Raw genomic sequence first — 57,671 nt, 5'->3', positions numbered from 1 at the left:
CGATTTTATCCATTCTCGTGATAAAATTATATTTTCATAATAAGGAAATTGAAGGGAGAACTATAATGTTTATATCTTATTTATTAGTATTTATTTTGGCTGCTATACCGTTATTTGAACTTATTACTGTTATTCCATTAGCAGTAATTGGAGGATTGTCTCCTATTCCTGTTGCAATACTAGCTTTTATTGGTAATTCTCTAACAATACTTTTATTGATTTTGTTTGTTGACAAAGTAAAAACATGGCGTAAAAAGAGAAAACAAAAACGAATGATTGCTAGTGAGCAGGAAGCAGCTACACTGGAGAATGAAGCAGAAGTAGAAGTAGAAACGGACTCGAAAAAAGCAAAACGTGCTAGGGTGTTATTTGACAAATATGGATTGCCGGGGCTAGCGATTATCGGACCATTTTTTGTTGGTTCACATATTTCGGCTTTTATGGGTATGAGTTTTGGCTCAAAAAGGTCCTTAGTAACAACTTGGATGCTTGTTAGTTTAGGTTTATGGACAATCGTAACAGCTGTTGCCTCAAGCTATGGTGTTTCTTATTTTATTCCGAACGTAGGAGAAGATGGATTTATTACTAGGATTTTTCAACAATAAGAATATAACAAACTAGTGCTTTATTAAGGCTCTTTTCTAAAAGATTGTTGCTATGTAATCGAAATATGCAGTAAAAACAGTGTATTTTCGCATATAAAGCTATCATCTTATGAAGAAAAGATGCCACTAGACTTAATACTTTGCTGTTTTCTTCGGATATTAATAGCAACAAAATCTTTGAAAAAAGCCTTTATTAAAGACCTTTTAAGTAGGGTCTTTTTGTGTTTTACTTACTATTCATATGAAAATTCATACAACCATCGTGCTTTTGTATCGTCTAATTTAAAGAAAGGAGTAGAACCTATTGATTGAACGAGAAAAAACTAATGAGCCTTACAAGAAAGATGAAATGAGCAAAGAACATAGATTGGAATGGTTAATGAATGAGTATGGTCAGAGCATTACTCGTTTAGCCTATACTTATACAAAACAGCAACAATTTGCTGAAGATATTGCTCAGGATGTATTTATTAAGTGTTATGAAAAATTGGATCAGTTTCGGTATGAATCATCTTATAAAACATGGTTATACAGGATCACAATTAATTTATGTAAAGATCGATTAAAAAGCTGGAGCTTTCGCAATGTTTTTTTTACTGAATTTTTTGCAAAGTGGAGTACGTCAGTTGAATCTCCTGAAGCAGAATTGATGAAAAGAGAGAGTAGTCAATTTATCTCGGAAAAAATTATTAGTTTACCAATTAAATATCGAGAAGTTATTATTTTATACTATTATGAAGAGCTAACATACCAACAAATCTCTGAATTACTTAATCTAAATATGCCTACAGTTAAGTCTAGATTATATCGAGCTCGCCTTTTACTTAAAGAAAAACTTGAGGGGGGTAGTATAGATGAATAATAAACTTGATAATTTAAAAGAGAAAATGAATGAAACAGTTCTTAAGAATATTGACTTTAGTGAAGAAAGTAAAAAGAAAGTATTACGTACTGTCCAAAAAAGTCAGAATAAGAAAAATGTTCTTTTTAGCTCAAAAACAAAATACATAATCAACACTAGTTTAAGCTGTATCTTAATTTTCGGATTAGGGTATTTTGGATTAAAAGAACTTAATTTAACAACTAACAGCAAGCCATTAACATTTCCAATAAAGGAACAAGAACAAGATAAAAATCAAAGAGGAACAACATCCACTTCAATTTATACTCCTCCTGAAAAGGAAGAAATGTACGAAGACATGTCAAAAAATGAAATTTTCACAAAAATGTTAAACTCAATTGATCATTTTCATACTGCAGTTGGAAAATATGAGATATTTACTACTTATCATGATCGTTCCACTAGCACTACAATAGAAGAATTTGAAATCAGTACTAAGGAACAAATAGGTGGAAGTTCAATTGTATTTGATATATATCCTGAAAATAATGATAAACATATCAATAAGATTTTCTACAATGAAAGCAATTTATGGCATTTGGATGAAGCAAGAAAAACATTCGTTGAATCTGATTATCATCCGATTACCTCACAAACACCTTTTACAGTTGAAGAAGCAATTAGTATTGATCCATTAGATATTTACAATGCAGAATACCGGGAACGTCCGCCAGTTGGAACTACTGTATTGTTTCCATATGAAAAAGCAACAAGTTATCTAAGAGATGTGAAAATGTGGGACATCGATAAGCAAAATGAAGAGATAGCTGGTCAAAATACGATTGTTTTAAAAGGAACTGTCGATCCACAAATAAATAGAATGATGCCCGAAGAAAGCTTCCGTTTTTGGGTTGATAAGGATACAGGTATTCTTGTTAAATTTGAAGGGTATGATTCAAATGGAGAAATTACAAGTTATATTTATTCAGAAAAGCTGCAAATAAACACCCCGATAGACACAAAAGAATTTACACCCAATCTGGAGGGCTATACCGCTTTTGATGAACACAATAACCCTTTAACTTTGACAGCAGAAGAACAAAATCAAATTGAAAGAATGGAACAAGGAATGATGGTATATGGCGAAGCAGTTAAAGGTGGTTATTACGGAACAACAGTTGAATCTTCTTATATAGAAGAATTAGCAGAGAATAAACATTTAATAGTCATTAAAGTGAATGTGAGAAATGTTCGTGATGGTGAAGAATTGATCTCTCCTTCAGAGCTTAAGTTTGAGTTAAATGAAGAAAAAGAAGATAGGAAATACATTGGGGAAATCCGCTCAATACAAAACCCTAAAGAAGTTTTTATTCAATCTAATAACTCATTAACATTTGAGGTATCTTTTGAGGTTGAAGAAGTAAGTGATGAATACAAATTTTATATAGTAAGTAGTTTAGATCCGATTCCAACACATTGGTTGATAGATGATCTAAAAAGGAAATAGCTTTAATTTAATAGCAACTTAATTCATCTAGAAAAAATAGACTACAATGAACAGACCAATTCATACTACGATTTGGTCTGTTCATTTATGCATTCATATAATTTAATTTTAAAAATGTCGTCTTGATCTATATACGTTACATTAGAATTTCTTATAAATGGAGCTAAAGTCGAAACTCTTAGTGATTTGTTTCGTATATATATCTATTAGAACTACACAAAAAATATACTGTTATAGTCGTAGTTTTTTTACTTTATTTAACTACATTCACCATGATAATTAAGGAGAACTACAATGAAAAAATATTCCGAATTCAAACTAAATATAGAACCCTTTGAAGCAGCAATGATACTAACAGAGAATAGTGAAATTAAGGAACTAATCGTGTTTTATGATTACAAGGTTGCGGATGATGATAAACGGATTTGTCTATTTGTGCTAGAAAAGTTTTTTCTGAGAAATAGTAGTACAGCCTCGTTAACAGTAACGATTGACAATTTTGAAGGAGAAACAATAATGAAATGTGTGTCTACCGGAAATGGAGAAGGATTATTTGATATAGGTTGGGGAGCAGGTAGAAGCTTTATTAATTCAGCTCGTCACCCTTTGGAAGCATATATAATTGAAGTAATACGAGAAGATTAATAACTTTTATGGGTAACCACTATTAAGTATAAATAAGATACAAATGGCAATCAATAAGATCGCCTTAATTTACATTTCATTCAGCTTGAAAGGTAATTCTATAGTAAATGTATTTCCTATATTTCGTTTACTTTCAACTGATATTTGTCCTTGATGATTTTATTTTGTTTTACTAGTTGAAAATGCTACTCTCAATAATTAAAGGACGAAATAAACCTTTTTCCTTTTTTGTATAAAAACAGTGTAATTAAAAAATAGGATGGTGATCGAACTCAATGAAAGACATATTCGATCTACTAGAATCAAATCAAGTAAACGAGGAGTATCAGATATAAACTTAAAATCAACAGAAGAACAATTAGGTGCTGCACTTCCAAAACAATACAAAGAACTATGTAAATTAACAAACAATGCTCAAATTGGTGAATGGACTTTATTTCCAATTAAAGATCCTGATAACTTAAAAAGAACATGGGATGATATTGTAAGACAAAATCACGATGTAAAAGAAGAAGGAATGGCACATGATTTAATCGCTATTGGCGAAGATGGTACAGGGGACATTTTATGTTTTCGCTTAAAAGACAATATAGTGGAAAATGAAGTATATATTTGGTATCACGAAACGAAGGAAGTAGAAAAATCAGCTTCAGATCTAATAGAATTTATCGTGTCTTACTCTGAGTTAGAAGATGATATTGATGAAGATGATTGAATAACAAACCCTCTTTTTTTCAAGAAAAAAGATAAGAGAGGGCAGATGCAAAATGCACTCTCTTTTTATATGTTTAATAATTAGGTTTAAGCAATTCCAGTATTATTGTTTAATTAGTACTTTGCATTGACGAACATGAAATTGTTTTTTCTCTTTTTGTCGTTTTTCTTGTTATAGAAAAGACTGCAAATAATAAAGAGATAATCACAATAACTCCACCAAACCATGCAGTTTTAGAGACAGTTCCTGTTTGGCTTAAAACAATACCACCAAAACCAGATCCAAGTGCAATACCAATTTGCAATGCTGAATTATTAAAGCTTTGCTGTATATCAGATGTAACAGAATCTGTTTCTATCAAATAACTTTGCTGTGGTGGTGCTAGACCCCAGCTTAATGCTGCCCAAATCATCATAGCGGGTATGAATAGGATAAGCGAAAAAGTCGTAAAAGGTAATAAAAATAGAACAACAGCAAATGAACTAATCACGACGATAATACTTTTACGAGATCCAATAGAATCCGATAGAATGCCTCCGAAAGCTCCACCACTTACAGCTGCAATACCAAATAATAAATAACAAATACTAATCCAATTTGAATTTAATTGAAGCTCCGTTTCTAAAAATGGAGTGAAATAGGCATAAAGTGTATAATGCCCGGCTAGCATAAACATCGTTGCAAGATGTGCACTACCGATCTTCGCACTTGCGATTGCTTTTATTTGTTGTGAAAGAGGAACCATGTTTTCTCCAGGAACCTTCTCCAAAAAGATTGAAATAAGAACAATTGATCCAATAGACAATATGGCAATCCCTAAAAAGATGACACGCCAGCCTAATGTATTTGAAATTAATATACCAAGAGGTACACCCATTACAAGTGATGAACTAATCCCCATATAAATTAATCCTAAAGCTTTTGCTCTATGTGCTGGAGAGACAATCTTAGCTGCAATAGTTAAAGACAAGACAACAATAAGTGCTGTACTCATTGAAGTTAAAATTCTAGCAAACATCATAAATGAAAAACTAGTACTAAAATAGGTCATAATATTACCGGTAAAGAAAACAAATAAAGAAATAATATACAACTTTTTCCGTTCAACTTTGCTTGTCATAACTAGTAAAACAGGACCGGCAACAGCATAAATAAGAGCAAAAACAGAAATTAGCTGTCCAGCCGAGCTTAATGAAATGTTAAAATCTTTAGCAATTGTAGGTAGGATGCCTCCTACAATTAATTCAACCAATCCAACTGCAACAGTTGATAACGCAAGTATAAAAACTTTTATATTCATAACTTAATTTTCATCCTTTCAAATTTTTCACAGAATAACAAAAAAAATCCTGATTACAGAAAACGATGAGGTCATTTTCTGTAATCAGGATTTTAAGGCTCCTGGTAGAGACCCTCTAGCCATATTCTAGAGGTTATACAGGTAATATATATCAAGTTTTTAAAGTACTTAAAAGATTCTACTAGATTTCATTCCTATTTTCAAGTGTTTATTAGCAAATATAAAATCATAATTAATAAACAATCTTTATCAATTGTAAATTATGGTAATATTAACTTTATTAACTTCTAATACGGGGTGGAGAATTTGTTCAATAAAGAAAATAAAATGGCCGTTGCGCTAAGTATAATTGGTTGGGTTGAAATTGTAATTGGGATATTTTGCGGTCTTACTTTTTCAAGTGTTCATGATGGTTATGAAGAAGTATTTTTACTGTCAACATTTATTATGTGGGCAAGTGCAGGCATTATTTCGGGAGTTTTTTTCTTAGGTTTAGCAGAGGTTGTTGAGCTTTTACATCACATAAGAAATAACTTAAGTGAAAGCAAAAATAAAACTCAAATAGTTGATGAACCAATAAAATCAACTGAAATTTCTCAAAGAGGTACTATTAATAGTGAATCGTCAAACAGCACACCTACAAAAGAAAATTGGTCAATCACTGAACAACAAAAAGATGCCATTAATGCTTTATATAGTAACAAACTCGATAAAGTGGTTATTCCTTCACCGTATAAGAATTTTTGTATTGTTGATTTTGGAGGAAACAAAATTGAGATCATAGAAATCAAACAGAACGGTTTTCCATTCATTTTAGCTGACTTTTATTGGAAAGAAATTCAAAATGAAATACATCAGTGGTATAAAGAATATAAAAATAATCATAACTAGACTAATATTTTTATGGTACATAAGGAAGGGTAGAAGATATAAGAAGGAGAAAATTAAATATAAGTAGAATTTTTTATTCAAGAGTTATAAAATTATATTTCATTTGTTGAACAAAGCCAGGAGGAACACTTTATGGATCATAACACAGAAGTCACATTAACACACTTTTCAACAGAACATTTAGATCATTTAAACTCTTTTCAACTTCCTAAAGAACAAGAAAAATTCACAGCATTACCTAAAGATGTTTTAGAAGTTACAGAAAATCAATATCGAATTGTATTATTGAGCAATGAAAAACCAGTTGGATATTTTCTTTTGCATTCAACAAAAAGAGTAATGGAGTATACAGATAATCCGCATGCAATGCTATTAACAGCATTTTCAATTAACTATCTCTATCAAGGTAAAGGGATTGCGAAGAAAGGAATGATATTATTAGAAGATTTCGTTAAGAAGGAATTTCCTACTTGTAATGAAATTATTTTAGCTGTAAACCATAAAAATATACCTGCACAAAAGCTTTATGCTAAAGTTGGATTTCAAGATACAGGTAGAAGGAAAGTGGGTCCTATTGGTGAACAATTTATTATGAGCTTAGATGTAAATGAAGATCTTTCTTAGTTTTATAAACTAGTGCTTATTAAACAGTCGATTTTCATTCTGGCTCTCTATGAATGAAGTTTTTATTTAAATTTCAAAACTGTGGACATACTATTCCTGCTGATTTATATTAATTTACTTATACAACAAAATTACTAAAAAAGACATAAATTATGCATTTTCTGCTATGATATTCAGTTATAATATAATCTTAAGAATATAAATTTAACTAAATAATTGGAGGAACATTGCTTGTCCATAGAAGTTTTTTTTCTTATTGTTTTAATTATTTTAAACGCCTTTTTTGCTGCATCTGAAATTGCTTTAATTTCTTTAAATGATAATAAGGTAAGAATGTTAGCAGAATCGGGTGACAAGAAAGCCATTTTGTTACAAAAATTATTATCAGAGCCTAGTAGGTTTTTAGCCACTATTCAGGTTGGTATTACACTTGCTGGTTTCCTTGCAAGTGCATTTGCTGCAGGAAGCTTTTCAGGTCAACTTGCTTCTCTACTTTCAAGCTTAGGTGTACCTTTATCAGATAAATGGCTTGAATCCATATCTGTAGTACTTATTACATTAGTATTATCATATTTTACATTAGTTGTTGGTGAGCTTGTACCAAAAAGAATCGCGATGCAAAAAGCAGAGCCGATTTCTATGTTTGTCGCTAGACCATTAACAATTCTTTCGAAAATCACATCACCATTTGTAAAATTATTAACATTATCAACTAATGGTTTAGTCCGATTATTCGGTGTTGATCCTCATGCAAATGATGAACAAGTGACAGAGGAAGAAATTAGAATGATGGTTGATGTTGGAGAAGAAAGAGGAGCCATTCAAGATACAGAAAAGATGATGATTAACAATATATTTGAGTTTGATAATACCATTGTTTCAAATATCATGATTCATCGAACAAATATTATAGGAATACCAGCAGATGCTTCACTTAAAGAAGTGATCCGCTTTATAAATATAGAAAAATATACAAGGTTTCCTGTCTATGAGGAAAATTTTGATAATATTATTGGAATTCTCCATGTTAAAGATATTCTTCAATATATGGAAAGTGGAGATGAGGAAACTTTTCTTCTGAAAAAAATCATTAGAAAACCATATTTTGTTCCTGAATCTATGGTAACTGACGACTTATTTAGTGATCTCCAGAAAAACAAAGTACACTTGGCCGTTGTTATTGATGAATTTGGTGGTACAGCAGGTATAGTCACACTTGAGGATTTATTAGAAGAAATTGTAGGGAACATTTTTGATGAGCATGATGAGGAAGAATTTGAATATGTCAAAGTAGATGATGATACCTTTTTGTTTAATGGAATTGTAAGTTTACATGAAGTTGATCGAATTATCGACATTAAGCTACCATCTGAAGATTATGACACATTAAGTGGATTTATAATCGGTCAACTTGGATATATTCCTAGAGTTTCTTCTGAGGATGTTACTGTGGAATTTAATGGTTATTTATTTACAGTTGAAGAAGTGAATGAAAAAAGAATTAATAAAATTCGAATAGTTAAAAATGAGTTAGAACCAGATAATGAAGCTGGTATTTAGGGATATTGAAAGCAAGCTAGGACATAATTAACGAAATCTTCAATAGAGACGAGAAACACTAATTATATATTGAATAATTCAGAAAACCCGAATTATTAGGCACAAGATTGATTAACGTCACCTAATAATTCGGGTTTTTCATTAGCTTAACACTTAAGGCCCAATATCTACCTTCGCATAGATATATGCCCATTTTAAATTCTAAACCTGTTTATCAGTTTTTTAACAGTTTTTTGATACTTGCCATCTTTATGCATACACAAAGAACTTCAATAGCTGTTTTTAATTCAGTTAAAGAAGGGAATGTAGGTGCAATTCGGATGTTTCGATCTCTAGGATCTTTACCATATGGAAATGTTGCTCCTGCATTTGTTAAGGTAACACCTGCTTCAGCTGCAAGTTTAACCGTTTCTTTTGCACAATCATCAAGTGTATTTAAGCTGATAAAATATCCACCTTTAGGGTTACTCCAAGAAGCAATGTTTAAATGACTTAATTGAGATTCTAGTATGGTCGTTACCATATCAAATTTTGGTTTAATGATTTCCGCTTGCTTTTTCATATGTTGTTCTATATTCTCCAAATCTTTTAGGAAATGAACATGTCGAAGCTGGTTAATTTTATCTGGGCCAATTGTTTGGATTACGAGCTGTTTTTTTATGAAATGTATATTTTCTTCACTACTTGCCATAGCGGAAACACCTGATCCAGGGAAGGTAATTTTAGATGTTGAAGCAAATATAAAGACCCTATTAGGGTTACCTGCATCCTTACAAGCTTGTAACATATTTTTTAATTGTGAAGGTTTATCTGTTAAATGGTGAACAGTATAAGCATCATCCCAAAAAACCTTAAAGTCAGGTGCTTTTGTCTTCATTTTAGCAAGCCGATCTACAACTTCGTCACTGTAAGTTGTTCCATCAGGATTACTATATTTCGGAATACACCAAATACCTTTTATATATTTATCTTCTTTAACAAGCTCTTCAATTTTATCCATGTCAGGACCATCGTCTAACATTTCAATCGTGATCATTTCAATATTTAATAATTCACAAATAGCAAAATGTCGATCATAACCAGGACTAGGACATAAAAATTTCACTTTCTCTTCTTTAGCCCAAGGTATGTTACTGTCAATTACTCCATGTAATAATGCTCTAGAAACAGTATCATACATCATATTCAGACTAGAATTACCACCAATAATCACTTCAGATGTATTAACTTGCAAAATCTCAGCAAATAATTGCTTTGTTTCAAGCAGACCATCTAAAGAGCCATAATTACGAACATCGATTTCTTCTAAAACATGTAGTGAATCACTTGATATCGTAAGTAAATCTAAAGATAAATCAAGCTGCTCTGGACTTGGTTTGCCTCTGGACATATCAAGTGAAAGATTTTTATCCTTAATTCTCTGAAAATCTTTTTCTAATTTAGAGTAAAGCACTATCAATTCCTCTTTACTCAAACTTCTTAAGTCACTCAAATCTACTACCTCCTATAAAATAATCACATTAAGTTACTATTCGCTTACTTTTGTGATTTTCCTTTTAAGATATTCATTGAAAGTGATTAGTGAAGCTTCATTATTAGAAAAAATTGTATTACATTTATTTAGCATAGTTATATTTAAAACCTATTGGGTTTTTATGGTAAAATAAAATATATAAAGATTTTATAATGCGATTTTACAAGACTGAAAAAACAGAACAAAATGAGAGAATCAAAATTTTATGACAAGAAATTAAACATAAATAAAAATGCAAATATGAAAAAATTAAAATGTGAAACGTAGGAGATGAAAACCTTATTGAAATATTTCCTCTACGAGCTGCATGTAGCTCAGAATACAGACAATATCAGTGAACAAGAATGCAATAAGATTGAAAATCAATGGCAATTACATATTGAAAACTATCAGGAAATTTATAGAACGTTGAAAGATCGATTACCACTTGCAGTGTTCAAGCATTTTTATTCATGGGGATTTCATGATTATCGTTTAATAAAAATGGAAATTGAACATAAAAGTCTACTACAATTAAATGTTCATTTTACTCTTTCTAATGATGAAGAGGAAGAAAATGAAGAACTTTGGATTTTAAGCTTTCACAATGTCTCAATCTTTAAAACTGAACATCATAATTTTGATAACGAAAAAAGCATTTTGAGTAGAGACATTGATAGTTGGTTGTATGAAGAGTTTTTGCCAGTAAACGGTTTAACATTGTCATTTGAAGTCATCTTTTCATCGGGCGGAAATGTTTTAATCCACTTTTTAAACCATTCTGTATCCATTAAGAGAATCAAATAGACATACAACTTCTTTATAACTCTTATATTCATAGATAAGGAGTAACTTAAATGAAAATGTTGATAGGGGTAGTAACGTCCGTTATGATAGTTGGTTTAATTGTTTCTACCATCTACTTTTATCAATCTAGTAACATTCCTTCTCAAGAACAAAATCAGATATCTGGACATATAAATAAAGAAAAAGTTGAGCAATTACAGCCTATTTCAAATACAATTATTAGTTATACATTACAAAATGATGAACTAAACATTACATATAATAAAGGTTTAAGCTGGCGTAAAGTCCCTGTTGAAAAAGATCGCTTATTCGAAGGTGAGTATAATGGAAACAAAAAAGAACTTATTGAGAAAAGCTATTTTTTAAGTGAAGATATGGCAGCGTTTTTATATACAGAAGGTGAAATTGGGGATCATCAAAAAGTAGTTGTAACCTATTCAAAAGATAAAGGTGAAACGTGGAAAAACTCAGTTGTAACTGAAGGGTTTTCTCAAATGAGGTATAGAAAGATCGATTTCCTAAATGACGACTTTGGTTATGTCATTATTTCTGGAGGAAGGACTATGTCTTTCGAATCATCGCATATTTTTATCACGCATGATGGTGGGCTGAGTTGGAAGGAAACAACGAATTCAGGTGTGACAAGCTTAATTTCAGATGGTGGATTTATTGATGAAACTACTGGATTTTTATCTTTTGGAACAATTAATCCCACAGCACCAGAGCTTTATTTTACACACAATACTGGAGAAACCTGGAGTAGGGCAACTATTTCTGTTCCAGAAAAATATCAGCAAATCTTTGTATCAGCAGAAATCCCCATTAAAGAAGGAAATCACTTAGCTATTTATGTTAATCAAGGACATCATGGTGATTATGAAGGTGGCAAGATAAAAGGAAAATTCATTTCAGAGGATAACGGCAAAACGTGGGAGTTTGAAAAGGAGGGTCAAGCTATTGAAACGAAATAAATTGAACCATTTAATAGGCTTGACTTTATTCCTTATGTCAATTGGCTTCTTTTGTATGCAAATGGCTTTTCTTTACATAAGTGCTAAATTTCAAGTGGAGTATATTGATAACCGTTTGTTTTATTTAATCAATATGGTGCTTGCTATTTGTTTATTATTAAGCATCTTCTTATTACTTAGACGATCTAAAAAGTTAAAAGTAACTTACAGCTACATTTTAATTACTTTCATAATTAGCCAAATCATCATTGTCATCATAAGTGAACAGAAAATCAGCAATATGATGAGTATTTCACCGGATTTTAAACATGTTTTTTCGATAAAAGAAAATGTTGAAACTGGAGAAAGCTTTTATTATAGATCTTATTATGGAATTTTGGCTAAACCAAAAGAAAAATTACCGAATCATACAGTTGGTAATTTCAAGGTTGAATGGATTGAAAAAGATATTGTCGCCATTACATATAAAACAGCAGAAGAAACTATTCAACAATATATCGGAACCTATGGAGATCGAGGTGATGGTGCTTCTTATTATTATGTCGGAGCAGAAATTCATGGAGTATGGTCAGGTCAAAATATGGAAGTTGTAAGTAATACTGAAGGAATTTCTATCACTGAAAAGGGGCATAAAGAATTATTTACTTGGGAGAACATTGAACAGTTCGGAACACTTGCTATCGTCTTAAAGCGAGATAATCAAGCGATTTGGACAATAGGGTTACATGCAAATTTTGAAGTTCAATCAAACTCCACAAAACCTGATATTGGAAATATTAGTTTGTATAAAGCAACAATGAGTAAAATTGATCCTGTTCGTCTTAATTTTAAATCATCATCTCAATAATTGATTATCGTTTTAGTTCATTGAGCTTTCAAGTCTTTATAAAGGTTGTGTTAAGTCATAATGAAAAAAATCATTTTATTTGTTTTAATTAATTTATTATTTACCGCTTCAGCACAAGGCTTAAGCTGGGCATATCCTTTTGTTGTGTGGGACGGGAATGTTTATGAAGTAACAGATGAAGAAGTCTCAGAAAATGATATCGAAAAAGAGATCGGCCAAGTAAAAACCATTCCAAACGATATGACAGGAGATTATTATGGAAATGCTTCAAATGCATTTCCGAAAGGAACAAAATATTACAAGATAAATAATAGTAAAACAGATTTAACGATTGCAGTTGAAGTAAAGAAAAATCATTGGAATAAAGCTATATATTCTCATGATGCACCATTTCATTGGATGAATTTATTAGTGAAGGTATTACCTTTTTTAGGTGTAGGTTTAGTTGTTTTTCTACTATTTGTTTTCTTAGCTAAGTTAAAAAAGAAGGTAACGTTTAAAGCGAATATATAATGCGAATATTCAAACTACACAAGAAAAACATATTTTTTTACTTTTGATGCTATTGTACATTTTACGAATAGTGTAAAATAGAAATATGTCGAATGATAAAATATAAAAATTCCTTGGAGGTTTTCGCTTTATTATGTCTAATCAACATGAACATGAAGATTCTAATATGAAAATATTTTCGCTAAACTCTGATCCGGCTTTATCACAGAAAATTTGTGATATTCTTGGAATCGAATTAGGAAAGAATTCTGTTACTCGTTTTAGTGATGGTGAAATCCAAATAAATATAGAAGAAAGTATCCGTGGTTGTGATGTATACATTATCCAGTCAATCAGCAACCCTGTAAACGAGCATTTAATGGAACTTTTGATTATGGTTGATGCATTAAAGCGTGCTTCAGCAAATACAATCAACTTAGTCATTCCTTACTATGGATATGCAAGACAAGATCGTAAAGCAAGAGCTAGAGAGCCAATTACAGCTAAACTAGTTGCAAACCTACTTCAAACGGCAGGTTCAACTCGTGTCATTGCTCTTGATCTTCATGCACCACAAATTCAAGGATTTTTTGATATTCCAATTGATCATTTACTAGGAGTACCAATTTTAGCTGATTATTTTGAAAGTAAGAATTTACAGGATATTGTGATCGTTTCACCAGATCATGGTGGGGTAACGCGTACTCGTAAATTAGCAGATAGATTAAAAGCTCCAATTGCCATTATAGATAAAAGACGACCAAAACCAAATGTTGTTGAAGTGATGAATATTGTTGGAAACATTGAAGGGAAAACAGCGATACTAATTGATGATATTATCGATACAGCAGGAACAATTACACTAGCAGCTAATGCACTTATAGAAAATGGTGCTAAAGAGGTTTACGCTTGCTGTACACACCCAGTATTATCTGGACCAGCAATAGAACGAATTCAAAACTCTAAAATTAAAGAACTTATTATTACAGATTCTGTTACTCTTCCAGAAGAAAACCGAATCGACAAAATCGTGGAACTCTCAGTTGCTCCATTAATTAGCGAAGCAATCAAGCGTGTACATAGAAAAGAATCTGTTGATGAATTAGTACAGTAAGTGCGGTGCCTGTCACACCCCGAATTTTCTTGTTTCACAGCATTTTAATAAAAACGACTTATTTAATCAGAGCTTTTTCATTAAGCTCTGATTTTTTACTATACAGGTTTAATATTTGGTGGTTTTTTACGTTCTTGGCTCAAGTACAAACTTGATAACAATTATTAATAAGGAAGTGGAGGGACTGAGTTAAAAATGATTAAATATCATAACCGAACATTTGTTGCGATAGAAAACTCAGAAAACGGTGAAGTTTCAACAAAAACCATTTTTAACTATCAACAGGAAGGGTCCATTTTGTCAGCAACATATAGTGGTGGTGACATTATCAAAGGTTTTCTAATAGGACTTGTTGAAGAAAATGGGCATTTACACTTTCACTACAATCATATAAACAAAAATAATGAAATTAGAGGTGGGCAGTGTCAATCTGTTCCTGAGATTCTTTCTGATGGAAGAATTAGATTGCACGAAAAGTGGAAATGGAACGACAATGAGCAAAGTGAAGGAACTTCTATAGTAGAAGAAATTAAATAGAACCTAAAGCTATTTCGACAATTAAATTGTTTTCTGTTTTAATTAAGCTTTGATTGTTATATGATTAAACTTCATTCTTTTGTTTTTACCCAAATAAAATGGCTGAAACTAACTAATGATAATAATATATAAAGCAGAGAATATTGGAGTTGATATAATGAGTAAAGCAAAAGGCAAGGGCGGGACAGGTCGCGGTACTGGCAAAAAGGGCTGGACACGTTGGCAAACAGGTGCAAACAAAGCAAAAAGTGCGAAGCCATATAAAAGCAAAGGTGTTAAACATGGTGATGCCAATAAAACTAGCGATAAAAACGATTAAAAAGTTATTAACTATATAAGCAAGAAAACGAGTGCAATTATCCTAGGTAATTGCATTTTTTTGTTACTCCTTTTTATATTAAAATTTGAATTTTGTTTCGATATAAATTAAAAATTTGTGATCATTTTTTAAGAAAATATCATTATTTAAAAGAACCTTTTCTGTTGAAAAAGGGAAATAAAGGAACTATGATAAAAAAAAGATCATTAAAACTTAATTGTTTTAAGATTAATTTTTAAGTTATTAAAGCTCAGTACTTTCTTAATTTACGATTTTCATTAAAAAATTCAAAGTAAAATTTCTGACAAATTCCCTACTAAAAATCAAGTTCAATTGGGGTTGAAAAATAGTGAAGTTACTATTTATAAGACATACTCAAGGTGAACATACTTTAAATCTTCCAAATAGCTTGTATACAAAAAACCCTTCATTAACAGATAAAGATAACTCAAGCGCGTTCACTTATAGAAGAATTTCCTTTACTGAATACTGATATTATCGTTAGTAACCCTTTAAGACGAACATTACAAACAGCTTTACTATGGAGTGAAGGTTATGACTGTAAAAAAATTGTGAATCCTTTAATTGGTCCAAGAATATTTCCAACTGTTTCTGGAGGAAAAACACTACCCTGCGATCAATTGTTAAGTAAGAATCAAATTAAATCGGATTTTCCAATGTTTTCACTTGAAAATTCTATTTCTCATTTACCTTGGAACCATGGAGTAAATATTTTAGGTGAAAATGAGTTTCATTTAATAGCAGAAATATTCCTTAAATGGTGTAAGCAACAGAAAACTAACCGAATTTGTATAGTTTCTCACGATGGAACAATTACTGCTTATAGACAGTTTATTGACGGTGTTAAACTTTCTAGAAACGATTTTCCTAAGGAAACTGGTTGCATTAAAATTGGATATTAAGCTCTACTTAAATAACATTATTTATAATTAGGCATATGATACAATGAAAAAACTCTGAAGGGAATGAGTAACATGCATTATATGCCTAATGTCTATCAGTCACCTAAATATGCTCTTAATCACGAACAGATCTACAACTCAACATTTTCGTTAAGAAATTCAATATCTGATGATCAAAATTTACTACAACCGATTATTTCGGGAATAAAAAGAGAGGCATCAGCAATACAACTATACAATAGGTTAATTAAAGAAGCATACAATGAAAAGCATAAAAATGAACTTCATTATGTATTAGAAAGAAAAAGAGCTCATTTAACAGCATTCACCAATTACTATACAACCATTACTGGAATGCAACCTGAATACTCAATTGATAAAATAACGTATCAAAGCTATCAAGAAGGTTTACAAAAAGCTTTTAAAGCAGAATTAGATATATTTGAAGATTTTCAAAAAAATTGTTATCGTACACAAGATTCCTACTATCAACATTTGTTTATATGGGCATTAACAAATCAACAGGATAATACCGCTCGAATTGGATTACTAAATGAAGATCTCTCAAACCGATTAACAGATTATGGTCCAAAACCTTTTGTTGTTAATATTGAAAAGGCAACTAAACAAAACGAAAATTTCCGTACTGCATTATGGACTGGTAAGCAATTACAACTTACTTTAATGAGTATTAACGTTGGAGAAGACATTGGCTTAGAAATTCACCCAAATCTGGATCAATTTTTACGTATTGAACAAGGGCAAGGAGTTGTCCAAATGGGAGATAAGAAAAATCGATTGGATTTTCAGAAAAAAGTATATAAAGATTATGCAATGATCATTCCAGCTGGCAAATGGCATAACTTGATTAATACAGGAAACAAACCACTAAAACTGTATTCAATCTATGCACCTCCACAGCATCCATATGGAACAATTCATGAAACAAAAGCAATAGCAATGGCAGCTGAAGAGGGACATCATAATTAACTAAAAATAGCATAGTTAAGCAAATGATAAAAAAAGTCGCTATTAGTTTTTATGACTTTTATTCTTTAACGCTATAAACTCAGCTGTTTCAAAAGCAGTAGAGTGCATGTATAAAATTAGCTAAGTTAATTACTTTTCAGGGAGAGCTATGATTCATATCAATAGCTATCAATATATATATAAAGAAATTGTTGATCAAAAAATTATTTGTCGTCTCATAATGAGTGGTCTATAAATCATCATAATCACCCTTATTAGATAAATGAGTTTGCTGGCTCTATATCATTTTGATATAGAGCTTTTATTTGTTAAAAAAACAAGAACAATAGATTTATAAAATGTTACAATAATTTACAAACACAAACAGAAAATACAGTAGAAATTTGGTGAATATTATTTCGAAACAATCGAACAAATTGGAATTAGTAATTTCTTTGTTTTTTAAGGATCAACGAAATTCAAAAAAGATAATACCTAAATTTATAGATGTAATCTTAGTAATACTTGCAATAATTGTTGCTGTAATGGGTTTATTTAAAGGGTTGACAAGCTTTTACTTTAGTATCTTACAAATTATATTAGCGACAATATGTTTGTTAAGTGCTATAGAACATTATCTATTAAAAGAGAGATTAGAGTACATTTTGTTAGAATTGGGTATTGCGATTATTTTAATCAGTTATTCCTTTTATACCTTTTAAAAATGATTCACAAATGGTCAAAATTACAGATGAGGGGGCTTGAATCATGTTGATGTTTGAAAAACTTTCAGGAAATACCGTTACAATAGTACCAATGGAAATTTCTCATACAAAAGAGTTATATGAAGCTGGTAAAAACAAAGAAATTTGGTCACACTTACCAAAGTCTATAAAAAGTTATCAACAAATGGAATGCTTTGTAGAAGAGGCTTTACGAAGAAAGGAGTTAGGAAATGAGGTCCCATTTGTAATTAAATGTAGAAAAAGTAATAAGGTGATCGGGAGTACGAGATTTCTAGATATTTCAAAAATAAACCTAGGATTAGAAATTGGTTGGACTTGGTTAACCCCGACAGTTTGGGGAACAGCTGCTAATTTAGAGTGTAAATATCTACTATTGAAATATACTTTTGAAGATCTTAACTTCATACGAGTTCAATTTAAAACAGATGATCAAAATCTTAGATCTCAAAAAGCATTAGAGAAAATTGGAGGGAGTAAAGAAGGAATATTACGAAATCACATGATTAGAAAAGACGGTACATATCGACATTCTGTTTTTTATAGCATTATAGATAGTGAGTGGGAAAAAGTTAAAATAAGTTTAGAGGATTCTCTCTACTAATTTAATTATAATCAACATAGTAGACCAAATTCTAAAAGTTTGATCTACTATTGATGTTCATGCTAATTTCCATCTATATGAACTGAATGAATCTTACATATTTATTTCTGGATTTTGGCTCATTGGTTTAATGAATTTAGTTAGTAGTCCACGCGAAATTGGACCAACAATTAGTAATTGAGCTGGTAGGGCCACGATAAGGTTCAGCCCAACAGTTTTAAGATAAGCAGTGAAAATAGATCCTTCAATTCCTACCATAATTGAGGTTAAAATAAGACCATATACAGACATAATAAGCACCATCGCTGGAACCATACAAAATGATATGCTTAAAATAACATTAATTTGTTTAGATTTATCATAAGGGAAGGATAGCGCAAGTTTACGTGCTCTAGGCTCAACTAGTGATTCGACGATAAATGCAATGATGAAAGTTATGATTAATTGCAGTACCGCACTCCAAAATGTAATTGAAACTCCGTGTAATAGTGTGTTGTATAAGGTCATAATAAAGACCATTCCTGAACACATAAAAATTGCAAAGATAATTCCTTCTTTTTTATTACTAGGCAAACGAAAACATCCTTTCTTTAACGAGAATAACTGTTATTATATATAAATAAAAATTTCTTCATAAGTGAAAGTTTTGTGAATTTTTTTCTGGTGCTCTGTTTATACATATATGTATTTATTATGTGAAGTATTTTCTCTTAAAAGTTTATGAATCATTTAAAGTGAAGAATATAGATGACCTATTTTAGATTGAAGGTCCGGCTCAATTATTAGTGATACAAAATGAGGGTTTTAATGGAGGCTATCATTTAGTAACAAAAGGAAGGGAAGGACTCATTTAACTTCTCTTAAGCCCTTTCCTTTAAGAACATCTCTTATTCCTTCTTCACATACACCATAAGAGCGCCAGGAACAAGTTTCACAAACTGTTTGAATGTCAGAAGGTACAACATACTTCTGGATGTGCATCTCGATGTCCCTCCAAGATAAAATTTGCCCAATTGTAAGACCTAATTTTTCTAAAATGGCTCGATCTCGCTCATAAATCGAATTGTTTTGACAATGATATTCACCTGAGTTTGGATATTTATCACATAGTTGATCTGGACCATTCACAAGTTTAATTTTTGTAAAAGGATCGTTTTTTAATGTTTGATGAAGTATCGTCATATTTTCCACATATTCTTTGGAATACCCCATACCTCGATACCCCAGAAGGCAAAAGAGGTGATGTCCTCTTAGCTTATACATTGTTTTCCTCCTCATAAAATATGTGTTAACTAAAATATCAATAAGTTAACATATTTTAATTTTAACATATCTATAAGGTGGTTTTGTATAATTCCATTTCGTATTCAATGATAAAAAAATGGGCATTGCTAAACAGGACTAGAATAATCTACATTATGAATATACGAAAATTTTAAAAATTAATTGAAAGTGGAGAAATAATGAACCATCAGAATATTGTTTTAGTCGTGAGTGTTACCATTTATAAGAATAGTAAAGTCTTCATTATTCAAGAAACAAAACCAAAAGCATTTAAGAAATGGAATTTTCCAAGTGGACGTATTGAAATTGGTGAAGACATTCTAAAAGCAGCACGTAGAGAGGTAAAAGAAGAAACGGGCTATGATGTAGAGCTTATCAGCACTTCGGGTATATATAACTTTAAAAGTCAAACTAATGATCACGTCATTCTCTTTCATTTTACTGCTGAAATCATTGGAGGTGCTTTTATACTTAGAGAAAATGAAATATCAGATAGTAAATGGATACGTCTAGAAGATCTATTAAAATTTAAAGATAACGATCTAAGAGAAAAAGAAGTGAATAGCCAGATTATTAATAATTTACTAAACAAAAATCTTCACGATATTGATCTGTTTAATAAGAAGTTATTTTGAAAACATAAACGTAAGAAGATAGGGTGGTAATATTGAAATTTAAATATGATTTTATAGATCAATGGGTAGTAGATGGATTTATCGAAATAAATTCCCAGAAATTATCGTTTAATGTTACATATGTGAGTGATTGCTTAGGTGACTTGTTATCTGCTCTTCTTTATTTAAACAGTACCTGTATATCAAAAGATTATGGTTTAACTAATCATACAAGTTGTGCATGGGATAGTGAGCCATTTATTACTAGGTGGAACTTTACACTGAAAAAAAATAGAATGTTACATATTATTGTTTCTTTTGAAAATAGAATAAAAATTGATACTGAATATCATTATGATTCATTTTTAGAAGTTATATTAAAAGAAGTGAATTCTTTAATTAAGAAATATGGCATTGTGGGTTATAAGGCAAACTGGGAACACGAATTCCCATTAAGCACTTACCTACAATTAAAAAGCTATCTTTTAACTAAAAAACCTTATATATTCGAAATGATTGAGAATGAATATAGTGAATATAAAAAAAGTGATTTAATAAAAGATATACATTTATTAACAAACTAAAATAAGCGTTCAATAAGCATTTCTACAGTTAGTTAATTCGTCAACTTTATGAAGTATTCCAACAACTATTAGGAATAATCCGTCAACTTTAACGGATAATCAATCAACTTTCAAGAATAATCCATCAATCGACAAAATGCGCAATATAATATGAAATTAATACATAAAATTGATTATAAAAATCCAACCACTATTTATTAATAAATAATAATAATTTATTGATTATCAATAAATAACGATTTATACTAAAGGTAACATTAATTAAGTGAGGTGCTTTTTAATGAAACTTCAAACAACAACTTTAATGAAAATAGTAATTTACACGATAGGTTTATCGATACTTTGCTTATGTTCATTTTGGTTGCCTTGGCAATCAAGAGTTTTAGCAGAAATGTATCCAGAGTTTGCGCATTTACAATATCCACTTTTGATTGGAATTTACTTAACAGCACTGCCATTTTTCTTCGCACTTTATAAGATATTAGAGCTATTAAGGTATATTGATCAAAACATTGCCTTCTCAGACTCTTCTGTAGTAGCTTTAAAGTACATAAAATACTGCGCAATAGCAATCAGTTTGTTATACGTAATTGGCTTTATTATTTTAAATTATAATCAAGCTGGAAATCCAGGCATTTTACTACTTGGTATAATTATCACATTTACCTCTCTTGTAATAGCTGTTTTCGCTGCTCTTCTGCAAATGTTATTAAAAAATGCCCTCAATGTTAAATCTGAGAATGATTTAACCATATAACTTACATGACCGAAGAGCTGACAAGATAAATTGTCAGCTTTTTTGTTTTTTCAGAATTCAGCATTTTAGCAGAAATCAATATTTTAACTATTCAATAAATTTAAGTTCTTAATATTTAAATCAGATCATATGTTGAGAATGTAGTTTAGTGCAAACGTTTCCAACTAATTGTGCAATCGTTTGTACAAAAAAAAGAAAAAGGGGGATTACAATGAAAAAGTTTTTAACAATGTTTATGGTCTTTATTCTCGTACTAGGCGCTCTTGCTGCCTGTGGACCACAGGATGAAACGACTATGAATGATAGTGAAGAAACAGTAGCAACAACAGAGGATGAAAATAAGCCTGAAAAGCTTGTTGTTTGGGAAGACAAAGACAAGTCTCCTTGGTTAAAGGATGTTGCGAAAGAGTTTACCGAAGAACATGGTATTGAAATTGAGATTAAAGAGGTTTTAATGGCGAGTGATATGCGTGAGCAATTGCGTTTAGATGGACCTGCTGGAACTGGACCCGATGTATTAACACTACCTCATGATCAAATTGGAGAGTTAGCGGTGCAAGGTCATCTTGCAGAAATAACTGTTGATTCAGCAGTGAAAGATCGTTTCTCCCAATCTTCTATTTCTGCACAAACATATGATGGAAAACTTTACGGTCTTCCAAAATCATCAGAAACACCTGTATTCATTTATAACAAAACTCTAATGGAAGCTCCTCCAGAAACAATGGATGAAGTGTATAGCTTTTCTAAAGATTTCACAAAGGATGGTAACTTTGGATTTTTAGCAGTATGGGATGATTTTTATATGGCTCATGGTGTTATTGCTGGTAATGGCGGCTATGTATTTGGCAATGAAAACGATATTCCAAATCCACAGGATCTTGGTTTAAATAATGAAGGTGCTATTGAAGGTGTGACATATATAAAAAAATGGTATGACGAAGGTTTATTTCCTAAAGGACTTATCGGAGAAAATGGCGGCTCAACACGTGATGGTTTATTTGGAGAAGGTAAGGTAGCAGCCGTTATGAATGGACCATGGCAATTTCAGCCATACAAAGATGCAGGTGTTGATATTGGAATAGCTCCAATGCCTAAACTTCCTAATGGAGAACATATGAAAACGTTTATGGGTGTAAAAGGTTACCATGTATCAAGTCATTCAAAAAACCAGGAATGGGCAACAAAATTTGTTGATTTTATTACAAATGATGAAAACTCATTAATCCGTTTTGAACAAACACAGGAAGTTCCTACTAATCTTGCTTTAGCTGAAAATCCTGCTATAACCGAGAATGAAGGAGCAAAAGCTGTTGCATTACAATCACAAAATGCCATTCCTATGCCGAATATTCCTGAAATGGGAACAGTTTGGGAGCCGATGGCGAATAACTTACAAACAATTGTAACAGGTAAAGCTGAACCTAAAAAAGCTCTTGATGCTGCAGTAAAACAAATTAATCAAAGTATTGAAGCAAGTCATTCTAACTAAATAAAGAAATAGCAGTACGTCCAGAACGGAGGTACTGCTATAAATTTATTTAAAATGGAAAGGAGGATGTAAAAGTGGAGCAAAATAGGGTTGATCCAACTAATCATCGAAAAATAGCTGTTGTTCTTTCGATTCTTCCTGGACTAGGACAATTGTATAACAAGCAGTATGTTAAGGGTGGTTTATTTTTACTATTAACAGCTGCATTTTTTGGTGTTTTTCGAGATTTACTTAATATGGGACTATGGGGAATTGTTACACTTGGTGAAAAAACACCGCGAGATAACTCTATTTTTCTATTAGCTGAAGGGATATTAGCTCTTATTATCGTTAGCTTCGGCTTGATATTTCTATTGTTTAATTTATTTGATGCATATAAAAATGGAGAGAAGAGGGACAAAGGTCAGCCACTTCATACATTATGGGAGCAATACCGAAACTTAATAGAATCTGGTTTTCCTTATTTAATCATGACACCTGGATTTTTATTGATGGTCTTTGTTGTTGTTTTTCCAATTATTTTTGTGATACTACTAGGATTTACTAATTATGACTTATATCATTCTCCACCAGCTAAGCTTGTAGATTGGGTGTTTCTTCAAACATTTATAGATATTTTCAAAATTGATATTTGGCGTGAGACCTTTTTTGGTGTTTTATCTTGGACACTTGTTTGGACGTTTGTTGCAACCACTTTTCAAGTCGCACTTGGAATTATTCTCGCTGTTATTGTTAACCAGAAAGACTTAAAAGGTAAAGCATTGATTAGAACTGTCTTAATTCTACCTTGGGCAATTCCTGGATTTGTTTCCATATTAATTTTTGCCGGAATGTTTAATGAATCCTTCGGTGCCATCAATCAAGATATTTTAACTCTTATTGGATTAGGTGATATTCCTTGGATGACAGAATCACTTTATACAAGAATGGCGTTAATATTTATTCAAACCTGGCTAGGTTTTCCATTTGTTTTTGCTATGACAACTGGTGTTCTTCAATCAATTCCTGATGAATTGTATGAAGCTGCAACAGTGGATGGAGCAAATAGCTTACAGAAGTTCAAAAGCATTACTTTACCACTTGTGTTATTTGCAACAGCACCAATTATCATCACGCAATACACATTTAATTTTAATAATTTTAATGTGATTTATCTATTTAATGGCGGAGGTCCTGCTGTACCAGGACATAATGCTGGAGGCACAGATATCTTAATTTCATGGATTTATAGTTTAACAATGACATCAGCTGAATATTCGAAGGCAGCTGCTATTACATTATTATTATCAATTTTTGTCATCACGATTGCCATCTGGCAATTTAGAAAAACGAAATCATTCCAAGAAGAGGATATGATGTAATGAATATAAAATCTCACAAATTCATTAGACTAGGTTTGTCGTATTTAATCATTGGGATTATGTTTTTAATTATCTTATATCCGGTAGCATGGATTATCGGCTCTTCCTTTAATCCTGGACAAAGCCTATCAGGTTCTTCAATTATTCCAAAAAATGCGTCATTAATGCATTATCAACATTTATTCAATTTAGAAGAAACGTATTATTTAAAATGGTATCAAAATTCATTAATAGTCAGTTGCTTAACGATGATCTTCACAGTCCTATCTGTAAGTTTTATTGCCTATGCTTTTTCAAGATATCGTTTCTTTGGAAGAAAATATGGATTAATGACATTTTTGATTTTACAAATGATTCCGAATTTCGCGGCGTTAATTGCGATCTATGTATTAGCATTTAGATTCCAATTATTAGATACATTAAGCGGATTAATTCTCATTTATGTTGGAGGTCAAATTCCCCTTAATACATGGTTAATGAAGGGATATTTAGATACCATCCCTAGGGAGCTTGATGAATCAGCAAAAATTGATGGAGCAGGTCATTTTCGAATTTTCTTTCAAATTGTTATGCCCTTAGCAAAACCGATTCTTGCTGTTGTTGCATTATTCTCTTTTATCGCACCTTTTGCAGACTTTATTATCGCAAGTATTCTCCTTCGCTCTGAAGAAAAATACACTTTACCAGTTGGCTTATTCAATTTGATTGATGATCAGTTTGGTGCAGAATTTACAACCTTTGCAGCAGGATCCGTTTTAATTGCCATTCCAATTGCCATATTGTTTTTGTTTTTCCAAAAATATTTCGTCTCTGGCTTAACAGCAGGGGGAACAAAAGGATGATTGAAGACAGGTTGTTACTTATATGCAACCTGTCTTTTTCCTTTAAGTTTAAATCATGATTTTTTAGAATATGCACCTTATTAAAACTTGCTATGCAAGGTAATGGATGAAAAGGAGCAACGACAAAAAGAGGGTTCTATAGGGAACTATTTGGAGTGTAATTAAAAGAGGCGCAAATCAAATTTACGCCATATCATTTTTATATTTTACCATTCTTACCTCAAACGTTACAGTATTAAAGGTAGGAGAAGTAGGTGACTCTTCAATGTGCTATCAAATCAAGTTGCAGCTAGGTATGTTTTCACGCACTTATATGATAAGAAATAGTATTTCTAAAAAGTAATCTAAAACAAAACATGATAAGCTTGTAAGCCAAAATAAACACCAAACCCCATTAAAGTTAATCCTGAAATAACAGAAATAAAAGTGATTAAACCTGGAGTTAAAATTTTTCTAAATGTACTCGATATGATTGCCATTATAAAGTCCCATAGTAGTAGTCCAATCAAAATGGCTCCACTATAAATGAAAAGCTGCAGATTTTCGTATGTAGCAGCTGTTTTGGCTAGAATAGATCCATAGATACCTAACCAAAATAAGATAGTAAGCGGATTTGACAAGGCCATAAAAAAGCCTGTCATAAATGTTTTAAAATAAGATTCGTACTCACTGCGATTTTGTTGAATTTCTTTTCTTGCTGAAAAAATCGTTTCAATCCCCGTATAAATAAGCACAAAAAAACCAAATAACCATAGAAAAGTCTGCATAAAAGGACTATCCAGAAAATTAACAACACCCATATAGACCATTATCATGTAGATAATATCTGCTGTTACTGATCCTAAGCCAATTACCCACGAATGATAAAATCCAAAACGAAAACCCCGGTCAATCTGCGCAGCATTTATTGGTCCAATTGGAGCTGCAAGTGATAATCCTAATAAAACATAACTAAAAAGAATACTCAAAAATGTCACGCCCTTTTAAATAGTACTTTTACAATCTATTCAAGGGTTGTAGCTTGTACGACATTTTTTAGAAATTTATTGGAATTTATCTATAATATATTTCTAATTTAAAGACTATACTCGCAAACATCTTTATTTTTTAAAACTCATCAAACTCGTGACTTCCTTTACTAAAAATCTTAAGCAATATAACTCTATTTTTTATAAAGGCTCTTTTATGAAAGATTGTAGCTAATTGACATCTTTATCTGTTGTAACAAGTGTTTATCGCAAAAAAGGTACAATTTGTAGAAGAAAAGATGACACTAGACTTTATACAGTGCTGTTATCTTCTTATAACTAAAAGCAACAAAGTTTACGAAACAGCCTTAATAAGTAATCCAATATCACATTTACATATAGGAAAGCCCTTAGAAATTACATTTCAACATTCACTCAAAGCTTACATAATTGACTAGAAAAATACACATATTAAAACCACAAAATAGAGTAGGAGTGTATACCATTGACCTCAAATAACAATCTATTATCAATCTTCGCTTTAGGTGGTTTAAATGAAGTTGGGAAAAATATGTATGCTATTCAATATAACAATGACATCATTGTTATTGATTGTGGAAATAAATTTCCAGATGAAAGCTTATTAGGTATTGACCTCATTATTCCTGATGTTTCCTATTTAGAGGAAAACAAAGATAAAGTAAAAGCGTTAATCGTCACTCATGGTCATGAAGATCATATTGGTGGTATCCCTTATTTCTTAAAAAAACTAAATGTTCCTGTTTATGCGACTAGATTTACGTTAGGATTAATTGAACTAAAATTAAGTGAACATAAAATTCTGCGCGAAACTGAGTTAAAGGAAATTAATTCGAATTCTGAAATTACTTTTGGAGAAATGACTGCTAGTTTCTTTAGAGTTAATCATAGTATTCCAGATTGTCTTGGGATTGCTTTTGAAACTCCACAGGGAACAATCGTACATAGTGGTGATTTTAAATTTGATTTAACTCCTGTTAATAATGAACATTCAGATATTCATAAAATGGCTGAGATCGGAAAAAAAGGTGTGTTGCTTCTTTTATCTGAAAGCACAAATGCAGAACGTTCTGGATCTACACCTTCAGAGCTAATTGTTGGTCAGCACATCGAAGAGGCTTTTCGCAAGGCTAAAGGAAAAATTTTTCTATCAACTTTTGCATCAAATATTAACCGTGTTCAACAGGTGGTTGATGCAGCGATTAAAACAAACCGGAAAATTGCTTTATTAGGTAGAAGTATGGTTAATGTTGTTGATGTAGCAATGAAGCGTGGATATCTAAATGCTCCTGAGGGAATGATCATTGAACAAGATCAAATAGAAGAGTTGTCTCCTGAAAAAGTATGTATTTTATGTACTGGTAGCCAAGGAGAACCAATGGCTGCGCTTGCCCGCTTATCTACTGGGAATTTCCGTGGTACAGAGGTACTACGTGGAGATACTGTTATTTTAGCAGCAGGCCCAATTCCTGGAAACGAAAAAAATGTTTCTCAAATTGTTGATAATTTGTATGCACTAGGTGCAAATGTTATCTATGGCTCAGGCAAAGGGATGCACGTATCTGGTCATGGTTACCAAGAAGATCTTAAGTTAATGCTAACCTTAATGAAGCCGAAATATTTCATTCCAATCCACGGTGAATACAGAATGCTTCATCATCACCGTTTATTAGCAGAAACAGTTGGTGTCGAAGAAGAAAACACATTTATTCTTAAAAATGGTGATGTAGTAGATCTTGAGAACTCTATTGCACGACAAACAAGATCGATTCCAGCAGGAAACACATATGTTGATGGAATTGGATTAGATGATGTTGGGGATATCGTGTTAAGAGACCGCAAACAGCTTTCAGAAGATGGTATGCTTGTTATTGTATTAACAATGAGCAAGGCAGAAAGAAAACTCATCACAAGACCTGACACAATATCCCGTGGCTTCGTAGACAACAGAGACTCAAGTGATTTGTTAAACGACATAAATGGATTAATCAAAAAAACAGTCAATGACCTAAAAGAATCAGACAAAGCACAATGGAATGTTCTCAAACAAAAAATCAGAAAATCAGTAGGACAATATGTCTTCTCTCACACCAAGAAAAGACCAATGATTTTACCGATTATCATTGAAGTTTAATTCGGTGCCTGTCACCACCCGACTTTTGTCGAGTGGTGACAGGCACTTTTCTTTAATTATTTACATCCAGAATTAATGATTATAGAATGTGCATTCACTTTTTTTCAGGAGTATAATATTTTCTATAAATTTGTAATTATAGTAGAATACAGACAAACATCAAAATGATACTTCAACTAAAAAACAAATAACCACTAAAACTTTGAGTAGGTGAGAATAAGTGGAACAACCAAAACAATATGTTTGGTATGCAAGCTATGGCTCAAACATAAATAATGATCGTTTCTTATGTTACATAAAAGGTGGAAAACCTAATGGCTCTAGTATGGTAGAAGAAGGTTGCCGTGATCAATCGCTCCCTATAAAAGAATCGATTCATTTAATAAAGCATCCATTATATTTTGCAAAAGAATCTGGAAGGTGGAATTTTCAGGGTGTTGCCTTTATCGGATTATATCAAGATTCTTCATGTATTACGTATAGTAAAAAATATTTAATCACAACTGAACAATTTATGGATATCGTGAAACAAGAAAATGATGGAATAAAATTCAAACTAAATCTCCAAGATGTACAAGAGAGGAATTCTTATGTATTTAATGAGGAATCCTGGTACGGAAATATCCTTTATCTTGGAAAAGATTCTGGCTATCCAATTTATACTTTTACTGCGCCGTGGGATAAAAAAGAAGTTGATTGGAAAAAACCTTCACATTCATACCTGTCTACAATCATTAAAGGATTAAGAAAAGATTATTCAACAACAGATGTGTTTGATTATTTAGCAAGTAAACCAGGAATTAAAGAAAGCTACCAACGTGATGAATTGTTACATCTTATAAAAGAAACTTTTGATTAATACTTATAATTATTTAACGTGAGCATCCATAACCTAGGATGCTCATTTTATTTACCAGTAAAGTGAATATTTTATTACTTGATAGAAATTTGACCTCTACTAGCTCTTCTAATAATCGAAATGATGGACCGACATAAGAGAAGTTTAATCACTAAGCTAATGAATGAATGGTACCATGTCCAACCCTTTTTCCATGTAATTAAGTCTGTTTTCTTTGCCGCAAAAGTCTCTATGAGCACTTGTGGAATAACAAAAGGTAAAAGTTTTAAAATGAAACCTATAGGCTTACTATTTAATGTCCATTGATTGTAATAAAGTAAAGAAAGGGGATAGTGAACAAAATCAAAAGGTAAATGAATTATAAAATATCTAGGAAAAGGTCTGATTTTGTATTTTAAATACCCTTTAGACACAAGGTAACGATCTGAAAGAGAATTACCAATAATACTAACCAAATATACAATAATCCAATCTTTAACCCGCCTTTTTACAATAGCAAAAGGTAACAAAAACAAACCAATTATTGTTGTAGAAGTCAAAAAAATAACTGGAAACTTTTTATTCATTTTTAAACACCTCATGTTATAGTTTGTCATTAGCTTGTTTCTTATACGGTGCCTGTCACGCCCCGTTTTTTCTTGTTTCACAACTTTGTTCCACACGCAAGGAAGTTTCAGGTTTGTGACAAAGTGATCATTTTTTTGCTATGATAGAGGAAAGTAGTATGAGGTGATGAACATGGAATTAAGCGATATCCTCAATAAGGTACAGTTACATACACCTTCTTTTCTTGGTAATGAGAGGTTTTCGAAATATGCTGTACTTTTGCCAATTCTAAAAGTAAACAATGACATACATATTTTATTTGAGGTGCGTTCTCAAGAGCTAAGAAGACAGCCTGGGGAAATTTGTTTCCCTGGTGGTAGAATGGATAAGCAGGATCAATCATTTCTAGATACGGCTGTAAGGGAAACAACAGAAGAGCTTGGTATCACACAAGAGCAAATAACAGATGTTTACCCAATTGATTTTCTGCTTTCACCTTATGGAATGATTGTTTATCCATTTGTTGGTTTAATTAATGATTTTAACAGCATAAATCCCAATAAATCTGAGGTCCAGGAAACTTTTACTGTTCCATTGACTTTTTTTCTAAATACGAAACCCGACGTTTATCATGTACATACAAAGCTAGAGCCAGAAGAGGATTTTCCTTTTGATTTAATTCCAGGAGGCAGAAACTATAATTGGCAAACTCGAAAAATGGATGAAATTTTTTATCAATATGAAAACAAAGTAATTTGGGGTTTAACAGCTAGAATACTATCTCATTTTATTGAGCTTTTAAAAAGGTAAATAAGTTATAATTCATACCTCACTTTCTTATAGAAGAAATAAGATTTTGGGGTATTTCTCTTTCAAATGCCTTAGCTAAATATGACATACATGTTTCATTGTATTTAATAGAAACTATATACTAACTAAGACTCTTTTTTGAAAAAAGGTTCCTAATTATCTTACAGAACCGGTGTTTTCAATCCATAATAGGTACTATTAAAGAAAATAATGCACTAGACATTATATAGTGCTGTGTATCCCTTCAAGTAACAAAAAATATAAAACCAGCCATAACAAATAAAAGAAAAGTACTTATCTAAGAGGAGTTTTAAAATGAAAGAGATTTTACAAAATCACTATTTAAAAGCGATTGAACGAACTAAATCATTAGTTTTAGATGATATATACAAATTTTTAGAAACAAGAGAAAATCACATATCTTACGAACAATATTTAAGAGAACGTACACAATATATAGACCAGTTATGGTTAAATTCTTGGCTTAACACAGCAGCAAGTCATGCTTCAAATGCTGAGAAAAAGCAATATTTAGCACAAAAAGGCTATGACGTAGAAGGGATTAGTAAAAAGCTAATAAATCAAATGTTTCGAAATGACATAAGAGATATTGAAGTATTTGATGTTGTAGGATGGCTTGATTCACTTTATGCTGATAAAGCTACTGAGTGGGAGCAAAAGCATAAAGATGCAAGAATAGCTTACGAAGAAAGAATGAAACTACAAGATCAACGAGAATTAAGAAAAAAATTCGTTTCAAAACTTGAATATTATATCGACCAACTACTTGGTGCTAACTATGAAGAGCTATATTTGTATGTTCGGTATTTAGTTGGTTCTCAGCTTGCCATTGAAATTGAGAAAAAAGGAATCATTTTATCTTCTGACAATGCTGTATTTTCGGACTATTTATCAGAAGAAGCGGAGTCAGCATATGGTAGACATCATTATGAAGAGCATATTGCTGAAAAATATGAAGGAGTCATTTCAAGCTATTTATTTGATTTTGGACCTAACTGGTTAATGGAGCATTTATCACCACATGTCTTTGATGATTATTATAATACCTATCAAGAGACATTACCGATTTCTTTAATTAAAGAAGTTGCATTTCAGCCGTTCGATGATCTTAGTGAAGAATTTTTTTCTGATATAATGGAGGAACATGTAACTGATTTAATAAAGTTAATCGACATCCCATTCGATTTAGCTGTTCATCAAGAAATATTTGATAAAGATTTGTCGGATAGAGAGCAAAGAGTAGTTGAAGAACTAGAGACAATTAAGCGTCGAAAAGAAGAAGAATCCCGAATGATTGAAGATATTTTTGGAAGAGAGTACTATCCACCTGCAGGACGAAATATTCAATATATCCTTCATGTTGGTGAAACAAATACAGGCAAAACATATCAAGCAATTCAAAAAATGAAAGAAGCAGCTAGTGGAATTTATTTAGCTCCACTACGCTTATTGGCTTTTGAGATTTATGAGCGATTAAATGAAGAAGGAATACCATGCTCACTAAAAACAGGGGAAGAAGAGAAGTTCGTACATGATGCAAGACATATCGCCTGCACTGTTGAAATGTTTCATGAAAAAGATCCTTATGAAGTGATTGTAATTGATGAATCCCAAATGATTGCTGATAAAGATCGTGGGTTTTCGTGGTATAAAGCGATAACTAAAGCCAATGCAAAAGAAGTTCATATTATTTGCAGCTTTAATGCTAAACCTATGATATTAGAGGTGCTGGGGAATTCTCATATTGAAATTCATGAATACTATAGAGATATTCCTTTAGAGGTTGAACCAACTCTGTTCAAATTAAATCAAACTCGGAAAGGAGATGCAATTGTTTGTTTTTCAAGAAAAAGAGTACTTGAAACTGCATCTGAATTACAACGATCCGGACGTCAAGTTAGTATGATCTACGGAAGTATGCCTCCTGAAACGAGAAAAAAACAAATGTTGCGATTTATAGATGGGGAAACAACGGTCATTGTTGCAACTGACGCGATCGGCATGGGCTTAAATCTACCGATAAGACGTATTGTCTTTTTGGAAAACGATAAATTTGATGGTACAAGAAGAAGATATTTAACCTCACAAGAAATAAAACAAATAGCAGGTAGAGCTGGGCGAAAGGGCATATACAACGTTGGTAAAGTCGCTTTTACACATAATGTTCGCACAATGACTCGCCTTCTAGAGCAAGAAGATACACCATTACAAGGATTTGCGATTGCTCCTACCACAACTGTTTTAGAAAGGTTTCAAAAGTATTCACGAAAACTGGGCCTATTTTTTTATCTTTGGGACCAGTTTAAAAGTCCAATGGGAACAAAAAAAGCATCTTTATCAGAAGAAAAACTATTATATGAGATGGTCGAAGATACAATCATTGAAGCAAAACTCTCTGTTGCTGACTTGTATGGATTTTTACATTTACCATTTTCATCAAACGAGCCATCTCTAAGACTTCAATGGAAGAATAAGCTAGAAGCAATTATAGATGGCCAAGAATTACCTGATCCACTAATTAAAGAATCCAGCCTTGAAGAGCTAGAATTATCTTACAAATCAGTTGGTCTTCATTTGTTATTTCTTTACAAGCTAGGAAAAAGTACAGAGGCTCATTATTGGGAACGAATTCGTGAAGAAATAAGTGATCACATTCATGAAAACCTGAAGTCAGGCATACAAGTAACAAAAAAAGGCTGTAAAATATGTGGTAAAAGTCTTCACCCGCGATTTAAATTTGCCGTTTGTAACGAATGCCATTTTGAACGTAATGATCGAAAAAAATAATAGATATGATGAGAGGCAAACCTAATGAATATTTTGGGTCTGTCTCTTAATTTTTCCTTTAATAAAATTAGAGAAGGAAATTATAAAAGAATGAAATAAAATCCTTATTAAAATATGTTGTAAATTAGTTTTAAGGATCTTCATGTAACATAATAAATAATCAGTAAAACACAAAATCAAAAGTGTTTTAAATTTTTGAACCATTCCAGATTTCTCTGAGTTCATAAAAACAACAAAGGAAATGTAAAAACTATATAGTGGTGCTAAGATAAAATGTTCCTTCCATGAATGATAAAAACCAATTCCATAACGAATTTTCCGCATTGTGGCTGGAACAAACAAAATTGTAATACTAACCACAACAAGCGAAAGATAGTGGACTACATTTCCAGCCCATTTTTTGTTTTTTTCTAGAGCAGATTTCATTAAATCACTAATAGTAAATGCTACTGGAAGTAATAAAAAGGTATACCTAGGTCTCCACCAATATAATTTATATACTTTTAACTTTATAAAAAGATGCTCAATTAAATAGAAATAGATCGTAAACGCTAATTTGCCAAACCAATTTACACTTGTTGCTGTTAAAAAGGTTGCAGTTATTGGAATAAATAGTGCTTGAGACAATATCGCACCAAAAATATTATCAAGAGCAGATTTTTTTAAAATGGCGGGTTTATATTTATATGCTTGAAATATGTTTAATACAATGAATTCAAAAACATAAGCAAAGCCAATATTTGATAATAAAACAAACCAATATATTTTCCCTTTCTTTTTTATCATTAAATTCACAATCATCCCGAGATGAATAATCATCAGTATGAAAAAAGGGATTGAATTTTGATTCAGTATGTTTTTTTTAACCATGAAGGGCCTCCAAAGGAAATGAATACAAAACAGATAATAATTGCATACCTCTAATAAAATATATTCCTCAATATGATGGTATTTTATTCAAAGTAGCGTATTTAATAAGCGGAAATGTAACAATTCCGTCCATATTTACGACTTAATAGATGAAATAGAAAATACTTTCAATAAAGGAGAATTAGTTAATGATATGTAAAAGTAGGCTAGTAATTATGAGTACAGCTTTAATTTTTACTTTTTTAACAGGATGTGGTACTGAAAAGGGAAGCGCAAATGATTCTACTGAAGTTGTTACAAATGAATCATCTAGTGGAAGCTCAGAAGCTGCAACACAGGAAAATTCTAAAGAAGAAAAAGAAAGATCTACAACTAATTCTAATGAACCTGCTGTAACTGTGGGAACTGGTGTATTAGTTGGGCAAATAGATCCACATTCAATTGAACTAGAAATGAATGGCCAGACAAGTGCATTTCAATTATCAGAGGAAGCCCAAAAACAATATTCAACTTTTAAAGAAGGAGATACCCTTACTTTTTCATACACAGAAGATGATGAATCCGGACAAAAGACAATCGTGAAATTTAACTAAAGCAAAAAAGGACAGATTTAGCTCTTACCATATTTTAGCTAGACTGTCCCTTTTATTTAATTGGACTGTTTTAACACCTAAATATCGTGGCTTCTAAATAACTGTTTGTCATATCAGCAAGTGTAACTCCTGTAGAGCCTACATGTATAAATTTTATTATCTCCAATAGTAATCCCTTCATGTGTTTGTCCTGGTGCAGTTGTTGAAAAGGAAACAATATCACCTTTTTAAGGTGTAGTAACTGTTTTAGTAGGTATTAGATTTCTGTTAATTGTTGTAAAACTTGTCCAACATAAATAATGTTAAATGATAAATGATTATATGTTTTTATTTGATTAATCGTCAGTCCTTTCAGCGAAGTAATTTCCCATAATGAAACTCCTGTTTGAACTTTATATGTTTACTCATGGGCAGATTCGTGTGAAGTAAAACCTGTTGTTACAATACAAATTGAAGCAATTGCCGCAATAATCGACTTCTTCAAAAAACACCAACTCCCCTTTGTATTCTTATTACTATTAAATCTGTGTTTCCATCATAACTTTTTCTAGTAAACACTTACATCCCTTAATAAATAGGTTGAATGGTAAATATATCTATTAGGAATTTTTTTAACCTACAGACAAAAAAACTGTAAGACTCATCGTAGCTATATAAAGGTTCTCATGTTAGTAAAACGGAAGGGTGGATTCATTTCGTTTTTTCGACATGTAATCATTTAATCTACAAAATACGTACTCATCTTAAATTTAATTTACCAGGAGGATCTCTAATGATTAACACAAATGTTCGAAATGTTTTATCAACAACTGCGCTTGCTACGGTACTAACTTTTTCTATTGGAACTAGTTCAGTATTTGCCGAAACGTCACCTGAAGAAATCGTTCAAACAGAACAAACACTTGAACAAAATGAGACTGTTGAAGAAGGCACAGAAAATATAGTGGCAGAAATTGAGGAAGAAGTTTCTACTGAGGAACCATCATTAATTCCAAGTGATTTTTTCTACTTTGCGAAGAAGATGATGGAAAATGTAAAGCTTGCATTAACATTTAGTGATGATAAAGAAGCTGCTTTACTCGCTGAATTTGCAGAAGAACGCATTAAAGAAGCAGAACAGTTATTAATACAAGGAGAATACGAACTAGCAGAAGAAGTTCTTGAAAAAGCAATCCAGAAACAAGAGGAAGCGCTTGAGAAACTAGAAGGCGCTGAAGAATTAGAAGAAGATTCTTTAATAGAAGAAAACATAGAAAAAACTGAAGATACCGTTACAAGTGAAGAAGATAATATTAATGAAACTGAAAAAGATGTAAATGAGAATGATGATTCGATTGATTCAATTCGTACTGAACTTGAAGCAAAATTATCTGCAAACATACTTGCACTAACTGCTGTTCTTGAAAAGGTAGAAAATCCAAAAGCAAAAGAAGCTATCCAGAAGAATATTGTGAAAGCTCAAGAAAAGCTTGAAAAGAAGATCAATAAAAAATTAGAAAAATTAACTACAAAGAAACAAAGAACTGAAGATGCTGATGTAAATGAAGAAATTCAAGAAAATAGTATAGAAGAATCTGAAGAAAGAGTGGAAGAAGTAACAATTGAAAATGATGAAGAAAATGTTGAACAATTGAAAACAGAAGACCTTCAAGAGGATCAAGCAATCTCAACACAAACTACAACTGTTAATGAAAATACAAAAGCAACAAAAAAAGAAAAGATACAAAAGGAAATCAAAAAACAAGAGGAAAATAGAGTGAAAATTGAGCAACCAAAACGTGAAAAAGTAACAAAAACAGAAGAGCCTAAAAAAGAAGCTAAAGAAAAAGTTAACCTTAAAGCTGAACAAAAACAACAAGAAGCAAAAGAAAAAAAGGAAAACACTAAAGGTAACGATAAAAAGGAATAAAAATAGGCTAACGAAAAGGAACTGGTTAAAGAGCTAGTTCCTTTTTTATTTAGTTTACATAATAATTTTATGTAAACTAAATATTTTTTCCTATAAGTGACAAATATCACCGTTTTCTTTTCAATTCCACGTTAAGATTAAGTCATAGGTAGAGATTACCTATATTTGGATCTTAAAGGAGAGATGATCATGAATATGGTCTATGAGAAAATCCTTGTTGCAATTGACGGTTCCGCAGAGGCGGAATGGGCCTTTAAAAAGGCAATAAATATTGCAAAGAGAAATTCAGCAAAACTTATACTTTGTAACATCATCGATTCTCGTGAATTAACGGTTTCCACTTACGGCTTGTACGCTGATACATCAATTGTAGAAAATGCAGAAAAATCTGCTAAAGAGCTTTTAGAAAGCTATCAGCAAACCGCTAAAGAAATGGGATTAGAACAGGTAGAAGCAATCATAAAATTTGGTTCACCTAAAACAAAGATATCCAAAGAAATAGCTCCACAATATCAAGCAGATTTAATTGTTTGTGGTGCAACCGGTATGAATGCAGTTGAACGTATTTTAGTTGGAAGTGTATCTGAAAACATTTTAAGATATGCGAAATGTGATGTATTAGTTGTAAGAACTCCTAAAGAAGAAGAATAAGTGAAATAAACAAGGCTCTTTTCTACAGATTGTTGTTAATTTACCTAATATTGTATTGGAAACATTTTTTATAGTATAGGATGTCATAAAATGCCACTCATAAACAAAGGTATTTACTTAGAATCGGTAAAAGCAACAACGATTATGAAAACTGCCATCACCAAACATCAGTATTGGAGGAATCTAAAATGAACTTGATTATACACAGCAAACATTTACAAATCACTGATGCGCTAAAGGATTATATTAATCAAAAAATAGGTCTTGCCATTGAGCATTATTTTACTGAAACTAGTTCTTTTCATGTTCATATAAATTTATCTGTATTTAAAAACAATCATTGTATTGAAGTAACTGTTCCCATTGGAGATATTACGATTAGAGCTGAGGAACAAACTGCTGATATGTACAAATCTATTGATCTTGTAGAAGAAAAATTAAAACGACAATTCAGAAAATACAAAACAAGATTAAATAGGAAAGCTCGAAAAGAAAAAATGCTTGTACCAGCAAACCAACCTATAGATTTTGATGAACAACCAGTTGATGAAACAGTGGAGGAGATTGTTAGATTGAAGCAATTTCAATTAAAACCGATGAGTGCAGAAGAAGCAATTCTACAAATGAACTTATTAGATCATCAATTCTTTGTTTTTCAAAATGCTGAAAATGATTTAATGAGTGTTGTTTATAAACGCAAAAATGGGCAGTACGGTTTAATAGCATCTGATATTGTTGAAAATGGAAATAAAGCAATTTAGGCTTCTAAATAGAAAATAAGAATCATCATTTTATACAAAAAATGATGATTCTTTTGTTTTTAATTTTAGCTCTCTTCAGCTTTACTATGATGTAAAGGTGGTGGAATAAGCCAACCTTTTTCTTTATTTAATCTTAATACTTTTCCACCCATTGTTGCTTTTTCCATATGAAATTGTCCAAACATCATCGCAACATCTTCTCTTATTGATTGACCAATTATTTGGCTGCATAATACTAATCCTGCTGCAATATCCATTGATAAACCAGCGGCAATTTCTTGATCAGTTAATCTAGCACCCACTGGAATATCATCAAGATTTGCTTTTGGTTTTTCAGGAGGTGCAGGTGGTAACCCAACCCCATTATCTTTAAGAAGAGCATCAACTTGTTTTAATTCTTGTTGACACTGATTGATGATATCTTCTAAAAGTTTATGTAAATCTTTATCTCCCACATGATTTAGAAATGCTTGTGATCCTGATATCATCCCTTTTGATGCTTGTGAAAAAGACCAAAGTGAAAATACTTCTCCATAATGCAGTGGTTCATTTTTAGGATTACCGCTTAAAATACCCATAAAAGCACTCCTTATTGTCGTTTTAATGTCCATTTGTATCTCCTAAATAAATAGAGGAGGAGAATACCTCCATGAAAGTATTTGTTTAGGAATGGAAATTATACTTTAAAATTAATTAACAAAATGAAACACTTATTAATGTTTAAAGCTAAGGAAGCCGAGAAAGTGAATGCCAGGAACGGAAATCAACACCAAGTTTAAGAAAGGCCTAGGTAAGAAGGTTCTAAATAATACCCTCATGCCTTAACCACTTCTGAAAAAGTCTTGCTGCTTCATCATAATCAAGGTCTATATATTGAACTGACAAGATTTTCATGCCTAGGTTTTCAATATATTCCCCTTGATTTACACTGTGATTATGTAAGTTATAATAAGTGAAATCAAAAAAGATATCCCATACATCCTGATCCTGCACTTTATAAGCTATCGACTCAAAGTCATGATCGTCTTCATAATATCCGATATGTACATGGTATCTAGGGTCGTATTTAACCCTCATGATATCCCTCTTTTCTAAAAAACTTCATACTGATTATATTTAAATTTTATTTGATACCTACTTTAAACCATTAAAAATACACCTTTAAAAATGATCATTTTAATTTAATTAATTATATCAACTATTTAAAAGAAAAATTGATAACTGTTTGTAACTTTAATATTTTCATAGTTCTGGAAATAGCTTTATAGTATTATTGTCTATATATTCCAAGAAAAGGATGTGTTTTCATGTTTAAAAATGTTATTTCCTCTAAAGAAGAATTTGAAGAGTTTCGCAAAGAGATTGGAAGCCCAAGTGAAAGAGCAATTAATAAAGTGATCTCAAAAATTGATGATCATTGTAGGAAGTTCATTTCAAAATCTCCATTTTTAACTTTATCTACATCAAATTCACAAGGAGAATGTGATGTTTCACCACGTGGAGATTACCCTGGATTTGTAACAATTATTGATGATCAGCATTTATTTATCCCAGAAAGACCAGGTAATAAACGTATGGACTCACTTCATAATATTATTTCGAATTCACATGTAGGGCTTTTGTTCTTTATTCCATCATTAGGTGAAACTTTAAGGATTAATGGAAAAGCTTATATCACACGCGATCCTGAATTACTCGAAAAAAGTGTAGTAAATGGAAAGGTACCACTTTTCGGAATAGGCGTTAAAGTAGAAGAATGTTATGTTCATTGTGCAAAAGCATTCATTCGTTCTGGTTTGTGGAATCCTGAAACTTGGAATGAGAAAGAAACTTTACCTTCAATGCCAGAAATGCTTATTACCCATGCAAATATTCCAAATGTAACAGCTAAAGAGGTAGCTGAAGATTTACAAGTGAGTTATAAGGAGAGACTTTATTAATTAAAGGACTATCTTTAAGCATAATGATCACCCAGTGTTTATAAATAGATACATGCCCTGAGGAGAGTATAATATATAATTTTGAAGGATGTTCAATGATGATCATACTAAATAAACAAGATTACTCCGAAGTAAAGAAAAAAATAACTGCAAAAGAAAATAATCCACCAACTTTTGCGCATTCTGTTTTAGATGAATATATTAATGGGACCGTTTATGCTGACTCAGTTAACCTACAAACAATCTTAATAGGAACAAATTCAGGTATTTATTATGTTTTTGGGAATGAGAACAATGATCATTTTAATAAAGATTAGTTCTATAGAAAAAGGAGAAATGGCCATTTACGTTTTACTTTATTTTCAGATGATAACAACTGGGATCAAACACTAATAAAGCACCTAAAAAATGAATTAAAACAAATAAAGCGCCTTGCATTTACACATGAAAATAATGTCCCATTACATACCATTAATTCATTATCTGAAAATTTCTCAATTAAGAAGATAGATGAAAAAACGATAACTGATAGTGTTGAATTTAAAAGTGATTACTACACAGAATATTGGGGCAATGTTACAAATTTCATCGAAAATGGTTTTGGCTTTTGCATACTACATCAAGGAAAAGTAGTGAGTGAATGCACCTCCATTTTCTCCTCTGAATCATTGATTGAAATCGATATTGCTACACAATTTGATTTTCAAGGTATTGGTTTAGCTACAAAAATTGGAAAAGAATTCATTACTTATAGCCTGCAAAGAAATTTGATTCCTCGTTGGGATTGTGATGTTTCAAATAGATCTTCTATCAATTTAGCTAAGAAATTGGAATTTACAAATCCTAAAGAATACACAGTGTTTGTCAGTAATTATTATGATCAATAAACTCACAAAAAAATGCCAAATTAGCACAAGAGATCAACAAGTAGGAGTGTTTGAATGTTGAATATACGTGTTGCAAGCCTAGAAGATGCAATTGAAATCGCTTTTCTAAAAAATCACATTGTCGCTTCAACAGATTTCTATCTAAGAACAAAGGACGAACCAAAGGAAAAAGCTGATGATTATCGAAAAAAAATGATGAAAAAACAAGAAAGTGGTGGTCTAACAATAGTCGCAGAATATGAAGGTCAAGTTGTAGGATTTTTGTCTTTCTCAAGACCTACTTTTGCCAAAGTGAATCATACAGGTTCATTTGGTATGGGGGTGAATCAAGAGTTTTGTCATATGGGGATTGGATCTGAACTATTAGCTTATTTAATTAGTTGGGCAAGTCATCAAAAAGGTTTAGAAAAAATATGCTTAGAGGTATTTTCACATAATGAAATAGGAATTGCCCTTTATAAGAAATTTGGTTTTAAAATAGAAGGAAAACAGATAAAACAAGTTAAAATAACTAACAATCAATATGCTGACTTAGTATATATGTCGTTATTTTTATAATGAGAGAATATATAACCTACCTACAATGTTCTGATACATGTTCATATAAAAAAGTTAGGGAGATGGCCCATCTAAATAGAAAGAGAGCTCTATTGATGAATGAAGAAGATATTATCTCAGTTATTAAAAAAGATGAATGGATGATGGGAGCATTGAGAGCTGCAAAGTCATTAGAGCTCCAAGATTGGTGGATATGTGCAGGATTTATTCGTTCGAAAATCTGGGATACGTTGCATAACTTCAGTGTAAGAAAACAACTTCCTGATGTTGATCTGATTTATTTTAACCCTTCTAGGATTGATGAAGTAGAGGAGAAAGAATTAGAGAAGAGACTTAAAACCATAATACCATGTATACCATGGTCAGTAAAAAACCAAGCAAGAATGCACTTCCAAAATAACTTTCCACCTTATTTCTCTTCTGTTGACGCAATAGCAAAATTCCAGAAACAGCAACAACATTAGGCGTGAAATTAGATCATACGAACAATGTTAAATTAACATACCCTTGTGGTCTAACCGATGTGGTCAATTTAGCCGTCAAACCGACCCCTTTCTTTATAAAATCAACAGAAAGAATGGAAATATAAAAAAAGGATTGCAACAAAGAACTGGCAATATACCTGGAATCATTTAAAGGTATACCATATTGATAGTCTTATAAAATAGAAAGATTTTTTAACTATTGGAGACGCTAAACTAATTTAAAATTAGGAGGTAATTCTCTTGCCACAAATAGAAACAGAACGCTTATTAATGATCACCTTCACCGCAGAGATGATGAAGGCTCTATTAAAAAGTAAAGAAGATCTTGAAGCTACTATTCCATACAGTGTAGCAGCTGAATACCCACTAGATGTGTATAAACAATTTTTCACATATAAGATTGAAAGATTTACTAAGTTTCCCCTAGAAAATGAATGGGAGGGATGTATCATTCATAAAGCTACAAATGTCATTATGGGGGATATGGGTTTAAAAGGAGGTCCAAATGAAGCTGGCGAAATTGACTTGGGCTATAGTATAGTCCCAAGTTATCAAGGAAAAGGCTTTGCAACAGAAATGGGGAAAGCAATGGTTAAATGGGGATTATCACAAAGAAATGTAAAATGTGTGAAAGCAACTTGTGATACTGATAATATAGCATCAAAACGAGTACTAGAGAAAATTGGTTTTCAAGCTACAAAAAAAGATGAAAAGAAAATTTATTGGCATTATTAGGTATAATTTAATTACATATTTTGGATGGGTATTCTATATTTAAAAACTATGTATCTTTAGATTGAGGTGACTATATTGTCTGTTAAATTCATTACTCATCTAGCATCGGTTATTATGTTACTTTTATTTTTTTCAATTGCTTCTTGGTATGAAGGTAGTGAACTATTAGATCATCCATGGGAATGGAAGTATACAGCTATTTTCTCACAGATGGTAAATGCTGAAATTTTAAATAAAAGTGATATTTCACAATTAGATTTCTTTATTTATGCGATAAAATTTAAACCTTTATACCCAATGCTTATGATGGTGGCTATTATCTATATGATTTTATTATTAGGTTATTCTTCATATAAAACAAAACCTAAGAAATTTGCTCTATTTTTAACTGCTCTTGGAGTTTTCATTGCTTTTCTAGGTAACTTAATTTCTCATTCACCAACAGTAGGAGGATCTATTTTTAAGGTTTCTTTAATTGTTACTGGATCTGTATGTTTGTGTTTTGGGGTTGTTTATTATTTCCAATTATATAGGGTGCGAAATAAAAGGTTTAACTAAATTCTTAGCTCGTTTTCTTCCATTACAATATTTATCTAACAGACATATTTTCATTCCGCCTATCGGAACTTGATTATAATTGGGAATATTTTATATCCTAGTAGACTTATTTATTGGTATAGTAAACAACTCATTTCGTTTAACTTGGTTATATCTTATTGCTCTTTCGTTTAATCGAGGTTTGCAAGAGTGGAGATATGATCGCAAACATAAAGAATATATCCTTAGTTGGTTCAGGTCGGCTCAGCTGCTTTTGTCACTATTTTTGTTTACTATTTACTTTAATATAAAGAATGTAATACAAAATAAATCTGTATATATTTAGGATATTCAACTATAATGAAATTGTAAGTTTTTAGTAGAGATGAGACTAGTTTAGCTAGAAAAGGAGAGCTTAGAATGAGTGAAAATAAGTACTATGAGCAAATAGGTGTTGCAATGACGTGCCGTTCTTATCAGGAATATAAAGATATGTTTATGCTTGACGAGCGAATATTAAAAAAGGGAAGTATTCTTGATGTTGCATCAGGAGCTTCTTCATTTATTACAGACGTTAATAACAATGGAAATGTCGGAATAGCGATTGATCCACTTTATCAGTTATCAGCTTACGAGATGGAGAAGCTTGGTAAAAGAGAAATTCAACTTTCAAGTGATAAACTAGCGAATGTACAGGATTCCTTTTTATGGGATTATTATACAAGTCTAGATCAACATATTGAGATAAGACAAAAATCTTTTCAGAAATTTATTGAAAGTTACACGCATGAAAAGGGAGAATCCTATATATCGGGTTCTTTGCCACATCTTCCTTTTGCAGATGATAGTTTTTCTTTAATACTTTGTAATCACTTTCTATTTTTATATCAAGACCAATTTGATTTTACATTTCATGTCAACGCATTAAATGAAATGATAAGAGTTCTTGAATATGGTGGTGAAATAAGAATTTATCCGATAGTTGGCTTTAAAAATGAACTTTATCCGTATCTAGATGAATTGAAACTAGAAATAGAAAAGAATGAGGTAGAATTTGATCTTATTCCAACACATTTCAGCTTTCTACCCAACGCAAACCATTATTTACAGATAAAAAAATAATATCAAACGTCAGATCAACCTATTGATCTGACTTATTTACTTTATAAAAATAATGCCATAAAACATTTGTATTTAGGAGGTCAAAGCTAGTGAAATGGTATGTGATTTTAACTGGACTTTCGTTAGTGACCACTGTACTTGCTTTATTTCAAATTTTTCAATTATGTAGTGGATTTAAAATAATCAAAATCCGAAAAAAACTATCACAAGACTGGGTAGATGAAAATAGCAATAAAATCAAAATTGCCATATCAATGATAGGTATTAGCTGTATTTTAGGTACAGTTGGTATCTTAATTAGACCATATTAATCGCAGGTTTATTAAGAAACGAAGATAATGGGAAAAAGATATGTAATTACAGAAGTAAATTTATGAACAAGCATCTTAATTTAATAAGTTGTTAAAATATACTATAATTAGGATCTGGTATAATATCCAGGTATATATAAACTAGAAATTCAGACAACTTAAAGAATTGAGGTTAAGCAAATGTTTGAAGTTAAGAACAATTTAATTGCACCAAAAAACTATAATATTACACATGAAATTGAGAAGCATGCTTCTGAGAAACTAGCACTAATTCATCAAAATGAAGCTGGGGTAACTAATACTCTTTCGTATAATGAGCTAATAAAAAAATCTAATAAACTTGCAAATGGTTTATATAGCCTTGGATTACAAAAGGGAGATCCTGTTCTTATTGTGACAACTAGATTAATAGAGTCTTATATGATCTATATGGCTTGTTTAAAAGCAGGCTTAGTGATCATTCCTTCATCCGAATTATTACGAGCTAAGGATATCGCATTTCGTTTAAATCATTCTGAAGCAAAAGCTGTTATCTCGTATTCAGAATTTACAAAAGAAATTGAAGCCATCGAAGAAGACACTCCATATCTACAACATAAAATCGTATTTGGAAATGAAAAAGAAGGATGGGAAAATCTTTATCAGTTAATGCAAACAGCTCAAGAAGATTTTAACAATAACACAACAAAAAGTGATGATCTTGCTTTTCTTGCTTATACTTCTGGTACAACAGGAAATCCAAAAGGAGTTGCACACACACATAGCTGGGGTTATGCTCATATCCGAATCGCAGCTAAACAGTGGCTTAATATAGAAAAAACTGATACTGTTTGGGCAACAGCAGCACCAGGCTGGCAAAAATGGGTTTGGACACCATTTCTATCGATTTTAGGTTCTGGAGCTACAGGGTTTGTTTATCAAGGTAAATTTTCTTCTGAAAAATACTTAGAGCTTATACAAGAACAAAAAATAAATGTTTTATGCTGCACACCAACTGAATATCGAATGATGGTAAAAACAGAAGGTTTACATAAATATGATCTTTCAAGTTTAAGAAGTGCAGTTTCAGCTGGAGAAGCACTGAATAGGGAAGTTATTGATGTGTTTAAACATACGTTTAATATACAAATTAGAGATGGGTATGGACAAACGGAAAGTACACTTCTAATTGGTACTTTACAAGGTGCTGAACATAAAATAGGATCAATGGGTAAACCAATTATAGAAGGTACTGTAGCAATTGTCGATGAGGACGGTGTTCCTGTTAAAACAGGAGAAATAGGTAATATAGCAATAAGAAAAGAATTACCAGCTCTTTTCAACATGTATTATAAAGCACCAGAAAAAACAAATCGTTCATACAAAAGTGATTATTTTTTCACAGGTGATCGTGCTAGTAAAGATGAAGATGGCTTTTACTGGTTCCAAGGTAGAAGTGATGACGTGATCATAAGCTCTGGCTATACAATTGGCCCCTTTGAAATCGAGGATGCCTTAATGAAACATCCTGCAGTAGTAGAGTGTGCTGCGGTAGCAAGTCCAGATGATGTGAGAGGAAATATCGTAAAAGCTTTCATTGTTTTACAAAAAGGATTTGATGGGTCAGATAATCTTGTAAAAGAGCTACAAGCTTTTGTTAAACAAATAACAGCACCCTATAAATATCCAAGAATAATTGAGTTTGTGAAAAGCTTACCAAAAACTGATTCCGGCAAAATCAGACGTGTTGAATTAAGAAATAATGAAACAGCTAATAGTATTTAATAATAGAACTGCATCCATTTGCACTGACAATCTGGGTGCAGTTTTTTTATACCTCCAACAAAGAGTAAATAAAGATAAAAGCTGATTAATTTGAGATTTCTATAACTATTTATGGTAATATACTCTAAATATTAAAGCAGTAAAATTTACAAAAAAATCTATTTATGCTATAATTTACAATAATTACATTCGTGTGTATAATAAGATTCTCCTGGCCAGGGGAATCTTATTTTGTATATTCGGAAGATCATATAATGAAACAAAATGAGTCAAGTATTACTTCTTTAATATCAGCTTTCAGTCGGGCTTATCACAGTCAACATGACTTTCCAATCATTTATGATGATTTTGTTGCAAAGAAATTAATCTCCAAAAAAGAAGTCTCAGACATTAGTAAAAATATGATTCAAGGAATACAGTTTTTCAACAGTGAAATTGCAGAAGCAATTCATAATAAACCAGAAAAAATTCTAAAATGGATTACTCAGGTTCAGCTTTCTCCAACGCCATTAGCACGTGCTGCATATTGTGAACAAGTATTATCAAATGAAATAAAACTAGGTGTAAATCAATATGTAATTCTTGGAGCTGGATTAGATACTTTTTGTTTTCGACATCCAGAGTTGAAGAATCATTTAGAAATATATGAAGTTGACTATCCTACTACTCAAGAATTTAAAAAGAAAAGGCTAACTCAAGCAAATTTTGTTATTCCGAATAACCTTCATTTCAATGGATGTCACTAAGAAGTTTAGGAAACAGAGTTTACTAGATCATGGATTCAAAAATAAAAAAACGTTTTTTAGCTTTTTAGGTGTTTCATATTATTTAACAAAAGAAGAAAATACAAACCTTTTCATGAAACTATTTGAACAACTACCTTCGGGAAGCTCAATTGTTTTTGAATATGCGGATGAAAATCTATTTGAACGAAAAGGGTTATCAAATAGAGTCGAAAAATATGGTGAAAATGGCGGCTTTAAGTGGTGAACCCATGAAATCTTGTTTCAGTTATAATGAATTGGAGCAAATGTTAGAAAATGCAGGTTTGCTTATTTATGAACATCTAACACCTGATAACATCAATCATCTCTTCTTTACCAATAGGGAGGATTATTTGTCAGCATTTGAAACGATTCATTATATTCATGCTGTGAAAAAATAATAGCTTTCATATCTCTAGTGTTTGTGGTTATGAGAAAATAAGGATAGTCAGGTTTGACTATCCTTTTAAAAGTATTATTAATAAAATTTGTTTGTAAAGGTTGAATGAAAATGACAAAAAAGCACGTTCGTATTTACATCTGTTTGTTTCTATTATTATTAATCACATTTACTTTTTATTCAGCTTATAGTATATGGTCGTTTAGCAAAGAAAATCAATTAGTAACAACAGATGCAGCGATTGTTCTCGGTGCTGCTGTATGGAATAACGAGCCGTCACCTGTCTTTAAAGAAAGAATAAACCACTCAATTTGGCTTTATGAAAATGGATATGTAGAGAAACTAATCTTTACTGGTGGAAGTGTAGATAGTAGTGATCCTACAGAATCAGAAGTCGCAAGAAATTACGCAATAAAAAATAATGTGAAACAAGAAGATATATTGCTAGAAAAAGAATCTAGAGTAACGGAAGAAAATCTAAAATATGCTTATAAAATTGCTTCGGAACAAAATCTGAAAACCTTCACAATTGTAAGTGATCCACTACATATGAAACGAGCTATTTTATTAGCTAAAGAAAGTGGGATGGAGGAGGTATACTCGTCTCCAACGCCTAGTTCAGTATATAAATCTTATAAAAGCAAAGTCCCTTTTTTCTTAAGAGAACTGTTTTTATATGAAGTATATATTATTAGTTCACCATTTAGATAAAGCACAAATAACCATACTATTGTCCATAAATTGACCTGATCAATTTGTAGAAACACTTCAAAGAGAGACCACACAGGCAGAAGAGGCTCCAAAACCTAAGTTGTTTTTTCCCAGTAAAGCTAAGAACTAAGACCTTTAGGAAAATCAACAACGAGTTCAACAGTAACTTTTTCCAAAAAATCAATATAGTTCAAAACACTCAGTTTCATTTGAAAATTTCGTTAATATTCGTCATTTTTTAGTACAATAAAACTATTAATATTTGTTACTATTTAACTGTTTTAATTATTTTTACCAAAAACTTAGTTTGTTGTATAGATAAACTAAGTGTGTGTTGTTATAATCAATATCAGTTAGGAATTCAACTACATAAACAAAATGTAAGCCCTTACTTTGATGACCTGACTAGAAAAGAAAATATAGTAAAAGGAGGTAAGTAGAGTTTTTTCAGATATGAGTTTTTAGAGTGTCTCAAAAATTTATAAATAAAAAGGAGATTAGAACATGTTTAATGTTTTACGAAAACCAATTATTTCTGGATTAGCTTTAGCCTTAATTTTACCTGTAGGAATGAACACCGCATCTGCAGCAAATACAAATAAACAAAATATCAGTGCATTAACAGCACCACAATTAGATCAAAGATATAAGAAGTCTTTCTCAATTGGTGCTGCAGTAGAGCCTCATCAATTAGAAGGAAAAGACGCACAAATGTTAAAGCGTCATTATAATAGTATTGTTGCCGAGAATGTGATGAAGCCAGTTAATATTCAACCAGAAGAAGGCGTATTCAATTTTGAGGAAGCTGATAAAATTGTCAATTTTGCTAAAGAAAATAATATGGAAATTCGCTTTCATGCGCTAATTTGGCATAGTCAAATACCACAATGGTTTTTCCAAGATAAACTAGGTAACCCTATGGTTAATGAAACAGATCCATTAAAACGTGAAGCAAATAAACAGCTATTGTTAGACCGCATTGAAACTCATGTGAAAACAATCGTAGAACGTTATAAAGATGATGTAAAATCATGGGATGTTGTTAATGAAGTAATTGATGACGGAAATCCCCCAAATGGGAAAGGATTACGTGAGTCTGAATGGTTCAAACTGACAGGCACTGACTATATTAAAGTAGCTTTTGAAACGGCAAAAAAATATGGTGGAGAAAATGTTAAGCTTTATATCAATGATTACAATACAGAAGTAGAATCCAAAAGAGATAATCTATATAACTTAGTGAAAGAATTATTAGATCAAGGTGTTCCAATTGATGGTGTTGGTCACCAATCACATATCCAAATTGGCTGGCCAACTCTACAACAAACTGAAGATTCTATTAATCTATTTGCAAGTCTTGGTTTAGATAACCAAATTACTGAGCTTGATGTAAGCCTTTATGGCTGGCCACCAAGACCTGCATATAAGTCTTATGACGAGATTCCAGGAGAGGTTTTTGAAAATCAAGCAGATCGCTATGATGCGTTGTTCAAATTATACGAAAAATTAGATGATAAAATTAGCAACGTTACATTCTGGGGAATTACGGATAACCATACATGGTTAGACGATCGTGCAGAGGAATACAATGATGGAGTTGGAAAAGATGCACCATTTTTATTTGATCCCGACTATAAAGTAAAACCTGCATATTGGGCAATAATTGATCATAAATAACTACTTAATAAGGGTGTAGGAAATCTAGGCTATAATGCAAAAATTGAAAATGATATATTTATTCTACATCTAGCCAACAAGTTATCCTTGTTGGCTTTTCTTAGTTTGATTTTTAAGTAAGCTTTATTTATGCAATTTTAAAAAATAATAGATAAAATCTTAATAATTAAAGGGGATTATTAACAAATGTAGAACTATTATTTGACTAGTAAAAAAAGGGAATTTAGGAGGTGTACTATTCTATGAAATGCCAAAAAAACGAAAAATTTATTGATCGTATTGATGCTGTTTTCCTGCCTGTCAGAAATCTAGAGGAGTCAATGAATTGGTATCAGAAAATATTCGGTTTTGATTTACGTTGGAAAAATGATAGAATGTGCGGTCTTTCTATAGCCCCTAATTGTGGGTTTCACCTAGTCCAGATACCAGACTTTGAACCAATTAATACATATACACCTTTTAATTATGTTGTAACAGACATTGAAAAAACACGAGAAAAGCTAGTTGAAAAAGGAGTTATTGTTTCAGAATTAAGAAAAGGTGATCCTAAACGTTTTGATATGACTGATCTAAATGGAAATATGATAAGTATTATACAAATATAAAATAAAGGTAATTTTAGAAAAGCATAAAAATTTAAAAAGAGTACGAGAAGGGGGGGGGGGAATATGCAGTATATTTTACTTGTTATCATTTTAGGAGTTATTATTTTTAGCTTTATTAGAATGATTAGAAAAAAAACGTATACACAAAATAATAAGTATACACCAATTGATGACATTAATAATGGAGTCTTAGGATCTAATAAACCTGATCCTCTTAGTATAGAATCAAGAACTGAAATACAATATGAAGATGTTGATAAATAATATCAAATAACTAGGAGAGAAAAGAAGAATTACATATACTATGCATTTCAGTTTTCTTTCCTAAAATATTAGCTCAATTACTTCGAAGTATCTCTTTCTAATAACTCTATAATTCTATCAAGCTTTTGTTCAATGCTACTGTTTCTAGATGGTTTCTTTGTAAAAAGAAAACGCACAAGGAAAAATACAACAGCAAAAATACCAATCAAAATAATAAACATTATAATTTAAAAAATCACATCACCAGTATTCATAATTGCCCCTTTTTACATGTTTTGGATAATTATATCATATTTCTCATCAAGCACTAATATAAGAAAATAATTATCACTAGATTAACTATACAAGAGGAAGATGATAATAAATTCAATCTTACCTATGTGAAACAATTAATAGTCCGAAACTATCGCTCTTGTTATTCGTAATAGTATGTAGACGTATGGAGGTGTAATTTTGGAACTAAAGCCACATTCATCACATAGTATTAACATCGTTACAAAGAAAAAATTCCGTATAAAAAGCGTTTTAAACCTATATGGTATCTTTATCTTTCTAGGATTAATAGTATCAATTTTTACTGTTCCTTTAACAATTAATGAAGAATTAGAGTTGACCCGAAACAAGATGGAAATAACAAAGATAAAGAAATATTTATCCTTTATTTTTTCTTCTGGGATTATCTATTTCTTTTCCGTGAATGTATACGGTCTAAGAAAAATCGGAAGAAAGTTATTTTTGATTACTATGGTCTTAGTTTTGAGTTTTAGTATTTTTATGATTTTTTATCTATTATCTCATCCAACAAAACACTAAACAAAAATTGAACAAAATCAAACATACCTAATTTATTTCAGTTAATGCAAATACACGTTAATTTTCAGGTTAATTTAGGTTTATATTTAAAAATTGACGTTAGAAACAACAGAATACATCCCTTTCTGTCTGGGAGTAACACAGAGGATGAATGAATATGAAATGTGGATCCAAATGCTTTTATGTTGAATTGGAAGTTGAAGGTGAAACAAGAATGAAGGCAATCACCGCAAGAACACCAGCTGAAGCAAGAAAAACGATTCGTTTAGAATACGGAGATGATGCAAATATAGTTTCAGTCCTGAAAGATAAGAATAATAAGAGAATTTAAGCGACTGTTTCTCCTACCATTTCTAAATAAAACAAAACAAATTGGAGGATTTAACCTGAAAGGTATGTTAAGAAACACAGTTTTCCTGTTAATACTATGTATCCTTTTCATATACTTAGTAGATTTATTTACAATTAATCACAATGTTATTTCTGGAAACGGTAATTTAGGACTTTTGTTTATGTTTCCAGGACTTATTATTTTCTTGCTTTTTGCATACAGTATTTGGATCTGCTTGGGCAATTTACAATTACCAACAAAGACATGGATGTTTATATCTTTCGGAGCATTTTTCCTACTGCTGCTTTTTTGTTATTTAGAATATACGTTTGTGCTTCAATTAATTGACAGTTTAGGTGGTACACCAGAAATAGAAACCTCAAAAATTTATCGCTACTCATGGCTAAATCAATATACAAATACTCTTTTCATTAATTTCTTCACCCTTAGTATATTCATCAGTGGTGTAGTTTTATTAAGATCTTTTTTGAGGTTGAAATAAATAGGGAAAGAGGGTAGTCAATACCCTCTCAGTTTGTACAGTTCACTCAGGGGATATGGAAAAAACTCATAACTACAGCACAACTTCATTTTTGATTACACAATTTCTACCCATCTTCTTTGCTTCGTATAAAGCTAAATCAGCACGCTTAAGTAGTGAATCAACCGTATCTCCCTTACAATAACTAGCTACGCCCACACTAGAAGTAACACCGATAACGGAAAATTGATTTAATTCAATAGCTATACGAATATTATCGGCATGATTGACCGCTTCTTGTATTGTTAGAGGTGTATAGGCAATAAATTCTTCTCCTCCCCATCTGCCTAAAAACTCGTTTTTAGAAAGCTTTTGTTCGATAAGTGAAGCGAACTCTTGTAATATAGTATCTCCAACATCATGTCCAAAGTTGTCATTTATCTTTTTAAAGTAGTCAATATCAAAAAATAAAACAGAAAATGATGTATTCCTCTTATTTGCAACTTCAATCATTTCATCAAAAACGATCGAACTCTTTCTACGATTAGGAATTTCTGTTAAATCATCATAATATGCATTTCTTTTAAGTGCATGATATTCTGCATGTATTGAAACAATATATTGAAAAGAATAAATCACTAAGATATAGATTAGGTGTGCTATATAATAACGGATAACAGAGTCTAATTGTTGTCCTGATAAATCAGTGAAATATGGTAGACCTATTAATAAATTAAGAACTAAAATCAAGAAGGATACAATTAAACCAAACCTTTTACCTAATACAAGAAACAAATAAATAGTATATAGCGGCATCCAAATAATAAAATCACCAAGAGATTGACTGTCCATTTTTGCAAAGTCTACACTCATACTTTCGAAGAATTTTCCGATTAAATAAATACTAGTTAAGACAAGATTGGTTAATTCATGATAATGGACAAAAACAGAATTCTTTAGTAAAAACAAGCTAGCCAAGAAGTAAATAATTAATAAAATTGAGATAAAATACGTTATTTTGGAATCTCCTATTAGAAATAAATAACCAAATAGATATATTAATATGAACATACTTGAATAAAAGTAAATTGTTTTCTTTATCTTAGCCAATGAATCTATATTAACTCTCATAAATATGTTCCTTCCGTTTAAACTCAACAATTATCCAGAAGTATTAGACGACAATTTTCTACATTTTATCATCATATAGTCCCAGTTTATATCACAATGACAGCGACAGCAAGAAATCATTTTAAAGGAATAAATAAGCATTCTTTACCTTTCCTAGAAAAAAAGTATCTTTTGCTTGAGTTATTATTTATTTGAAATAAAATAGATAATATGCATATTCTTTAGCCAATGAAGGCAAATACAGGTGTTGCAGAATAAATCCACTCCATTATTCTCTCTTTACATTCAACCAAGGCAAGTTTTCCTTATTAAATGGAGCGGACGTTATAAGCGAAATTCACTTAAGAATGAAAAAACTTTAAGGAGAATGGTAAATATGAAATATAGAAAATTAGGTAATAGTGGACTAAAGGTTAGTGAAATTGGTTTAGGTAGTTGGTTAACGTATGGTAAGGCAGTAAATGATCATACTGCACATGATTGTATACATAGAGCATATGAGTTGGGAATTAACTTTTTTGATACAGCAAATGCATATGAAGAAGGAAAAGCAGAGATCGTCCTAGGCGAAGCTTTGCAAAGATATGAGAGAAGTAGTTATGTTGTTGCAACAAAACTATTTTTCCCAATGGGTCAAGGTCCGAATGAACGTGGTTTGTCAAGAAAACATATTATCGAACAATGTGATGCTAGCTTAAAACGACTAGGATTAGATTATATTGATTTATATCAATGTCACCGTTTTGATCCAGAAGTGCCAATGGAAGAAACACTGTATGCTTTGGATGACTTGGTTAGACAAGGAAAGATTTTATATGCGGGAGTAAGTGAATGGAGTGCTGCTCAAATAGAGAAAGCAGTAGGAATAAGAAAAGATCTTCATTTAAGACCAATTATTTCAAACCAGCCTATATATAATATGCTAGAAAGATATATTGAAGAAGATGTATTACAAGTATCTAACGAAAATGGAATGGGACAAGTTGTGTTTTCTCCATTAGCACAAGGTGTTCTAACTGGGAAGTATAAACCGAATGCAGAGAAGCCTAGTGATAGTCGTGCTGCAAATGATTCTACTAATTTTGTTATCAATAGCTATCTTCGTAATGATGTATTACAGTGTGTTGAAAAATTAAACACACTTGCAACTGATTTGGATTTATCACTAAGTCAATTATCACTAGCATGGATTCTTAGTCATGAAGGGATAAGTTCAGCAATTATAGGAGCAAGCAGGCCACAGCAGATTGAAGAAAATGTAAAAGCTGTTGATATTGAACTTAGCAAAGAAACTTTGCAAGAAATTGATGAAATTCTTGAAGAAATAAAAGGATTTGCACCGTTAAGATAATTAGTTTACTAGGTTTAATCTTAACAGGAATAAGCGTCTAAATTGTTCATCTTCGCGTTGTGTAATCAGAAACAATCTAGAAGAAATAACCAAAACTTAATGGTACAATTCTCTGCGTTATTGAATTCTTATTAAAAGCAACAATATTAAAACACAAAACGGTGCATACCTTTAAATAGGAATGCACCGTTTTGTAAATTAGGATAATTAATGCAAATTAAGGAATTTATAGTGTTAGTATTTCCATATTTCTCTTTATACAGTTGCGATAATTAACAAATGACATTTAATAAACAACCTTTCAAATAGACTCTTTTAATTACCGTCCTTTTATTAGTCTCTCTATAGCACTTCTCTAGATAAGAGTCTAACATCTCTATCAATCAACTAAGTGCAATCACAGTAATAAATAACTACTCTTCTGAAATTTTACTTCAAGTATAAAGGAGGATGAAGGACAATTGTAGAATCATTGTTAACTTTTTTATTGTTTATCGCTATTATTCTCCCTTTTACAACCTTTGTCCATGAACTTGGTCATGCCTTAGTGTATGAATGCCTCACTCGTTCAATTTGTTATAATAATCATTCCATTTAAGTATCCAGCTTTTTTTGGTTCATATAGCGGATTCTCAAGTGATGGTTATAAAATAATAAAGCTAATGCGACATAAATAAGCTTTTCGTAAATTTGTTGCCATTTACAAGTTTTTCTATCTCTCATATAATATCATTAGTGATGTAATCGAATATACACAAATAGGTTCTTAATTTTTTTAAGATTAATAGGGAAGTTGGTTTAAATCCAACGCGGTCCCGCCACTGTAAACACTGAGCAAACAAATAATAATCCACTGTAATTATTTTATGGGAAGGATGTGTTATGCCTTGAGGTGTAAGCCAGGAGACCTGCCTATTTGGGTGATCAAAGATCCTTCGCGGAAAGGAGATTTGGAAGAATAAGAGTCTATTTATATTCAACAAAAAACTTTTATGCTTTTAAGTTTCCGTCTTTCCATTTGGTTAGGCGTTTTTTTGTAGGCTGTTTCCGTAAACATTGTGCTTTTAGTAAATTGATGGCTACAGCACCGTATACAGTCTAGAGGTATCTTTTCTTCTAAAGATTGTACTTAAATACGATAAAAAAACGATTTTCAGTATGTAATTAGGGCAATTAGCAACAAACTTTCAAAATAAAGCTTTGTTTTAAAAAGAAATGAGGAGATCTAAATGAGCGAAAAACAAAAAGGATTAACTCTTGTTTATACAGGAGAAGGAAAAGGTAAAACTACAGCATCAATTGGATTAACAGTTCGAGCTGTGGGTCAAGGACTTTCAGTAAAGGTTTTACAATTTATTAAATCAAATAAACGTACATATGGTGAGAAAATATCATTAGAAAAACTAGGAGTTGAAATGATTCAGCTTGGAGAAGGGTTTACATGGACGAAAACACCTGAGATTCATCGAACAGCTTTAAAATCAGCGTGGAAAATTGCGAAAGATACCGTTATGTCTGGTCAATATGATGTTGTTGTATTAGATGAATTAAATAATGCCTTGGCAATCGATTCGTTTCCAATCGATGATGTATTACCAATTGAAGAAGTGAAAGAACTTATTCGCACGAAACCTAGCCATGTTAATTTAATTATTACCGGAAGACATGCTAAGGATGAAATTATAGAACTCGCAGATCTTGTGTCTGTTGTCAATGTCGAGAAGCATTATTATGATGAAGGAATTCCTGCTGTTAAGGGTATTGAATATTAATAGAAAGTGAGATTACATTGATGATTTTTTCGAAAGCTATTGTGGACACAATAAAAGGAATAGAAAAACTAAATGCAGAGTCGATGACTACTGCTAAAACACATATCAATTCACTAACAAAGCCACTCGGAAGTTTAGGGAAACTAGAAGACCTTGCGATTCAACTAGCTGGAATAACAAATGACCCCTTACCTGAAGTATCACCACCTGGAATTGCTGTGTTTGCAGCAGATCATGGTATTACAGAAATGGGTGTTTCAGCTTATCCAAAGAATGTAACAGCACAAATGGTTTATAATTTTCTAAATGGTGGAGCAGCAATTAATGTGTTTGCTAAGCAAATACAGGCTGTGTTAAAAATTGTAGATATTGGTGTTGCAGAAGAATTAAAACATAATAAGTTAGAAGAAAAGAAAGTCATGAACGGAACAAATAATTTCGCCCTTGAAAATGCTATGAATAATAATGAGGTTAATCAGGCATTACAAGTTGGCATAGAAACAGCGATGATGCTTATTAATGAAGGAGCTAAAACGATTATCGTTGGTGAAATGGGTATTGGAAATACAACATCAGCAAGTGCGATCACCGCTCTAATTACTGGATGTTCAGTAGAAGATGCT

The 57,671-nt window shown here is 31.5% G+C and carries 60 protein-coding genes, 4 pseudogenes and 2 riboswitches (1 of these 66 only partly in view); of the genes and pseudogenes, 53 read left to right on the top strand and 11 right to left on the bottom strand.

The window, feature by feature from the left end; genetic code table 11:
- Positions 1 to 65: 65 nt before the first annotated feature.
- The 5 genes from FS935_RS18690 to FS935_RS18670 all read left to right on the top strand — a co-directional run bounded on the left by FS935_RS18690 (position 66) and on the right by FS935_RS18670 (position 4,313).
- On the top strand, positions 66 to 605 hold the full coding sequence (locus tag FS935_RS18690) for a small multi-drug export protein (protein WP_146950159.1): 540 nt from the start codon (positions 66 to 68) through the stop codon (positions 603 to 605).
- A gap of 349 nt (positions 606 to 954) precedes the next feature.
- On the top strand, positions 955 to 1,467 hold the full coding sequence (locus FS935_RS18685) for a sigma-70 family RNA polymerase sigma factor (RefSeq protein WP_240050962.1): 513 nt from the start codon (positions 955 to 957) through the stop codon (positions 1,465 to 1,467).
- A complete protein-coding gene (locus tag FS935_RS18680; protein ID WP_146950158.1) occupies positions 1,460 to 2,953 on the top strand; it encodes a helix-turn-helix domain-containing protein in 1,494 nt (497 codons plus the stop codon). The genes FS935_RS18685 and FS935_RS18680 overlap by 8 nt, the downstream gene beginning before the upstream one ends.
- A 294-nt stretch (positions 2,954 to 3,247) precedes the next feature.
- Positions 3,248 to 3,598: a DUF6054 family protein gene (locus FS935_RS18675; RefSeq protein ID WP_146950157.1), complete on the top strand. Its 351-nt coding sequence runs from the start codon at positions 3,248 to 3,250 to the stop codon at positions 3,596 to 3,598.
- A 259-nt stretch (positions 3,599 to 3,857) separates the two neighbouring features.
- Positions 3,858 to 4,313 carry an SMI1/KNR4 family protein gene (locus FS935_RS18670; RefSeq protein WP_146950156.1) on the top strand — a complete coding sequence of 152 codons (456 nt, stop codon included), beginning with the start codon at positions 3,858 to 3,860 and terminating at the stop codon, positions 4,311 to 4,313.
- A 109-nt stretch (positions 4,314 to 4,422) separates the two neighbouring features.
- Here the strand turns inward: FS935_RS18670 and FS935_RS18665 are convergent, their stop codons facing one another.
- The gene (locus FS935_RS18665) at positions 4,423 to 5,613 is read right to left on the bottom strand and encodes an MFS transporter (RefSeq protein WP_146950155.1); all 1,191 of its coding nucleotides are present in this window, start codon (positions 5,611 to 5,613) and stop codon (positions 4,423 to 4,425) included.
- A 61-nt stretch (positions 5,614 to 5,674) separates the two neighbouring features.
- A riboswitch (purine riboswitch) is annotated at positions 5,675 to 5,774 on the bottom strand.
- 145 nt (positions 5,775 to 5,919) lie between these two features.
- Here FS935_RS18665 and FS935_RS18660 point away from each other — a divergent pair.
- The 3 genes from FS935_RS18660 to FS935_RS18650 all read left to right on the top strand — a co-directional run bounded on the left by FS935_RS18660 (position 5,920) and on the right by FS935_RS18650 (position 8,688).
- Positions 5,920 to 6,504: a hypothetical protein gene (locus tag FS935_RS18660; RefSeq protein WP_146950154.1), complete on the top strand. Its 585-nt coding sequence runs from the start codon at positions 5,920 to 5,922 to the stop codon at positions 6,502 to 6,504.
- A gap of 132 nt (positions 6,505 to 6,636) precedes the next feature.
- Positions 6,637 to 7,128, top strand: coding sequence for a GNAT family N-acetyltransferase (locus FS935_RS18655; protein WP_146950153.1), 492 nt, complete (start codon positions 6,637 to 6,639; stop codon positions 7,126 to 7,128).
- A 231-nt stretch (positions 7,129 to 7,359) separates the two neighbouring features.
- Positions 7,360 to 8,688 (top strand): hemolysin family protein, encoded by a 1,329-nt coding sequence (locus tag FS935_RS18650; protein WP_146950152.1) that lies wholly within the window; start codon positions 7,360 to 7,362, stop codon positions 8,686 to 8,688.
- A gap of 214 nt (positions 8,689 to 8,902) precedes the next feature.
- On the opposite strand, the gene FS935_RS18645 is transcribed toward FS935_RS18650, so the two are convergent.
- Positions 8,903 to 10,180, bottom strand: a complete 1,278-nt coding sequence (locus FS935_RS18645; protein WP_146950151.1) for an aspartate aminotransferase type Ic — start codon at positions 10,178 to 10,180, stop codon at positions 8,903 to 8,905.
- Positions 10,181 to 10,504: 324 nt separating this feature from the next.
- Between FS935_RS18645 and FS935_RS18640 the strand changes: the two genes are divergently transcribed.
- The 10 genes and pseudogenes from FS935_RS18640 (at position 10,505) to FS935_RS18595 (ending at position 18,527) form a co-directional block, all read left to right on the top strand.
- A complete protein-coding gene (locus FS935_RS18640) occupies positions 10,505 to 11,008 on the top strand; it encodes a hypothetical protein (protein WP_158638653.1) in 504 nt (167 codons plus the stop codon).
- Between the two features lie 50 nt (positions 11,009 to 11,058).
- A complete protein-coding gene (locus FS935_RS18635) occupies positions 11,059 to 11,979 on the top strand; it encodes a WD40/YVTN/BNR-like repeat-containing protein (RefSeq protein ID WP_146950149.1) in 921 nt (306 codons plus the stop codon).
- Complete coding sequence (locus tag FS935_RS18630) at positions 11,966 to 12,826, top strand: hypothetical protein (protein ID WP_146950148.1); 861 nt, start codon at positions 11,966 to 11,968, stop codon at positions 12,824 to 12,826. Before FS935_RS18635 ends, FS935_RS18630 begins: the two co-directional genes overlap by 14 nt.
- 60 nt (positions 12,827 to 12,886) lie before the next feature.
- Positions 12,887 to 13,339 (top strand): hypothetical protein, encoded by a 453-nt coding sequence (locus FS935_RS18625; protein WP_146950147.1) that lies wholly within the window; start codon positions 12,887 to 12,889, stop codon positions 13,337 to 13,339.
- Between the two features lie 133 nt (positions 13,340 to 13,472).
- Positions 13,473 to 14,432 carry a ribose-phosphate diphosphokinase gene (locus FS935_RS18620; protein ID WP_146950146.1) on the top strand — a complete coding sequence of 320 codons (960 nt, stop codon included), beginning with the start codon at positions 13,473 to 13,475 and terminating at the stop codon, positions 14,430 to 14,432.
- 195 nt (positions 14,433 to 14,627) lie between these two features.
- Positions 14,628 to 14,969, top strand: coding sequence for an avidin-fold protein (locus FS935_RS18615; RefSeq protein WP_193559381.1), 342 nt, complete (start codon positions 14,628 to 14,630; stop codon positions 14,967 to 14,969).
- 157 nt (positions 14,970 to 15,126) lie between these two features.
- The gene (locus tag FS935_RS18610) at positions 15,127 to 15,288 is read left to right on the top strand and encodes a DUF3934 family protein (protein ID WP_146950170.1); all 162 of its coding nucleotides are present in this window, start codon (positions 15,127 to 15,129) and stop codon (positions 15,286 to 15,288) included.
- Positions 15,289 to 15,637: 349 nt separating this feature from the next.
- Positions 15,638 to 16,211: pseudogene (locus FS935_RS18605) on the top strand (histidine phosphatase family protein).
- A 63-nt stretch (positions 16,212 to 16,274) separates the two neighbouring features.
- The gene (locus FS935_RS18600) at positions 16,275 to 17,201 is read left to right on the top strand and encodes a cupin domain-containing protein (protein WP_240050957.1); all 927 of its coding nucleotides are present in this window, start codon (positions 16,275 to 16,277) and stop codon (positions 17,199 to 17,201) included.
- A gap of 744 nt (positions 17,202 to 17,945) precedes the next feature.
- Complete coding sequence (locus tag FS935_RS18595) at positions 17,946 to 18,527, top strand: GNAT family N-acetyltransferase (RefSeq protein WP_439116676.1); 582 nt, start codon at positions 17,946 to 17,948, stop codon at positions 18,525 to 18,527.
- A 93-nt stretch (positions 18,528 to 18,620) separates the two neighbouring features.
- Here the strand turns inward: FS935_RS18595 and FS935_RS18590 are convergent, their stop codons facing one another.
- Together FS935_RS18590 and FS935_RS18585 are read right to left on the bottom strand one after the other, a co-directional pair.
- On the bottom strand, positions 18,621 to 19,100 hold the full coding sequence (locus FS935_RS18590) for a DUF2798 domain-containing protein (protein ID WP_146950144.1): 480 nt from the start codon (positions 19,098 to 19,100) through the stop codon (positions 18,621 to 18,623).
- A gap of 273 nt (positions 19,101 to 19,373) precedes the next feature.
- The gene (locus FS935_RS18585) at positions 19,374 to 19,790 is read right to left on the bottom strand and encodes a DUF1284 domain-containing protein (protein WP_146950143.1); all 417 of its coding nucleotides are present in this window, start codon (positions 19,788 to 19,790) and stop codon (positions 19,374 to 19,376) included.
- A gap of 200 nt (positions 19,791 to 19,990) precedes the next feature.
- On the opposite strand from FS935_RS18585, the gene FS935_RS18580 reads away from it, so the two are divergent.
- The 6 genes from FS935_RS18580 (at position 19,991) to FS935_RS18555 (ending at position 25,461) form a co-directional block, all read left to right on the top strand.
- The gene (locus tag FS935_RS18580; RefSeq protein ID WP_146950142.1) at positions 19,991 to 20,446 is read left to right on the top strand and encodes an NUDIX hydrolase; all 456 of its coding nucleotides are present in this window, start codon (positions 19,991 to 19,993) and stop codon (positions 20,444 to 20,446) included.
- Between the two features lie 32 nt (positions 20,447 to 20,478).
- Positions 20,479 to 21,009 (top strand): hypothetical protein, encoded by a 531-nt coding sequence (locus FS935_RS18575; RefSeq protein WP_146950141.1) that lies wholly within the window; start codon positions 20,479 to 20,481, stop codon positions 21,007 to 21,009.
- A 280-nt stretch (positions 21,010 to 21,289) separates the two neighbouring features.
- Positions 21,290 to 21,766, top strand: coding sequence for a DUF2975 domain-containing protein (locus FS935_RS18570; RefSeq protein WP_146950140.1), 477 nt, complete (start codon positions 21,290 to 21,292; stop codon positions 21,764 to 21,766).
- Between the two features lie 211 nt (positions 21,767 to 21,977).
- On the top strand, positions 21,978 to 23,258 hold the full coding sequence (locus FS935_RS18565; protein WP_146950139.1) for a sugar ABC transporter substrate-binding protein: 1,281 nt from the start codon (positions 21,978 to 21,980) through the stop codon (positions 23,256 to 23,258).
- A 74-nt stretch (positions 23,259 to 23,332) separates the two neighbouring features.
- A complete protein-coding gene (locus FS935_RS18560; RefSeq protein WP_240050956.1) occupies positions 23,333 to 24,619 on the top strand; it encodes a carbohydrate ABC transporter permease in 1,287 nt (428 codons plus the stop codon).
- Positions 24,619 to 25,461: a sugar ABC transporter permease gene (locus FS935_RS18555; protein ID WP_146950138.1), complete on the top strand. Its 843-nt coding sequence runs from the start codon at positions 24,619 to 24,621 to the stop codon at positions 25,459 to 25,461. Before FS935_RS18560 ends, FS935_RS18555 begins: the two co-directional genes overlap by 1 nt.
- Before the next feature lie 344 nt (positions 25,462 to 25,805).
- Here the strand turns inward: FS935_RS18555 and FS935_RS18550 are convergent, their stop codons facing one another.
- A complete protein-coding gene (locus FS935_RS18550; protein WP_146950137.1) occupies positions 25,806 to 26,429 on the bottom strand; it encodes a LysE family transporter in 624 nt (207 codons plus the stop codon).
- Positions 26,430 to 26,934: 505 nt separating this feature from the next.
- On the opposite strand from FS935_RS18550, the gene FS935_RS18545 reads away from it, so the two are divergent.
- Both FS935_RS18545 and FS935_RS18540 read left to right on the top strand, forming a co-directional pair.
- Positions 26,935 to 28,602, top strand: a complete 1,668-nt coding sequence (locus FS935_RS18545) for a ribonuclease J (RefSeq protein WP_146950136.1) — start codon at positions 26,935 to 26,937, stop codon at positions 28,600 to 28,602.
- 220 nt (positions 28,603 to 28,822) lie between these two features.
- Positions 28,823 to 29,461 (top strand): hypothetical protein, encoded by a 639-nt coding sequence (locus FS935_RS18540; RefSeq protein WP_146950135.1) that lies wholly within the window; start codon positions 28,823 to 28,825, stop codon positions 29,459 to 29,461.
- A 74-nt stretch (positions 29,462 to 29,535) separates the two neighbouring features.
- Here FS935_RS18540 and FS935_RS18535 read toward each other — a convergent pair whose 3' ends face one another.
- Complete coding sequence (locus FS935_RS18535) at positions 29,536 to 30,027, bottom strand: CBO0543 family protein (protein ID WP_146950134.1); 492 nt, start codon at positions 30,025 to 30,027, stop codon at positions 29,536 to 29,538.
- Between the two features lie 172 nt (positions 30,028 to 30,199).
- On the opposite strand from FS935_RS18535, the gene FS935_RS18530 reads away from it, so the two are divergent.
- Together FS935_RS18530 and FS935_RS18525 are read left to right on the top strand one after the other, a co-directional pair.
- A complete protein-coding gene (locus FS935_RS18530; protein ID WP_146950133.1) occupies positions 30,200 to 30,817 on the top strand; it encodes an NUDIX hydrolase in 618 nt (205 codons plus the stop codon).
- A gap of 315 nt (positions 30,818 to 31,132) precedes the next feature.
- Positions 31,133 to 33,625, top strand: a complete 2,493-nt coding sequence (locus FS935_RS18525; RefSeq protein WP_146950132.1) for a DEAD/DEAH box helicase — start codon at positions 31,133 to 31,135, stop codon at positions 33,623 to 33,625.
- Between the two features lie 21 nt (positions 33,626 to 33,646).
- Here FS935_RS18525 and FS935_RS18520 read toward each other — a convergent pair whose 3' ends face one another.
- Entirely contained in the window at positions 33,647 to 34,495 is an 849-nt protein-coding gene (locus FS935_RS18520) for a hypothetical protein (protein ID WP_146950131.1), read from the bottom strand.
- Between the two features lie 188 nt (positions 34,496 to 34,683).
- On the opposite strand from FS935_RS18520, the gene FS935_RS18515 reads away from it, so the two are divergent.
- The 4 genes from FS935_RS18515 (at position 34,684) to hpf (ending at position 38,409) form a co-directional block, all read left to right on the top strand.
- Positions 34,684 to 35,088 (top strand): LytA/YqiH family protein, encoded by a 405-nt coding sequence (locus FS935_RS18515; RefSeq protein WP_158638652.1) that lies wholly within the window; start codon positions 34,684 to 34,686, stop codon positions 35,086 to 35,088.
- Between the two features lie 772 nt (positions 35,089 to 35,860).
- Complete coding sequence (locus FS935_RS18505) at positions 35,861 to 36,997, top strand: DUF5667 domain-containing protein (RefSeq protein ID WP_146950129.1); 1,137 nt, start codon at positions 35,861 to 35,863, stop codon at positions 36,995 to 36,997.
- A 189-nt stretch (positions 36,998 to 37,186) separates the two neighbouring features.
- Positions 37,187 to 37,648 (top strand): universal stress protein, encoded by a 462-nt coding sequence (locus FS935_RS18500; protein WP_146950128.1) that lies wholly within the window; start codon positions 37,187 to 37,189, stop codon positions 37,646 to 37,648.
- Positions 37,649 to 37,836: 188 nt separating this feature from the next.
- Positions 37,837 to 38,409 (top strand): ribosome hibernation-promoting factor, HPF/YfiA family, encoded by a 573-nt coding sequence (hpf, locus tag FS935_RS18495; RefSeq protein WP_146950127.1) that lies wholly within the window; start codon positions 37,837 to 37,839, stop codon positions 38,407 to 38,409.
- A gap of 65 nt (positions 38,410 to 38,474) precedes the next feature.
- On the opposite strand, the gene FS935_RS18490 is transcribed toward hpf, so the two are convergent.
- Together FS935_RS18490 and FS935_RS18485 are read right to left on the bottom strand one after the other, a co-directional pair.
- The gene (locus FS935_RS18490; RefSeq protein ID WP_146950126.1) at positions 38,475 to 38,987 is read right to left on the bottom strand and encodes a DUF3231 family protein; all 513 of its coding nucleotides are present in this window, start codon (positions 38,985 to 38,987) and stop codon (positions 38,475 to 38,477) included.
- A gap of 223 nt (positions 38,988 to 39,210) precedes the next feature.
- A complete protein-coding gene (locus tag FS935_RS18485) occupies positions 39,211 to 39,486 on the bottom strand; it encodes a DUF3986 family protein (RefSeq protein ID WP_146950125.1) in 276 nt (91 codons plus the stop codon).
- Between the two features lie 230 nt (positions 39,487 to 39,716).
- Between FS935_RS18485 and FS935_RS18480 the strand changes: the two genes are divergently transcribed.
- From FS935_RS18480 to FS935_RS18405, 16 genes and pseudogenes are all read left to right on the top strand, one after another.
- Complete coding sequence (locus FS935_RS18480; protein WP_146950124.1) at positions 39,717 to 40,349, top strand: pyridoxamine 5'-phosphate oxidase family protein; 633 nt, start codon at positions 39,717 to 39,719, stop codon at positions 40,347 to 40,349.
- Positions 40,350 to 40,444: 95 nt separating this feature from the next.
- Positions 40,445 to 40,666, top strand: a complete 222-nt coding sequence (locus FS935_RS18475; protein ID WP_158638651.1) for a hypothetical protein — start codon at positions 40,445 to 40,447, stop codon at positions 40,664 to 40,666.
- 21 nt (positions 40,667 to 40,687) lie between these two features.
- A pseudogene (locus tag FS935_RS23485) lies at positions 40,688 to 41,236 on the top strand (GNAT family N-acetyltransferase); the annotation flags it as partial.
- 54 nt (positions 41,237 to 41,290) lie between these two features.
- Entirely contained in the window at positions 41,291 to 41,794 is a 504-nt protein-coding gene (locus FS935_RS18465) for a GNAT family N-acetyltransferase (protein ID WP_146950121.1), read from the top strand.
- 62 nt (positions 41,795 to 41,856) lie between these two features.
- A pseudogene (locus FS935_RS24495) lies at positions 41,857 to 42,462 on the top strand (nucleotidyltransferase family protein).
- A 57-nt stretch (positions 42,463 to 42,519) separates the two neighbouring features.
- Positions 42,520 to 43,014, top strand: coding sequence for a GNAT family N-acetyltransferase (locus FS935_RS18455; RefSeq protein ID WP_146950120.1), 495 nt, complete (start codon positions 42,520 to 42,522; stop codon positions 43,012 to 43,014).
- A 75-nt stretch (positions 43,015 to 43,089) separates the two neighbouring features.
- Positions 43,090 to 43,572 (top strand): YjdJ family protein, encoded by a 483-nt coding sequence (locus tag FS935_RS18450; protein WP_146950119.1) that lies wholly within the window; start codon positions 43,090 to 43,092, stop codon positions 43,570 to 43,572.
- A 79-nt stretch (positions 43,573 to 43,651) separates the two neighbouring features.
- Positions 43,652 to 43,897 carry a DUF4181 domain-containing protein gene (locus tag FS935_RS24490; RefSeq protein ID WP_146950118.1) on the top strand — a complete coding sequence of 82 codons (246 nt, stop codon included), beginning with the start codon at positions 43,652 to 43,654 and terminating at the stop codon, positions 43,895 to 43,897.
- A gap of 74 nt (positions 43,898 to 43,971) precedes the next feature.
- Entirely contained in the window at positions 43,972 to 44,673 is a 702-nt protein-coding gene (locus tag FS935_RS18440) for a methyltransferase domain-containing protein (protein ID WP_146950117.1), read from the top strand.
- An 89-nt stretch (positions 44,674 to 44,762) separates the two neighbouring features.
- Positions 44,763 to 44,984, top strand: a complete 222-nt coding sequence (locus tag FS935_RS18435; RefSeq protein WP_146950116.1) for a hypothetical protein — start codon at positions 44,763 to 44,765, stop codon at positions 44,982 to 44,984.
- A 180-nt stretch (positions 44,985 to 45,164) separates the two neighbouring features.
- Complete coding sequence (gene mbcS / locus FS935_RS18430) at positions 45,165 to 46,748, top strand: acyl-CoA synthetase MbcS (RefSeq protein ID WP_146950115.1); 1,584 nt, start codon at positions 45,165 to 45,167, stop codon at positions 46,746 to 46,748.
- A 254-nt stretch (positions 46,749 to 47,002) separates the two neighbouring features.
- Positions 47,003 to 47,913: pseudogene (locus FS935_RS18425) on the top strand (class I SAM-dependent methyltransferase).
- Between the two features lie 104 nt (positions 47,914 to 48,017).
- On the top strand, positions 48,018 to 48,623 hold the full coding sequence (locus FS935_RS18420; protein WP_146950114.1) for a YdcF family protein: 606 nt from the start codon (positions 48,018 to 48,020) through the stop codon (positions 48,621 to 48,623).
- 504 nt (positions 48,624 to 49,127) lie between these two features.
- A complete protein-coding gene (locus tag FS935_RS18415; protein WP_146950113.1) occupies positions 49,128 to 50,300 on the top strand; it encodes an endo-1,4-beta-xylanase in 1,173 nt (390 codons plus the stop codon).
- 242 nt (positions 50,301 to 50,542) lie between these two features.
- On the top strand, positions 50,543 to 50,905 hold the full coding sequence (locus tag FS935_RS18410) for a VOC family protein (protein ID WP_146950112.1): 363 nt from the start codon (positions 50,543 to 50,545) through the stop codon (positions 50,903 to 50,905).
- A gap of 63 nt (positions 50,906 to 50,968) precedes the next feature.
- Positions 50,969 to 51,169 (top strand): hypothetical protein, encoded by a 201-nt coding sequence (locus tag FS935_RS18405; RefSeq protein WP_146950111.1) that lies wholly within the window; start codon positions 50,969 to 50,971, stop codon positions 51,167 to 51,169.
- A gap of 77 nt (positions 51,170 to 51,246) precedes the next feature.
- Here the strand turns inward: FS935_RS18405 and FS935_RS18400 are convergent, their stop codons facing one another.
- On the bottom strand, positions 51,247 to 51,390 hold the full coding sequence (locus FS935_RS18400; RefSeq protein WP_146950110.1) for a DUF4083 family protein: 144 nt from the start codon (positions 51,388 to 51,390) through the stop codon (positions 51,247 to 51,249).
- Positions 51,391 to 51,622: 232 nt separating this feature from the next.
- Between FS935_RS18400 and FS935_RS18395 the strand changes: the two genes are divergently transcribed.
- The gene (locus FS935_RS18395) at positions 51,623 to 51,982 is read left to right on the top strand and encodes a hypothetical protein (protein ID WP_146950109.1); all 360 of its coding nucleotides are present in this window, start codon (positions 51,623 to 51,625) and stop codon (positions 51,980 to 51,982) included.
- Between the two features lie 157 nt (positions 51,983 to 52,139).
- Positions 52,140 to 52,313, top strand: coding sequence for a hypothetical protein (locus FS935_RS23685; RefSeq protein WP_168714491.1), 174 nt, complete (start codon positions 52,140 to 52,142; stop codon positions 52,311 to 52,313).
- 574 nt (positions 52,314 to 52,887) lie between these two features.
- Here FS935_RS23685 and FS935_RS18390 read toward each other — a convergent pair.
- Complete coding sequence (locus tag FS935_RS18390) at positions 52,888 to 53,925, bottom strand: GGDEF domain-containing protein (protein ID WP_146950108.1); 1,038 nt, start codon at positions 53,923 to 53,925, stop codon at positions 52,888 to 52,890.
- A 376-nt stretch (positions 53,926 to 54,301) separates the two neighbouring features.
- Here FS935_RS18390 and FS935_RS18385 point away from each other — a divergent pair, with 376 nt between their 5' ends.
- From FS935_RS18385 to cobT, 3 genes are all read left to right on the top strand, one after another.
- A complete protein-coding gene (locus FS935_RS18385; protein ID WP_146950107.1) occupies positions 54,302 to 55,276 on the top strand; it encodes an aldo/keto reductase family protein in 975 nt (324 codons plus the stop codon).
- 743 nt (positions 55,277 to 56,019) lie between these two features.
- A riboswitch (cobalamin riboswitch) is annotated at positions 56,020 to 56,206 on the top strand.
- Positions 56,207 to 56,505: 299 nt separating this feature from the next.
- Complete coding sequence (locus tag FS935_RS18380) at positions 56,506 to 57,048, top strand: cob(I)yrinic acid a,c-diamide adenosyltransferase (RefSeq protein ID WP_146950106.1); 543 nt, start codon at positions 56,506 to 56,508, stop codon at positions 57,046 to 57,048.
- A gap of 20 nt (positions 57,049 to 57,068) precedes the next feature.
- Positions 57,069 to 57,671 carry the 5' portion of a nicotinate-nucleotide--dimethylbenzimidazole phosphoribosyltransferase gene (gene cobT / locus FS935_RS18375; RefSeq protein ID WP_146950105.1) on the top strand. Its footprint extends 459 nt past the window's final position, so the window shows 603 of its 1,062 coding nt (coding positions 1-603); it begins with the start codon at positions 57,069 to 57,071; its stop codon lies off the right edge, out of view.

The organism is Metabacillus litoralis (assembly GCF_007994985.1).
Taxonomy (GTDB): Bacteria; Bacillota; Bacilli; order Bacillales; family Bacillaceae; genus Metabacillus; species Metabacillus litoralis.
This window is presented reverse-complemented; position numbering and strand designations above follow the sequence as displayed.

Bases quoted from the DNA above. Each gene is read 5' to 3' on its own strand.
- FS935_RS18690 (WP_146950159.1), top strand. From the start codon at position 66: ATGTTTATATCTTATTTATTAGTATTTATTTTGGCTGCTATACCGTTA.
- FS935_RS18685 (WP_240050962.1), top strand. From the start codon at position 955: ATGAGCAAAGAACATAGATTGGAATGGTTAATGAATGAGTATGGTCAG.
- FS935_RS18680 (WP_146950158.1), top strand. From the start codon at position 1,460: ATGAATAATAAACTTGATAATTTAAAAGAGAAAATGAATGAAACAGTT.
- FS935_RS18675 (WP_146950157.1), top strand. From the start codon at position 3,248: ATGAAAAAATATTCCGAATTCAAACTAAATATAGAACCCTTTGAAGCA.
- FS935_RS18670 (WP_146950156.1), top strand. From the start codon at position 3,858: ATGGTGATCGAACTCAATGAAAGACATATTCGATCTACTAGAATCAAA.
- FS935_RS18665 (WP_146950155.1), bottom strand. From the start codon at position 5,613: ATGAATATAAAAGTTTTTATACTTGCGTTATCAACTGTTGCAGTTGGA.
- FS935_RS18655 (WP_146950153.1), top strand. From the start codon at position 6,637: ATGGATCATAACACAGAAGTCACATTAACACACTTTTCAACAGAACAT.
- FS935_RS18635 (WP_146950149.1), top strand. From the start codon at position 11,059: ATGAAAATGTTGATAGGGGTAGTAACGTCCGTTATGATAGTTGGTTTA.
- FS935_RS18625 (WP_146950147.1), top strand. From the start codon at position 12,887: ATGAAAAAAATCATTTTATTTGTTTTAATTAATTTATTATTTACCGCT.
- FS935_RS18620 (WP_146950146.1), top strand. From the start codon at position 13,473: ATGTCTAATCAACATGAACATGAAGATTCTAATATGAAAATATTTTCG.
- FS935_RS18615 (WP_193559381.1), top strand. From the start codon at position 14,628: ATGATTAAATATCATAACCGAACATTTGTTGCGATAGAAAACTCAGAA.
- FS935_RS18610 (WP_146950170.1), top strand. From the start codon at position 15,127: ATGAGTAAAGCAAAAGGCAAGGGCGGGACAGGTCGCGGTACTGGCAAA.
- FS935_RS18600 (WP_240050957.1), top strand. From the start codon at position 16,275: ATGAGTAACATGCATTATATGCCTAATGTCTATCAGTCACCTAAATAT.
- FS935_RS18585 (WP_146950143.1), bottom strand. From the start codon at position 19,790: ATGTATAAGCTAAGAGGACATCACCTCTTTTGCCTTCTGGGGTATCGA.
- FS935_RS18580 (WP_146950142.1), top strand. From the start codon at position 19,991: ATGAACCATCAGAATATTGTTTTAGTCGTGAGTGTTACCATTTATAAG.
- FS935_RS18570 (WP_146950140.1), top strand. From the start codon at position 21,290: ATGAAACTTCAAACAACAACTTTAATGAAAATAGTAATTTACACGATA.
- FS935_RS18565 (WP_146950139.1), top strand. From the start codon at position 21,978: ATGAAAAAGTTTTTAACAATGTTTATGGTCTTTATTCTCGTACTAGGC.
- FS935_RS18555 (WP_146950138.1), top strand. From the start codon at position 24,619: ATGAATATAAAATCTCACAAATTCATTAGACTAGGTTTGTCGTATTTA.
- FS935_RS18535 (WP_146950134.1), bottom strand. From the start codon at position 30,027: ATGAATAAAAAGTTTCCAGTTATTTTTTTGACTTCTACAACAATAATT.
- FS935_RS18530 (WP_146950133.1), top strand. From the start codon at position 30,200: ATGGAATTAAGCGATATCCTCAATAAGGTACAGTTACATACACCTTCT.
- FS935_RS18525 (WP_146950132.1), top strand. From the start codon at position 31,133: ATGAAAGAGATTTTACAAAATCACTATTTAAAAGCGATTGAACGAACT.
- FS935_RS18520 (WP_146950131.1), bottom strand. From the start codon at position 34,495: ATGGTTAAAAAAAACATACTGAATCAAAATTCAATCCCTTTTTTCATA.
- FS935_RS18515 (WP_158638652.1), top strand. From the start codon at position 34,684: ATGATATGTAAAAGTAGGCTAGTAATTATGAGTACAGCTTTAATTTTT.
- FS935_RS18505 (WP_146950129.1), top strand. From the start codon at position 35,861: ATGATTAACACAAATGTTCGAAATGTTTTATCAACAACTGCGCTTGCT.
- FS935_RS18500 (WP_146950128.1), top strand. From the start codon at position 37,187: ATGAATATGGTCTATGAGAAAATCCTTGTTGCAATTGACGGTTCCGCA.
- hpf (WP_146950127.1), top strand. From the start codon at position 37,837: ATGAACTTGATTATACACAGCAAACATTTACAAATCACTGATGCGCTA.
- FS935_RS18490 (WP_146950126.1), bottom strand. From the start codon at position 38,987: ATGGGTATTTTAAGCGGTAATCCTAAAAATGAACCACTGCATTATGGA.
- FS935_RS18485 (WP_146950125.1), bottom strand. From the start codon at position 39,486: ATGAGGGTTAAATACGACCCTAGATACCATGTACATATCGGATATTAT.
- FS935_RS18480 (WP_146950124.1), top strand. From the start codon at position 39,717: ATGTTTAAAAATGTTATTTCCTCTAAAGAAGAATTTGAAGAGTTTCGC.
- FS935_RS18475 (WP_158638651.1), top strand. From the start codon at position 40,445: ATGATGATCATACTAAATAAACAAGATTACTCCGAAGTAAAGAAAAAA.
- FS935_RS18465 (WP_146950121.1), top strand. From the start codon at position 41,291: ATGTTGAATATACGTGTTGCAAGCCTAGAAGATGCAATTGAAATCGCT.
- FS935_RS18440 (WP_146950117.1), top strand. From the start codon at position 43,972: ATGAGTGAAAATAAGTACTATGAGCAAATAGGTGTTGCAATGACGTGC.
- mbcS (WP_146950115.1), top strand. From the start codon at position 45,165: ATGTTTGAAGTTAAGAACAATTTAATTGCACCAAAAAACTATAATATT.
- FS935_RS18420 (WP_146950114.1), top strand. From the start codon at position 48,018: ATGAAAATGACAAAAAAGCACGTTCGTATTTACATCTGTTTGTTTCTA.
- FS935_RS18415 (WP_146950113.1), top strand. From the start codon at position 49,128: ATGTTTAATGTTTTACGAAAACCAATTATTTCTGGATTAGCTTTAGCC.
- FS935_RS18410 (WP_146950112.1), top strand. From the start codon at position 50,543: ATGAAATGCCAAAAAAACGAAAAATTTATTGATCGTATTGATGCTGTT.
- FS935_RS18405 (WP_146950111.1), top strand. From the start codon at position 50,969: ATGCAGTATATTTTACTTGTTATCATTTTAGGAGTTATTATTTTTAGC.
- FS935_RS18400 (WP_146950110.1), bottom strand. From the start codon at position 51,390: ATGTTTATTATTTTGATTGGTATTTTTGCTGTTGTATTTTTCCTTGTG.
- FS935_RS23685 (WP_168714491.1), top strand. From the start codon at position 52,140: ATGAAATGTGGATCCAAATGCTTTTATGTTGAATTGGAAGTTGAAGGT.
- FS935_RS18390 (WP_146950108.1), bottom strand. From the start codon at position 53,925: ATGAGAGTTAATATAGATTCATTGGCTAAGATAAAGAAAACAATTTAC.
- FS935_RS18385 (WP_146950107.1), top strand. From the start codon at position 54,302: ATGAAATATAGAAAATTAGGTAATAGTGGACTAAAGGTTAGTGAAATT.
- FS935_RS18380 (WP_146950106.1), top strand. From the start codon at position 56,506: ATGAGCGAAAAACAAAAAGGATTAACTCTTGTTTATACAGGAGAAGGA.